Here is a 57671-nt window from a genome sequence, read left to right on the forward strand (position 1 = left end):
CCCGTCACGTGATTGGCGCAAAAAAAATAGCCTTTGGTCAGAATTAAAGCGCTTATCCGATAATATATTCATCAACAGACCGTTGACCAGAAATAAAAGGTTTTAACATTTCGACATAAACCAGTACAATTCCCTACCCTGTGTTAACCCTTTTTTAGGTTGATTGTGTCGTTAATTCAGCGCTCTGCATCGCGACATCGGGCCGCCGCCTGGTTAGGGATGTTTGCCATTCTGATGTTGTTCATTGCGCCGGTGGTCTCGCGATCCCTGGAGCATGTACGCGCCGGAAGTGCTGGAACGACCGTCATGGCGGATTGCGGCATGGAGATGCCGATGCATCACGGGATGCACTCGCCGCCGCCTGAGCCTGAAAAAACCGCGCAGCCGCTGATGCAGCACGGCGGCGGCCATCACAACATGGCGATGATGATGGACGACAGCGCCTGCGGCTACTGCGTGCTGTTGCTGCACGCACCGCTGCTGGACGTGAGCCACGCCCCGCTGTTCTGGTCCCAGTCGCTGGCTTCGCACCCGCCGCCGATTCACTATCTCGTTCCTCTCTTTGCCCACGTCGTTCACACCGAATTACAGCCGCGCGCGCCCCCCGTCTCTTTCCTCTGATTTAACAATAAGCCCATTGCCGTTCTCTGTATTGCCGTTGTTCGCTTCAACCCGGCGGAATTAATTCGCCCAACGGTTAATCATCGAGACGTCATTATTAATCCGGTTATTCCACGTTGAGGGAATTAACCACGTATTTTCCGATGGTGATTTTCGCCAGGCCGCCCCACGCCTGAATAATCCTTCGGTCAAGAACGGAAAAGAGTTAGCTTAAGGAAAGATGATGTTTAAACCGACTTATAAAAAGAACGCCGTTACCCGCGCCATCACCACCGCCATGCCGTTGTTCCTGCTGGCCGGCCACGCGGCGCAGGCGCATCAGCACCCTACCGACGCACAGGTTAATGATGGCGACGTGATCACCGTCACCGCGCCGCTCTACTCTCCGCTGACCATCGTCACCTCGCCGAAAACCCCGCGCCAGCCGGTACCGGCCAGCGACGGTTCGGACTACCTGAAAACCATCCCCGGCTTTTCGCAGATTCGCAACGGCGGTACCAACGGCGATCCAGTGTTCCGCGGCATGTTCGGTTCGCGGTTGAAGATCCTCACCGACGGTTCGGAAATGCTGGGCGCCTGCCCAGCGCGGATGGATGCGCCGACCTCTTACATCTCGCCGGAAAGCTTCGATCTGTTGACCATCACCAAGGGGCCGCAGACGGTACTGTGGGGGCCGGGATCGTCGGCGGGCACGGTGCGTTTCGAGCGAGAACGCCCGCGCTTCGACAAGCCGGGGATCAAGGGCAGCGCCAGCGTGCTGACCGGCTCCAATGGCCGCTGGGACGAGAATATCGACGCCAGCCTCGGCGCCGAACAAGGCTACCTGCGGGTGATGGCCAACAAATCCCGCTCCAACGACTATCAGGACGGAACGAATACGCGCGTGCCGTCACGCTGGGACAAGTGGAATGGCGACCTGGCGCTCGGCTGGACGCCGGACAACGACACGCTGCTGGAAGTGACCATGGGCCGCGGCAACGGCGAAGCGCGCTATGCCGGCCGCAGCATGGACGGTTCGCAGTTCAAGCGCGAAAGCCTGGGCATGCGGGTGGAAAAATCCAACATCGGCGAGGTGTTGGATAAGCTGGAAGCGCAGGTCTACTATAACTACGCCAACCACGTGATGGACAACGTCACCCTGCGCTCGCCGGGCAGCGGCGGCATGGGTGGCCACGGGGGCCATGGCGGTATGAGTATGGGCGGCCACGGCGGGCACATGATGTCCTCCGGCATGACGATGCAGCTCGATCGCCGCACCGTCGGTGGCCGCGTGATGGGCACCTGGCAGTGGCAGGACGTGAAGCTTGAAAGCGGCCTGGACACCCAAACCAACACCCACCGCAGCATGAGCCGCGGCAGCTGGGAAAAAGACGCCCAGTTCAACAGCTATGGCGCCTTCAGTGAACTGACCTGGTCCACCAGCGAACAGGATAAACTGATCGGCGGCGCGCGTCTTGACCGAACCCTGGTGGAGAATTTCCGCAGCGGCAGCGACGGGGAGCGTTCGGACACCCTGCCGAGCGGTTTTATGCGTCTTGAGCATACGTTGGCCGACCTGCCGCTGATGCTGTATGCCGGCGTCGGTTATACCGAGCGCTTCCCGGATTATTGGGAACTGTTCTCGCCGAAGCTCGGCCCGAACGGCAGCAAGGATCCGTTCTCCAGCGTCAAGAGCGAGAAAACCACGCAGCTCGACATCGGCGCGCAGTACAACGGCAAGCGCTTCAACGGCTGGGTCTCCGCTTACGTGGGCCGCGTCGATGATTTCATCCTGTTCAAATACGATCCGCACAACGCGCGTCTCAGCCAGGCCGATAACGTCAACGCCAACATCATGGGCGGCGAAATGGGCATGGGTTACCAGCTGAGCGAGCACTGGAAAACCGACGCCAGCCTGGCCTACTCCTGGGGCAAAAACACCCGCGACGGCCGGCCGCTGCCGCAGATCCCGCCGCTGGAGGCGCGTCTGGGGCTCACCTATGAGTACGGCGACTGGAGCGGCACCGGCCTGTGGCGTTTGGTCAGCAGCCAACACCGCGTGGCGATCAACGAAGGCAACGTGGTAGGCAAAGACTTTGCCGAAAGCGCCGGCTTCGGCGTGCTTTCCGCCAACGCCGCCTACAAGGTGAATAAAAACGTCAAGCTGAGCGCCGGTCTGGATAACATCCTGAACAAGACCTACAGCGAACACCTCAACCTGGCGGGCAACAGCGCCTTCGGGTATTCGGCCAACAGCGCGGTGAATGAACCGGGTCGCACCCTGTGGGCCAAGGTTAACGTCACCTTCTAAACCGTTCACCGGGCGATGGGCAACCGTCGCCCGGTCAGGTGATATGCGATCCGGTTCTTAGGATATGAGTTTTAAGTTTTTCCCATTCGGTTGAGCGGCGATTACTATCATTCTCAACGTAATCACCGATCCGGAGGGAATATGCAAAAGCTCACTCGTTTTCTGGCCCTGCTCGGCGAGCTGATGATTGAAAAAGCCGAAGACGCCGCGCCGCAGGCTGCCCAGCCTGACGATCGCGACGACGCGTTGCCACCGCGCCTTGAGCGTGGCGTTCCGCTGGCCGACCGCTTCCTGTTCATGTAATTCCCTTCACGGTTTTTTGTCCGGCACGTTCCGGTATTTCATTATCGGACGCCTGCGTCTATCTTCTTTCGATGGTTCCAGCCGATTCATCATAGGAGAGAGCAACGCAATGAAGATCAGAACGGTAACCCCGCAAGACGCTGAAGCCCTGACGCAGTTATTGAATGACGTGATCGACGCCGGCGGCACGACGGCGATAGAAATGCCCCTCACCCCCGCTGAATTCAGCGAATGGTTCATCAGCGGCAGCAATGCGCTGAGCTGCCAGGTCGCGGAGGTGGACGGGCTGTTAGTGGGCTTCCAGTCGCTGAGCGCTGATGATGCCCTGCCGCCCGATACCGCAGATATTGCCACCTTCTCCCGCCTGTCGCCGAAGGTGCCTGGCGTCGGCAGTGCGCTGTTCCCTGCCACATTAGCGGCGGCGAAGTCGCACGGTTTCAAGCACATCAACGCCACCATTCGGGCGGATAACGTCGGTGGCCTCGCCTACTATCACAAAATGGGCTTTCGCGATTACGATCGTTTGCCGCAGGTGCCGCTCAGCGATGGCACGCCGGTCGACAGAATCAAAAAACGCTTCTCCCTTTAACCCGCCAACCCGCTCACACTGAACGCACGATATGTTCGCGCAGCCACCGGTGAGCGGGATCCCGGTGCGATCGTTCGTGCCAGAGCATGGTCATTTCAAAGCCCGGCACCGCCAGCGGCGGCTCAAGCTGTTGCAATAAAGGCTGGTTGCGCACCAGCCGTTCCGGCAGCATCGCCACCAAATCGGACTGCGTCAGCACCGAGATAACGAACAGAAAATGCGGCACGGAAAGCACTACGCGCCGCGTCAGCCCCACGTCCGCCAACGCCCTGTCGGTCATGCCATAGAACCCGCCGCCGTCCGGCGAGACCATGACCTGCTCCAATTGGCAAAATTGTGCCGGCGTCAGCCTGGCATGCAGTTTGGGGTGGCCGATTCTGCCCACCAGCACATAGCGTTCGCTAAACAGCGTGCGCTGCCGCAGGCCGGATGGCGCCCCTTCGCGGGTATGAAACGCCAGGTCGATCTCTCCTTGCTCCGCCCGTTTGGCGAGGCGCGCCGGTGCGATCTCCAGCACCGCCAGCCGGGTGCCGGGCGCCGCCGTGCGCAACCCGTTCAGCGCCGGCAGCACGATGGTGGATTCGCCGTAGTCGAAGGCGGCTACGCGCCAGGTATCACTCGCCACGGCGGGATCGAACGGCGTCGCCGGCGTCACCGCCAACTCGAGCGCCGCCAATGCCTGGCGCAAAGGCTCCCGCAGCTGTTCCGCTCTGGCGGTCGGGCGCATGCCGCGCGGGCCGGGCAACAGCAGCGGATCGTCAAAGATCGCCCGCAGTTTGGCAAGATGCACGCTGACCGCCGGCTGGGAGAAATTGAGCCGCTGCGCCGCGCGCGTGACGTTATGCTCCGCCAGCAGCGCGTCGAGCGTCACCAGCAGGTTGAGATCCAGCCGCCTTAAATTATTCATAGTTATACCTGGGATAACGGTAATTCATTTCTAATATACCGACTAACGCCCTACTCTGCAGCTCTCACACCAAGGAGAGCTGTTATGAATGTGCTGATTGTTTACGCCCACCCGGAGCCGCTGTCGCTGACCGGCTCACTGAAAAATTTCGCCGTTGAACGCCTGATGCAGGCCGGCCATCAGGTACAGGTGTCAGACCTGTACGCCATGAAGTGGAAAGCGGTGCTCGATGCCAGCGACAGCCTGGAAGACCCGGCAACGGCTCGTTTCGATCCTTCGCTGGATTCGAAGCGTGCGTTCGCCAACGGCATGCAGAGCGCCGATATCGAACGGGAGCAGCAAAAATTGCGCTGGGCGGATGCGGTGCTGCTGCAGTTTCCGCTGTGGTGGTTCTCGATGCCGGCGATCCTCAAAGGCTGGGTGGAGCGTGTGTATGCCTATGGTTTTGCCTACGGCGTGGGTGAGCATTCCGACACCCATTGGGGCGACCGTTACGGCGAGGGGACGCTGGCGGGCAAACGGGCGATGCTGATCGTCACCGCCGGCGGCTGGGAGTCCCATTACGCCCCGCGTGGCATCAACGGGCCGATCGACGATATCCTGTTCCCGATCCAGCACGGCATGCTGCACTACCCGGGCTTCGAGGTGCTGCCGCCGTTCGTCACCTACCGCGCCGGCAAAACCGATGAGGCACGCTTTGCCGCCCTGCGCGAGCAGCTCGGGCAGCGGCTGGATAATCTGTGGAACGCCGAGCCAATCCGCTTCAGGCGGCAAAACGCCGGTGACTATCTGATCCCGCAGCTGACGCTGAAAGCGCATCTCGCGCCGGGGCAAAACGGTTTCGGCGTTCATATCGAGTAGCCGGACGCGCACGCCCTGGCGCATCCGGGGCGTGCCGTTAATTCAGGGCGGCGAGAAATGCCTGGTAGCCTTGCGCGCTGCTATCCAATTCGTGGGATTGCAGCGGCTCCACCGTCCCGTCCGAAGCGGCCTCCTTGCCGTAAAAGGCGAAGAACGAGGCATAGTCGGCCCGCACGTAGCCGGCGGTGACTTCAAACGGCCGGAAGATTTCCTCCAGCGAGTAACGATAGCGCCCGTCGCGCGCATAATCCTCTGCACGCACCCCCGCCGTGACCGCCAGCGCCAGCTTCTTGTTTTGCATCTTGTAGCCGCTGCGGGAACCGTAGGCCCAGCCGTAGGTGAGCACGTCGTCCAGCCATTTTTTCAGCAGCGGCGGGCTGCTGAACCAGAAAATCGGGAACTGCAGCACGATGTTGTCATGGGCTTCAATCAGCCGCTGCTCTTGAGCGACGTCGATCTGCCAATCCGGATAGGCCTGATGCAGTTCGTGCACGGTATACCGCTCCGGATAGCGCCGCAGCTCCTCCAGCCAGCGTTTGTTGACCACCGAGTTCGCCATATCGGGATGGGTCACCACCACCAAGGTTTTCATATCGATTTCTCCAGTCAGGTGTCTACCGGCGCATCATAGGTTATGCTGGAACAATGTAAAATACGCACACTCGCGACACATACTTACCCTGGAGAAAGTACCCGATGACCGCCGAATCCCACTGCAGCCCAACAGGCATCAGCCTCGAAGACACCGGCTATGGCTATACGCTGTCGGTGATCAACGGCAAATATAAAATGATTATTCTCTACTGGCTGGCGTTGTATAAGCCGGTATTGCGGTTCAACGAGCTGCAGCGCTGCATCGGCACCATTTCGTACAAAACGCTGAGTTCGACGCTCAAAGAGCTGGAAAAAGATCGCCTGGTGGTGAGAAAGGAGTATCCGCAGATCCCGCCCAAGGTGGAGTACAGCCTGTCCGAGCGCGGGCGTTCGCTGATCCCGGTGATCGACATGATGTGCGACTGGGGGGAACAGCACCGGCCGGAACAGCCGGTGCCATGAGGGGTTAGTTGTCCGCCGCCGCTGAGGTTGCCGGCGCGGGCTCATCGTGCTCGACCAGCGCGTCCGCCGGCCGGCACTGGCGCAGCGTACGCACGCTGAAGGCCACCAGCACGCCGAGCGCGGCGGCGAATGCGCCAAACGACAGCACGCTCATCAATGGAGTAAACACCCTGCCCAGTACGCCGAGCCCCAGCGCGCCGATCGAATCACCGGTTACGTCCTGCGCGGTGCCGAGGCTGTTCACCCGCCCCAGCAGATGATCCGGCGTGTTGCTCTGGATCAGCATGAACTGCAGGAGCGAAGCGATGGCATTGGCGTAGCCGTAGCAGACCAGCGCCAGCAGCGCCGGCGCCAGGTGGCTGAACAGCCCCAGCGAAGCGATAGCGGTAAACGCGACGATGGCGGCGACCAGGATCAGCACGCCGGGACGAGCGTATCGCCCCACCCAGCCGCTGGTCAGCGCGCCCAGCATCGCGCCGAGCGGCACCGCAGAATACATCAGGCCGATAGAGGACGCGCCGACGTGGTAAGCGTCCTGCGCCAGCGCCGGGAACAGCACCCTGACGGCGCCGACGATGCTCATCAGCATCCCCAGCAACACCACCGACCCCACCACCTTATTGCGCCAGACAAACTGGAAGCCGCTGGCGAGCGCGCGCAGCGGGTGTTCCGGCTCCTGCTGCTGCGGCAACAGCGTCGGCAGGCGCACCAGCGGGACCAGGGTGCCCAGCGTTCCGGCGGCGGCCACGGCGAACGCCAGCCCCACGCCGCCGAACACGATAATGATCCCGCCCAGCGCCGGCGCCAGGATCGCGCCGATGCGCACCGTCACCATGCTCAAGGCCCCCGCCGCCGCCAGGTTTTCACGCCCGACCAGCAGTGGGATCACCGCCATCAGCGCCGTCATGCCCAGCGCCCCGAAGAACCCGTCCCAGGCCGCCAGCAGGTAGAGCGCCCACAGCGACGGCGCCGGGGCGAAGGCGTTCAGACTCAGGGCGACAAAGCCCAGCCCGCAGGTGCCGCGCGCAAACAAGATCAGCTTACGGCGATCGTAGCGATCGGCGAGCACGCCGCCCAGCATCAGGCCGATAAACATGCCCACTCCGTCCAGTGCCACCGCCACGCCCACCTGCAACGTGGAGCCGGTCATCGCCTGGATCTGAATCGGCACCCCCACCGCCAACATGCCGAGGGAAAACACCGACAGCATGCGGGCGCAGAAAATCGCGCGGAAATGCGCATTGCTTCTCAGCAAACTGAAATCAAGAAAAAAAGAAGGTCTGGCCATAGTGTCCTGCATATCATGTTTTAGTAGGGGCCGGGACGCACGCCCCCCGGCCCGGTTGCGTTATACCAACCCGTATTGCCGCGTCAGCAGCTCGTGCAATAGCGGGCCAAGCGTCTCCAGCGAAGCCGGCGACAGAATGTCCGCGTGTTCGCAGCGCTGGTGATGGCAGATCAGCCCATCCAAATACGGTGCCCACACGGCGTCGATATCCATCTCCGGCGGCAGCGTCTGGTCGGCGACAAACAGCGTCGCCGTGCCGTGGAAACGCCGGCTGCGCGCCTGAGACAGAATGCGCACCGCGTCGCGGTAGTTGGCGACGATGCTGTCGAACATCGCCGCCTTCTCCGCCATCAACGCCGGATCGCCATGATCTTCCGCCATAAACTCGGCCTGCTCCTGCGCCACCTCTTTCTGCGCGTCCTCCTCGCTGGGGCCTGTCCAATCCTGGCCTTCCGGCGGATAGGTATCCAGCATGCCGAGGAACGCCACCTCTTCGCCCTGCTGCTGCAGGCGCGCGGCCATCGAGTGCGCCAGCGTGCCGCCGAGCGAATAGCCCAGCAGGTAGTAAGGCCCCTGTGGCTGCAGGCGGCGCAGATTAGCGAGATGCCGATCGACCATCTGCTCGATATCCTCGCAGGTGGCGATAGCGCCATCTGGTCTTGGCGACTGCAGGCCGATGATGGGGTAGCTCCCCGGCAGATAACGGCTCAGCCCCGAATACTGCCAGGCGAAACCGGAAGCCGGATGCAGGCAGAACAGCGCCGGGCCTTGGCCGGCCCGCAGTTGCAGGCACTCGCCGACGCCGCGGCTCTCGGCCGAATTGGCCGCCTGCGCGTCATCGAGCAGGTGCGCCATCTTCTCCAGGCTGCGGGCGAACATGATCTGCCCGACGCTCAATGGCCGAGGGACGCGCCGACGCAGCTCCGCCGCCAGACGCATCGCCAGCAGCGAATGGCCGCCCAGCGCGAAGAAGTCGTCGTCGGCATACACCGTCTCGCGCCCCAACAGTTCCCCAAACAGCGCCGCCAGCAGGCGCTCGCTGTCGCTCTCCGGCATGCGGCCGCTCTGATGGCTCAGCTGCGGCCGTGGCAACGCCTTGCGATCCAGCTTACCGCTGGCGCTGAGCGGGAAACGGTCGGTCATGACATAGCTGACCGGCATCATGTGCGCAGGCAAACGCTGCTCCAGCGCCTGATGCAGCACGCCGGTATCCAGCGTCACGCCCGGTTGGGCGATCAGCCAGGCAACCAGCTGGCGCATATCGGCGCCGTCAAGCCCCGTCGCGCCCTCGCCCAGTTCGATGGCGTGCACCGCCGCTTGCGCTACCCCCGGCTGCGCCAGCAGCGCCTGCTCGATTTCGCCCAGCTCGATGCGCTGGCCGCGGATCTTCAGCTGATCGTCGCTGCGCCCCAAATACTCGACGCTGCCGTCTTCCAGCCAGCGGGCGATATCGCCGGTGCGATACATGCGCGCGCCGTTGCCGGCGGGATCGGCGACAAACCGCTGCGCCGTCAGCCCCGGCCGATGCATATAGCCATCGGCCAGCTGAATGCCGCGCAGGTAGAGATCGCCGGCGCAGCCGACGGGCACCGGCCGCAGCATGGCGTCGAGAATGCTCAGTTGGGTGTTCCAGACCGGTTTGCCGATCGGCACGCCGGCGCCGTTCACCGCCGCCAACGCCGCGCCGGACGCCGGTTGGTAGGTGACATCGACCGCCGCCTCCGTTGGGCCATACAGGTTGTGCAGCGGCGCGGTAACCAACGCCTGATAGCGGGAAGCCAGTTCACACGACAGCGCTTCGCCGCTGCAGAACACGCGTTTCAGGCTGGCGGCGGCGCGCTGTGGCGCCCGTTCGTTCAAGGCCTCTACCCAGATAGCCAACATGGACGGAACGAAATGCAGCGTGGTCACGCCATAGTCGTCGATCAACGTCGTCAGCGCCTGCGGATCGCGGTGTGCCTCCGGCGGCGCCATCACCAGGCGCGCACCAACCATCAGCGGCCAGAAGAATTCCCAGACGGAAACGTCGAAGCTGCACGGCGTTTTCTGCAATACCACGTCCTGCGCATCGAGCGCATACTCGTGCTGCATCCAGAACAGGCGGTTGACGATTGCCCGGTGGTTCACCACCACGCCTTTCGGCCGCCCGGTAGAGCCGGAGGTATACAGCACGTAGGCGGGATAATCGCCGTTCCCCGCCGGTTGGCGCGCTGCCGGTTCGCGCCCGCTCTCGTCCAGCGCATCGAACAGCAGCGTCGGCGCCAGCGCGGCGAAGCGGGCATCCAACGCGCTTTCGGTGATAATCAGCCGCGGCTTGGCGTCCTCCACCATGTAGGCCAGACGTTCGTCCGGGTAGCCGGTGTCCAGCGGCAACCAGGCGGCGCCGGTCTGCACAATCGCCGTCAACGCCAGGCTGAGGCGCACGGAACGCGGCAACGCGACCGCGACGATGTCCCCCGGCTGAATGCCGGCCACCGTCAGCCGCTCGGCCAGCAGCGCGGCCTGGCGCTGCATGTCACGGTAGCTGAGGCTGTGCCCGGCATCCTGTAGCGCGATGCGTTCCGGTGTGCGCCGCGCTTGATCGGCGATCGCCTGATGCAAGGTGGTGTCCGCCACCGCCTGCCCGGTGCGGTTGACCGCCGCGATCAGCGCCTGCTCCTGCGGGGTTTGCAACTGCCAGCGCGGCAGCGGCAGATCCGGCTGGGCGATCCACTGTTGCAGCAGCGCCATCAGCCGCGCGGCGAAGCGTTCAGGCTGCGGCACCGAGGCGCGGTACTCCATCAGCAGGCGCAGACGTTCGCCCGGCAGCACCAGCAGCGTCAGCGGATAGTGGGTATAGCCTTTGTTGCGGATGGCGTCGCAGCGCAGCGATCCTGCTCCGCCCAGCAGAGCGTCGTTGTCCGGGTAGTTCTCCACCACCAACAGCGTATCGAACAGCGTGCCCGCCCCGGCCAGGTGCTGAATTTCCCCCAACCCCAAATCGTCGTGCTCCAGCAGTGCAATCTGCCGGTGCTGCAGGTCGGTCAGCTGTTCCGTCAACGAACGGTCATGCTGCAGACGAACTCGTACCGGCAGCGTGTTGCTGAACAGGCCGACGTGTTCCTCGACCCCTTCTATCTGGCCAAAGCGGCCGGACACCGGCGAGCCGAACACCACGTCCTGCTGGCCGCAACAGCTGGCCAGCTGCAGCGCCCAAATGCCCTGCATCACGGTATTGAGCGTCAACCCGCGTTCGCGGCACAGGGTCAGCAAGCGCTTTTCCTCGGCCGGCGGCAGCGTCATTTCCAGCTCATGCACGCGATCGTCCTGCGCGTCACCGAACAGTAACGTCGGGCGCACATCCTGCAGCGTCTCACGCCACAGGCGGCGCGAGGCTTCGGCATCCCGCGCGGTCAGGCGACGCACGATATCGGCATAGTTCGAACGCAGCGGCGGCAACGCCTGTTCGCCTTCACGCAGGGCCAGCATCAGATCGTTGAGCACCACCGGCGTCGACCAACCATCGACGATCAGGTGGTGCGCGTTAAGGAACAGCGTGTAGCGTTCGCTATCGCCGTGTTTGACCCACAGCGCATGCAGCATCGCGCCCGGCTGGTTGAACAGATCGCGCTGCAGTTCCTGCTGCTCCAGCCGGTGCAGTGCCTGTGCCTCCTGTTCTTCGGCCAGCGGCGGCAGCCTGTGGCTGTCCAACGGCCATTGGCTTTCCTGCGGTATCAGCTGCAGCGGTTCGCCCTCGCGGTTGAATCGGGCGGCCAATTGCGGATGGCGGCGGATCACCGCATCCAGCGCCTGCTGAAGTTGAAGCACGTCCAGTTCGCCGCAGAGGCTCAGGCGCGTCAACGAGTTATAGCTGCCGCCCTGCTGCGCCGTCTGCGCATGGAACAGCAGGCCGTGTTGCAGCGGCAACAGCGGCAGCGCCGCGGCTAACGGCCCGCACTCCCGCTCCCAGGCGCGCACTGCCTCATCATCGACGCCCGGCTGGGCGATCTCGGCCGCCACCAACGTCGCCGCCGCGCGTTCGGGATGGCGTTCGGCAAATTCGCACAGTGAACGCACCGCTTGCTCAATGCCGCTGTGCAGCTGCGTTATGTCGCTCTCGCTGAAAATCGCCTCCAGCCAGCTCCAGTTAATCGCCAGGCAGGCGCCGTCGCGCCGTTCCTCGACAAAGATGTTCACTTCCAGCCCGTAAGACAGCGCCTGCTGCGCATCCTGCGCCACGGCGAAGGCGTCGCGGAAGCGGGTTTGGCTGCGCTGCGGCGCCCAGTGCCCTTCATCTTGGCTGAAGCGCCCGAGGTAGTTGAATAAAATCTCCGGGGCGTTGCGCTGCGCCAGCGCCGCCAGGTCGTCGCGCTGTGGATGCAGATAACGCAGCTGGCCGTAGCCGACGCCGCGATCGGCCACCGCTCGCGTCGCCCGTTTCACCGCGCGCACGGCCTCATTGTGCTCGGCGTCATGCAGTTCGATGCGCAGCGGGTACTCCGCCGTCAGCCAGCCGACGGTGCGGGCCAGATCGAGGCCGTCGTCCAGTTCGGCGCGGCCGTGCGACTCCAGAGAGAAACGCAGCGAAGCGGCCTGAAAACGGCGGCGGCAGGCCTGAGCCAGCGCGCACAGCATGATCTCCTCAACCTGGGCGCGATAGCCCTGCGGCAATGTGCCGAGCAGCGCGGCGGTCAACCGGCTGTCGAGCAGCGTGCGCCGTTCGTTCACCGAGGCGATGCGATCGGTCTGCGGTTCCAGCGCGCGCCGGCCCAAACGCGGCACGCCGTCCGCCAGCATTTGCCGCCAGAACGGCAGCTCGGCTTCCCGGCGCTCCACGTCTGCGCGTAAACGCGCGGACCACTCATAGAGCGAGGTTTCTTCCGGCGGCAGCGTGATCGGCTGCCCCTGCATGGCGCTGTCGGCCACTTGCCGCAGCTCCTCGAGCAGGATGCGCCAGGAAACGCCGTCGACCACCAGGTGGTGGATCGCCAGCACCAGCCCCAGGCTCTGCCCGTCACGCTGCAACAAGATCGCCTGCATCATGGCGCCGGCCGCCGGATCGAGATGCTCGAGTGCGGCATCGAAAGCCTGTTCCGCCGCCGGCTCCAGTTCGCTGGATACGGTCTGAACCTGCATGAACTCAGCGCTAGCGGCTTCTTCAACCACCAACTGGCCATCGCGGATCCGGGCGCCCAGCGCCGGGTGGGCCGTGCGCAGCTGTTCCAACGCATCACGCAGCTGTTCCGGTTGCAGCTCGGCAGGCACGCGCAGGAAAACGCCGTGCGCGAAGCGGCGATGCATATCGCCCGTCTCGGCAAACCAGTGCAGGATCGGCAGCCCGTCGATCGGGCCTTGCCGCACGCTGCGTGGGGTCTGAGAGTCTACGACCAGCGGCTGCATCGCCTGCGCCATGCGCGCGGGGGTGTGCAGCGCGAAGATCTCGCGCGGCCGCAGCAGATAACCGTTGCGCCGCAGGGCGGTGCCCAACCCCATCGCCGAGATGCTGTCGCCGCCGAGCGCAAAGAAATCGTCGTCGGCGCCGATGCGCTCCATCCCCAACAGGTGGGCCATCGCGTGGCAAATCAGCCTTTCCTGCTCGGTGGCCGGTTCGCGAATGCTTTGCGCCAGCGTCTCCTGCGGTTTGGGCAGCGCCTGGCGGTCAATCTTGCCGTTGACGTTGAGCGGCAGCTCCGGCATCACCACCAGGATCGCCGGCACCATATAATCCGGCAGACGCTGCGCCAGCTGCCCCAGCAGCTCGTTTTGCAGCGCCGGCGAGGCGCGGCGCGCGTCATCCTGCACCGAGCAGTAGCCGATCAGGCGATAGGTGGCGCCGATCGGCTCGGCGATCACCACCGCTCGCCCTACGTCCGGCAAGGCGGCCAAGGCGCTTTCCACCTCACCCAGCTCGACGCGGAAGCCGCGCACCTTGATTTGATGATCGGTTCGGCCAATGAACACCAGCTGGCCCTCCGCGCTCCAGCGCATCAGATCGCCGCTGCGGTACATCACCTCGCCTTCGGCGAACGGGTTGGCGACAAAGCGCGCCGCCGTCAGATCCGGGCGCCGCAGGTAACCGCGCGCGATGCCTTTGCCGGAAATGTACAGTTCGCCCGCCGCGCCGATCGGCACCGGCTGCAGGCGGCTGTCGAGCAGCCAAACTGAGGTATTGGCGAGGGGACGGCCGATCACCGGCTGGTCTGCGGCCGTCACCGGCGCGCCGAGGGTATCGACGGTGTATTCGGACGGGCCGTAATAGTTGTGGATCTCCACTTCCGGATGCTGCTGCATCAGGTTCCACAGCGTCGGCGTCGCCGCCTCGCCGCCGATCATCACGAACGACGGCAGCGGGAACTGCCCTTTCAGCAGGCCGCAGTCCACCAGTTGCGAGAAGAACGACGGCGTGATGTCCAGCAGATCGATCGGCGTCTGTTGGGTTTGTTCCAGCAGCGCCCAGGGGTCGCGGCGCAGCTCCTCATCGAAGATAACCAGTTCGCTGCCCATCATCATGCAGAACAGCGGTTCCCAAGAGGAGTCGAAAGAAAACGAGGCGGTATGGCCGGCGCGCAAGCGGCGCGCGTGGCGAGCCTGGAATTTTTCGATCGCCGGGCCAAACAGAGAAGCCTGGTGCGACAGGAACAGGTTCAGCAGCCCGCGGTGTGTGGACATGACCCCCTTGGGTTTGCCGGTCGAGCCGGAGGTGTAAATCATGTAGGCGAGATGCGCCTCGCTCAGCGGCACACGCCGTTCGGCATCCGTTATCGGCGTGGCCTCGGCGGCCGCGCAGCGCGCCAGGCACGGGGCGTCGTCCAGGCACAATATCTGCGGCAGATCCGGCATGTTGGCCCGCGTGGCGCGGTGGGTCAGCAACATTACCGGCCGCGCGTCGTCGCACATCAGCGCCAAACGTTCACGCGGATAGTCCAGATCGAGCGGCATATAGGCCGCGCCACTGGCCAGCACGCCGAGCAGCGCGACCAGCGTGTCCACCGAGCGTGGAATGCCGATGGCGACAACGTCTTCGGCGCCGATGCCGTTTTCGATCAGCACTCGCCCCAGTTGCATCACCCGTTCGGAGAGCTGCCGGTAGCTGAGGCGCACGTCGCCGCAGGCCACCGCCAACGCCTCGGGCTGGCGCTCGACCTGGCACTGGAACGCATCCATAATCGAGACCATGCCCGCCGGCGGCGTCAGCTCGGCGCCGCGCCCCCAGGCCGCGAGTTGTCTGAGTTCCCCATCGCTGATTAGCGCCAGTTGGCCGTTCGGCTGGCGCGGCTGCCGCGCCAGCTGCTGCAGCCAATGGCCGATGCGCTCCGCGTGATGATGCAAGGTGCGCGGCGAGTATTTGGCCGGGTTGGCGACCAAAGACAGCGTCAGCACGCCGCTTCGAAAACCGATCTCAAACTCCAGATCGTCGACCGGCCCCATCGCCAGCGTATGGGTGGTGGCCGCCTGACCGTCGAACGACAAGGCGCTGTGGTAGACCTTGACGTTGACCACCGGGCCATACAGTTCCTGATGGCCGCCGACCAGGCCGAGATCGCGTTTGATCTGCTCCGCCTCATAGCGTTGATGGCGGCGCGCCTGCTTGATCTCCGCCACGGTGGCCTGGCAGACGTCCGCCAGCGACATCGCCGGCGTCACGTTCAGCAGCAGCGGCAGCACGTTGACCACCGGGCCGACCGCCGCCAGCGCCTGCGACCCCATCCGGCGCATGAAAGGAAAGCCGACTGAGAAGCGGGTTTCACCGCTCATGCGCGCCAGATACATCGCCAGCGCCGCCGTGACGATATCGGCCGGTTGCAGCGACTGCAGCGCATCATCGCGCAGCGCTTCGTCAAACAGCGATTCAGGCAGCACCAGCGCCTGTTTGAGCGGCCGGGCACCCGGTTCAACCTCCCGACTCTCCGTCGATAATGACAGCGGCGACGGCAAATCGCGCAGATGCTGGCGCCAGAATTCGGCCGCCCGCTCACGTGCGGTCGACGTTTGCCATTGCTGAAACTCTTCCACCACCTTGCCGAACGGGGTAAACGGCGAGGCCGCCGGCGACAGCCCGTGGCGCAGCGCGCGATAGATATCGGCGATCCGGCGGGTGATGGCTTCGAAACTGAAGCCGTCCAGGGTCAGATGATGAAAGCGCTGGTACCAGAACCAGCGCTCGGCGCTGACGCGGATCACCGCATGGCGATAAAGCGGCCGTTCGCCGTCCGCCGGCAAATCCTGCGCCAGATCGTCGTTCATCAGCGCCAGCGCCGCCTGTTCGGCGTCCGGCTGCGTGCTGAAATCGAACCACTCCGGCGCCTGCACGCGTGCAGGGTCGGCTATCAACGGTAAACGCTGCACCGGCTGGCCGTCCTGCGCCTCAAAGAACCGCGCCTGAACCGTATCCGCTTCGGCCAGCCCCTGACGGATGGCACGCTCCAGCGCCGAGCGGTCGATAGCGCCGTGCAGTTCGGTGTAGTGCGCCACGGCGAAGCCGTTGCGGCGTAGCGCGATTTGGTCGGCGATCCAGATCCCCGGTTGTGCTGCAACCAGCGGATAATCCCGATACTCGACCTGAGTATCCGGCAAAGAAAGCGTTTCTGACATGGTGTCTGTCCTTTTCCTCAAACGGAATGTATCGATGTGGCTGCCTGGCGCTTAACGCGCCGCATCCGCCGCTTTCAGCGCCGCCGGCCGCATGTCCTGCCAGTGCGTTTCGATGTAGTCGATGCATTCGCCGCGCGACGCCGGCCCCATCAGCACGCGCCACCCCTGCGGCGTGTCGGCAAACTGCGGCCACAGCGAATACTGCTGCTGCGCGTTGACCAAAACGGTGAAACGGAGGCTTTCGTCATCGAACGGGTTTTGTTGTTCCTGAGTCATTTTCATTACCTGTCTGTCAAAATGTGTGGGTTATTTCATCGCGGAAAGCAGCTGGCGCACGCCGTCCACCAGGCCGCCGCGCCAGCAGAGCGCATCGTGCCCGCCGGAAAACACGCGGTATTCGGCGCGGTGCCCCGCCGCCGTCAGCGCCTGATGCATCTGGCGATTGACGAATTCGATGTCCGCCTCCCGATCGCCGGCTTGCTGAATCACGGTGAGCGTGGGCGCCGCCGCGTCGCGTTGCCGAACCTGGCGTATCAGCCAGCCTTCCTCCAGTTCGTGGCGTTTTTCGAACTGGGTAACGAATTGCACCGTGGGCCACCAGAAGGAACCGGACTGGCTCAGCACGTGGCCGAAACGTTCCGGCCAGTGCACACCGGCATATAACGCTGCCAGCCCGCCGTAGCTTTGGCCGGCGACGACGGTGCGCGCCCCTTCCTCGCTGAACGCTTCGCGCTTCTGCGCCTGCGGCAGCAGCTCTTCGATGATTGCCTGCCAGAAGGCGGCGTTGCAGGGCAGCTCGTTTTCCCGGTGTTCACCGTCGATCGCATCGATCAGCAGCCAGCACGCGGGCGGCAGGTGCCCTCTTGCCGTTTCGTGCTCGATCACCGGCAACAGCGCGTGCCTTTCGATCCAGTTTTGGCCATCGAGCAGTAGCACCAGCGGGCGATTCGCTTCCACCGCCGCGTCGCCGCTGGCATACAGCCAAACGCGCCGCTGGTTATCCAGACGTTCGCTGCGCCACTGAAAAAGCTGTAGCCGCGCCTCGTCCCATGGCCGATCGGCGGCCTGCCAGGCGCTTTGATCGTCGGCATCCGGCCCTTGCGCCAGGGAAACCGGCCGCGGGCGATGAGACGGCCCCAGCGAGAGGCGATTCAGCGGATCGGCGATCGCCAACGGGAACAGCGATACCCACCAGGCGCGCTGCTGGCGGTCGCGCAACGTTTCGTCGTCGCTGAATACGGGGGGAAGATCCCGATCGGTAATAGGGATCAGGCTATAGCTGCCGCGCCAACGGCGATCGATAACGGCGGCGCCGTACCAAACGTCGGTGCCGGGGAGCCTGGTCAGGCTGCTGGGGGACGTGCTGTGGTGATCGGTAATGCCGTTGATATCGGCGTAAACGCGGCGTATTGGCGAGTGCCGTTCATCGCCGGCGGGATCGCGCCACAGCCAGGTCATTTTGACGTGGCGGTCATCGTGCGGCTCGACGATGGGCGTGCCGTGTGAGGCCACCTTCTGCCACCACGCAGGCTGTCCTGCCGCCTCTTCACGCAGCCATTGCGCCGCCAATCCCTCATGACCGCTTTCTGGCCTCTTTTCCGGCAAAAACTCCATAGCGCCCCTTACATAACACGAGTGATTTTTACAAAACCTGACAATCGTATTGATACTCATTATCATTTTCAATACTATTTGTCGGATTTTTACCGTCGTGCACACACGGCGTTTCCGCGTCGACGGGAGAAGACCGCTTGTCGGCATTTCGGGGTTTATCAGGGTGGCATGACACACAACGCAGGTATGCAGGAGAGATAATGAAGATTAAAAACAAAGGGATAGCAAACGGAAATGCGGAGGCGACGGCCGCCAAGCGTCTGTTGCTGGGATCGGCGCTGGCCTTACTGCCCTTGGCGCAACACGCGTCCGCCGCGGCGGACGAGACGATTTTGGTGACCGCCGACGCGCAAAACAGCGTGACCGCGCCGGTCAAAGGGATCGTCGCCAAAGAAAGCGCCGCCGGCACCAAGACCGCCGCCCCTCTGCGCAAAACGCCGCAGTCCATCTCGGTGGTCACGCGCGAGCAGATGAACGATCAGGAGCCGGCGTCGGTCGCCGACGCGCTGAACTACACCAGTGGGGTGATCACCACCTACCGTGGCAACTCCAACCGCAATGACGAAGTGATCAGCCGCGGCTTCCGCTATGCGCCCAAGCTGCTCGACGGCCTGCACTTTGGCCTCTCGAGCCAAAACGGCGGCGCCGGGCAGATCGATCCCTGGCTGCTGGAGCGCGTGGAGATGGTGCATGGCCCGGCCGGCGTGCTGTACGGCCAGGTCAGCCCCGGCGGCGTGGTGGTGATGACCAGTAAACGCCCTACCGCCCAGAGCATTCACGAAGTCAAATTCAGCACCGGCAACCGCCATCTGGCGGAAACGGCGTTCGATTTCGGCGGCAAACTCAACGACGACAACACCCTGTTCTATCGCCTGAACGGTATCGCCAGAACCGAGCATGAGTTTGTCAAAGACAGCAAGCAGCAACGGGTGGCCATCGCGCCGGCCTTCACCTGGCTGCCGAATGAAGACACCAGCTTTACGCTGCTGACCAGTTACCAGAACGATCCGAAAGCCGGATCGCGCAACTTCCTGCCGCGTGCCGGCACGCTGTTCCCGACCAGCGCGGGCTATGTGCCCTATGACTTCAACGTCAGCGAACCCAGCTTCAACAAGTCGCGGCGCGAGCAGGCGTCGATCGGCTACAGCCTCGAGCATAACTTCAGCGATGCGCTGTCGTTTACCCAGAACCTGCGCTTCACCCACCGTGATGAAGACTATAAATATCTGGTTTATAACGTAAACTCGAAGGTTAACGACCACACCGTCACCCGCATGGCGCAGCATGAAACGCAGATGACCAACGAGTTTGGCGTGGATAACCAGCTGAAGGGCCTGTTCGACACCGGCGAGGTGAAGCACACGGTGCTGGGCGGGCTGGATTACCGCTACAGCCATATCGATTCGAAGATGTATCGCGATCGCGGCAACGATTACCCGATCGACTGGGCCAACCCGGTTCGCCCCAGCATCGATGGCAGCACGCTGGCGCTGGCTTCCAGCGATTTGAAGACGCTGAATCAGATCGGGGTGTATCTGCAGGACCAGTTGGAGTGGAATAACTGGAACCTGCTGCTGTCCGGTCGTCAGGACTGGTCGCAGGTCAACACCCGCGATCGCACCAGCGGCGGTAAAGAGCAGACCTACAACGATGCCCAGTTCACCGGCCGCGCGGGCCTGCTTTACGCCTTCGACAACGGCATTTCACCGTACGTCAGCTACAGCACCTCGTTCGATCCTAACCTGTACCCAAGCGCGCCGGGCGCCGATCCGCTCAAGCCGACCACCGGCAAACAAACCGAGGTGGGCGTGAAATACCAGATCCCGGGCGGCAACACCCTGCTGACCCTCTCCTGGTTCGACATTACCCAGCGCAATGTGGCGTCTTACAACCGTCTCACCTCCGCCTACGAGCAGATCGGTGAGGTGAAATCCAAAGGGATTGAGGCGGAAGTGCACGCCCAACCAACGCCGGAAATCAAGCTGACCGCCGCCTATACCTACACCGACGTAGTGACCAAAGACTCAAACTCGGCGGACGAAATTGGCCACAGCCCGGCGGGCATCCCGCGCCACGCGGCATCCGCCTGGGGCAGCTACAGCTTCCTGAGCGGCGCGCTGAACGGCCTGACCGTCGGCAGCGGCGTGCGTTACATCGGCGATGCGCCGGCCGACGCCACCGGCCAGTACGACGTACCGCACTACACGCTGTACGACGCCATGGTGAAATATGACCTCGGTCAGGCCTCGTCAGCGCTGCGCGGTGCGGCGCTTCAGCTCAACGTGCAGAACCTGACGGACAAGAAATACGTTTCATCCTGCAGCGGCGAGTACGCCTGCTTCTACGGCAGCGGCCGCAGCATCATCGCTTCGGTCAACTACCGCTGGTAACAAAAATGGGCGGCCAGCGCCGCCCATTTCTTCCGCCTTTCCCGCCGCCTTTACTCCTGCTTCAATTCCCGCAAATGCTTGTACACCGTGGCGCGCCCCATCGACAGCACGTTGGCGATGTAGTCCGCGGCGCTTTTGGCCTTGAACGCCCCCTGATGATAGAGATCGCTGACCAGCCGCCGTTTCTGTTCGCGGCTCAGCGCGCCGAGCGCGGCGTTTTCGCGCCGCAGCCAATCGTGCAGGAAGGTATTGATCTTCTCCTGCCAGTCATCTTTGAACAGCTCTTGCGGCTGTGGCTGCAGCCGCGTGACCGACAGGAACATGTCCAGCGCGTTGCGGGCGTCCTCGAACATCGCGGTGCTCAGGTTGATGCACAGCAGATAGCTGGGCTTGCCCTGCTCGTCGCGCGCGGCGATGCTCACCGAGCGCATCTTTTTGCCGTCCCAGTTCAGCTTCTCATAGGGGCCGGTCACGCCGGCGCCGCCGGCGAGCTCGAAGTCTTCCAGCCCGGCGTCGTCACCCGGTTTGCGCTTCGACAGGTTGTTCGCCAGATAGGCAATCTTGTTGGTGGCCAGATCGTGGATCACCACTTCTGCATTCGGGAAAAACAGCGCGGAAATGCCGTCGGCGACCGATCGCAAAAGTTCGAGTTGAGAAGAAGAGTTCGGCACGCTGGGGTGTCTCCGTATGGCCCGGTTTGGTTTGCGGTTCAGCCGCTTAGCATACCGCAGTTGCCGCCGCTTGCCGAGTCGAGCGGCGGCAACTGCGCATCCTTCGCCGGTTATTCCGCCTCGGCGCCACGCCGATAAAACACGTAGCTCTCGCGCGCCACGCTGTCACGGACCCGATAGCGCCAGATCAGGCCGAGCGTGGTAAACCACAGCGGCATGCTGCATAGCGCGATCAGCATATCGCGATCGAACACCATCAGCACTAGCGTAAAGGCGAAAAATGCCAGCGTCAGCCAGGCCATTGCGACCCCGCCCGGCATTTTGAAGTGGGAACCGGCGTGCAGATCCGGCCGCTTCTGGCGATATACCAGGTAGGCGACCAATATCATGCCCCAGCTGTAAACCACCAGGATCGCCGCCACGGTAGAGACGAGGGTGAACAGCGTCATGACGTTCGGCACCAGCACCAGCAGCAAGGTGCCGGACACCATGCAGAAGCAGGAAAACAGCAGGCTGCGGATCGGAATGGCCGTGGTGCGGGACAGAATGCGGAACTGGCCGTGGGCGTGCTTTTCCATCGACAGGCTGTACAGCATGCGGGTGCTGGAATACACCCCGCTGTTGGCCGAGGACATCGCCGAAGTCAGCACCACAAAGTTGATCACCGCCGCGGCGGCCGGCAGCCCCGCCCGATCGAACAGCATCACGAACGGACTGCTGTCCGGTGAAATGTGGCTCCACGAGGTGACGACGATAATGGTCAGCATCGAGCACACGTAGAAGACGATGATGCGCGCCGGGATCGCGTTGATCGCCTTTGGCAGCACCTTCTCCGGGTTTTTGGTCTCCGCCGACATCGTGCCCAGCAGCTCGATGCCGGTACAGGAGAAAATGGCGATCTGGAAACCGGCGAAGAAGCCGAAGATGCCGTGTGGCATGAAAATGGCGGGATCGGTGACGTTATGCAGCGAAGCGGTCACGCCGTCCGGCGAGGTCCAGCCGCTGAACACCATCCAGACGCCGGTGGCAATCAGCGCGACGATCGCCACCACCTTAATCATCGCGAACCAGAATTCGGCTTCGCCGAACATCTTGACCGATAGCATGTTGAACAGACACAAGAACCCCAGCGTCAGCAGCGCCGGCAGCCAGGGCGAGACGTTAGGCAGCCAATACTGCACGTAGCCGCCGCACACCACCACGTCGGCAATGCAGGTCACGACCCAGCTCAGCCAGTAGGACCAGCCGAGAAAAAAGCTGGCGCGCGGCCCCAGGTATTCGGAGACGAAATCGGCGAACGAACGATAATCGAGCCGCGTGAGCAGCAGCTCCCCCATCGCCCTCATGACCATGAACATGAAAAAGCCGACGATGGCGTAAGTCAGTACGATGGAGGTGCCCGACAGCGCGAGGGTTTTCCCGGCGCCCATAAACAGCCCGGTGCCGATGGCGCCGCCGATCGAAATCAGTTGAATATGGCGCGCGCTCAGCCCGCGCTGCAGGGTTTGGGCACAGTTTGGCCCTTCGGCTGAACCTGGGTTCAGCCGATCGCAGTGATTTTTTTTCATGGTATTACCTGTCCGTCATTAAGGCGATTAAGCAACCGATGTGCGGCTGCAGCAGGAGTGAAACGCCCGTGGGCGCTCTAACCGGCAATAAAATTGAGACCGAACGCTGCCCGCCCCGTTGTAACAGGGAGGTAATAATAATGGGTGCCGAGAAAATGCTCTCGTGAGCCGCGTAGCGCCCACGTTTGGCGTACAAAGCCTGAGCGTGGTGGGTAAACACTACAATATCAAATGGTTATACTTTCCCTTGTGCAACAAAAAAACGACGCCGGAGCCGTTTTAACATTAATTTAACTCTGGCGAGGGGAAATGCCATTGTCAACATGGCAGTTAAATAAAATGAAACTTTTTGATCACATTCAAGCTTCTGAAAAATAGATAAAAAGGGTTTTTATGCGCTTTATATGCATAAATTATGCATGTGCTCGCTCACCACCGACAAAAAGTAATTAACTATTCATTTATCGCCCTGCAGGCGGCGAAAAACCGCCCGCTGGCCCGATGAGAGGGGGGCTAACAACCGGCATAATTAGTGGTAAATTTAGCGTCGCAAAGTGTTATGCGCTTGCTAATCCACGGTTAAACGAAATAAATACCTCTAATATATAAAGGTTGGTTATGGAAAAGCTATCCTACGCTTCAGACAGCAGCACCACCGCTTGGGCTACATATCTGCAACAAATCGATCGCGTCGCCCCTTACCTCGGCGAGCTGTCACGCTGGGTTGATACGCTGCGTCACCCTAAGCGCGCTTTGATTGTTGATATCCCGCTGCAGATGGACGATGGCACCATCCGCCACTTCGAAGGTTTCCGCGTACAGCACAACCTGTCGCGTGGGCCGGGTAAAGGCGGCATCCGCTTCCACCCTGACGTCGATCTGAACGAAGTGATGGCCCTGTCCGCCTGGATGACCATCAAGTGTGCCGCGGTCAACCTGCCGTACGGCGGCGCCAAGGGCGGCATCCGCGTCGACCCGTTCAAACTGTCTGAAGGTGAACTGGAGCGACTGACCCGCCGCTACACCAGCGAAATCGGCTTCATCATCGGGCCACAGAAAGACATTCCTGCGCCGGACGTCGGCACCAACGCCAAAGTGATGGCCTGGATGATGGACACCTACTCCATGAACCACGGCACCACCATCACCGGCGTGGTCACCGGCAAGCCAATCCACCTCGGCGGCTCCCTGGGCCGTGAGAAAGCGACCGGCCGCGGCGTGTTCGTCACCGGCAGCGAAGTGGCCAAACGTCTGGGCGTGCAAATCGAAGGCGCCAAAGTGGCGGTACAAGGCTTCGGTAACGTGGGCAGCGAAGCGGCTCGCCTGTTCGTTGGCGTCGGCGCACGCGTCGTCACCATCCAGGACCACTCCGCCACCCTGTTCAACGCCGATGGCATCGATCTGGCCGCGCTGACCGAATACCAGGTCAAGCACAAGCAGATCGCCGGCTTCCCGGGCGCCAGCGAGATCGAAAGCGAAGCGTTCTGGTCAGTCGACATGGACATCCTGATCCCGGCTGCGCTGGAAGGCCAGATCACCCGCCAGCGCGCTGAAATCCTCAGCGCCAAGCTGGTGCTGGAAGGCGCCAACGGCCCAACCTTCCCAGAGGCAGACGACATTCTGCGTTCCCGTAACATCACCGTGGTCCCGGACGTTATCTGTAACGCCGGCGGCGTAACGGTCAGTTACTTCGAGTGGGTGCAGGACATGGCGAGCTACTTCTGGAGCGAGTCCGAGATCAATGAGCGTATGGACAAAATCATGACCGACGCCATGGTCCACGTCTGGAACAAGGCGGCCGAGAAAGAGTGCAGCCTGCGCACCGCCGCTTACATCGTGGCCTGTGAACGCATCCTGACCGCACGTAAAGAGCGCGGCATCTACCCAGGTTGATGCCCGTATCCCGGCCTGCCCCGGCAGGCCGGATTTTCCTCAGCGCAAACAGCGCTTCAACACCTTACCGGTGCTGGTCATCGGCAAACGCTCGACGAACTCGACGATGCGCGGATACTTGTACGCCGCCAGCCGCTCCCGGCTCCAGGCAATAAGCGTTTCCTCCTCGATGGGCTCTTCCGTCTCTTTCAACACCACTACCGCTTTGATCTCTTCGCCCAGCGACGGGTGTTCAACGCCGATCACCGCCACCAACGACACCGCCGGATGGCGAATCAGCGCCTCTTCAATCTCGCGCGGATAGACGTTGAACCCGCCGCGAATGATCATGTCCTTGGCCCGATCGACGATGAAATAGAAGCCGTCGGCGTCGCGGCGCGCCAGGTCACCGGTGAGGAACCAACCGTTTTCCAGCACCTCCGCCGTCGCTTCGGGGCGATTCAGGTAACCTTTCATGATGTTGTAACCGCGCACCGCGATCTCCCCGACCTGATCGATGCCGTCGACCGGCTGCCCAGTGGCGTCTAGCAGGCGCACCTCCACGCCCCAGATCGGTTGACCGATGGAGCCGGGTTTGGTCACGCGGTGGGGATGGTTAAAGGTGGCGACCGGGCTGGTCTCCGACAGCCCATATCCTTCGAGAATGTTGACGCCGAAGCGGCGCGAAAAATCCTCCAGGATCTGCAGCGGCAGGCTGGCGCCGCCAGACACCGCTATACGCAGCGTGCTGCGCAAGCGTTCGATATCCGTGTGTTCATCCAGCGCATTCAACAGCGCCCAATACATGGTCGGCACTCCGGCGAAAAAGGTGATGCCGTGCCGTTGCATCAGCGCGATGGCCTGCGCGGCGTCGAAGCGCTCGACCAGCACCAGAGTGGCGGCGGCGGCAAACCCGGCGTTCATCTGCACAGTCGAACCAAAAGTGTGGAACAGCGGCAGCGTGACCAGGTGACGATCGGGGGCCGTCTCCGAACCGTCGAACAGCCGCACCGATCCCAAGGCGTTGAGCACCAGATTGGCGTGGGTCAACTCCGCCCCTTTGGCGCGGCCGGTGGTGCCGCTGGTATACAGCACCACCGCGGTGTCGCTTTCGAGCGTCGTCGCCGAAGCGAATTCGGTAGCCTGCTCGGCTATCGCCGCGCTGAAACGCTCTCCCTCGAGCGGCAACCGATCGCCGATGATAAACACCTCGCGGCACTGCTCCGCCTTCGCCGCCGCCCGCAGCGCTTCCTCCCCCAGCGGCAGGCCGCTGCTGCCCTCAAAACAAAACAGCGCCACCGCCGCCGAATCCGCCAGGTAATAGTCGAACTCTGCGCTTTTCAGCAGAATATTCAGCGGCACCACCACCGCGCCGCTTTTGAGAATGCCGTAATAGATAGCCGGAAACTCCGGCCGGTTCGGGCAGGCCAGCGCCACCCGTTCACCGGGCCGCACGCCGCGCGCAGCCAACAAATTCGCCACCCGATTGGCCATGTCGTTAAGCGCCCGATAGCTGAGCGGGTTGTCGTCCTGTATCACCGCCGGCCGCTCCGGCCAGGTGCGCGCACTCTCTTCAAGCAAGGTAGCCAGATTCAGCATCGGGGATCCTCCCTGGGGTTGAGCGGCGAGAAAAGCGCCGCAGTATCACGAGTATAGATAGGCGCTTTGTGGTTCGCATTCCCAGGGGCACTGGGCTATACCTTAGGCAATCCCTATCCCGCAGGAGTTGTGATCATGAGCAAGAAAAAGATCCTGATGCTGGTCGGCGACTACGCCGAAGATTACGAAACCATGGTGCCGTTTCAGGCATTGCAGATGATCGGTCATTGGGTGGACGCCGTGTGCACCGGCAAAGACGTCGGCGATTACATCCAGACCGCAATCCACGATTTTGACGGGGCGCAGACCTACAGCGAGAAACCCGGCCACCGCTTCACCCTGAACGCCGACTTCGCCGCCGCCAAAGAAGAGCACTACGATGCGCTCTTGATCCCCGGCGGCCGGGCGCCGGAATACCTGCGCCTGAACCCCGACGTGATCGCGCTGGTGCAGGCGTTTGACGCCGCGAAAAAACCGATCGCCGCCGTTTGCCACGGCCCGCAGCTGCTGGCGGCGGCCGGGGTGTTGAAAGGCCGCACCTGCAGCGCCTACCCGGCCTGCGCGCCGGAAGTGCGGCTGGGCGGCGGTCATTATGCGGAGATCGGCATCGATCAGGCGCACGTCGACGGCAATCTGGTCACCGCCCCGGCCTGGCCGGCGCATCCGCAGTGGCTGGCGAAGTTCGCCGAGGTGTTGGAACAGTAACGCGGCGCTAGCGGAGCTGCTCGATCAGGAAGTGGATGTCGTACAGCCAGCGTTTGGCGCGCGCGGAACGCACCAGCATCGACACGCACAGCGGCCGGGGGTGTTCTTTGCAGGCTGAGGGGGAAAACCAGCGCCCGGTGTTGGTCGGGGGCTGGAAATACAGTTCGTGATTATAGTTGCCGCTGTCGACGCCGAAGGTATCGAAGTAGCGGCGCATCAGCGTATTGGAATCGCTGAACGACAGGTTGAGCGCGGTGTTAATCTCGGTTTCCGGGGTGATGGCTACGCCCTTCTTCAGCCGCCCTGATGCGTTGAAGGCGGCGATAAGCGCGATGACCTGTTGCTGAATGTCTTCTGCCATGACGACCTCGAGCCGGTATGTATAAAAGATGAATGCGGTTCTCTGTCTGACTCTGCTCACCGCGGCGAGTTCTGACCGCCGGCCGGGTTTTCTGTTTCTTTACACTTTCCATAAAAAAACCGCGCGCAGCCAAATGCCTGGCGCGCGCGGTCGACGGTTAGCGGCTGAGCGTCGTCTGGTCGGCGAGGACGCCATCCCCCTGCCGCTCGGCGGTAACGCCGCCGCCCAACACTTTATACAGGGTGGCCTGATTGTCGTACGCGGTCTGCTGCGCGGCGATCAGCGCCTGTTGCGCCGTGTACAGCGTGCGCTGCGCGTCCAGCAGCGTCAGGTAGCTGTCCACGCCCTGGCGGTAACGCAGCTCGGCCAGGCGATAATATTGTTGCGCCGCCCCCACATAGCCGGTTTGCGCCGCCAGCTGTTCCTGCAGCGTGGCTTTGCGCGCCAGCGCGTCGGCGGTTTCCTGAAATGCCGTCTGCACCGCTTTCTCATAGGTGGCGACATACAGGTCTTTCTGCGCCTGGGTGTAGTTGAGCTGAGCCGTGTTATAGCCGCCGCTGAAGATCGGCAGGCTGATGCTCGGTGCGAACGACCAGACGCCGGCGCCGTGGCTGAACAACGAGGAGAGTTCACCGCTGCCCACGCCGCCGCTGGCGGTCAGGCTGATCGACGGGAAGAACGCCGCCCGCGCCGAGCCGATATTGGCGTTGGCGGATTTCAGGTTATGCTCGGCCTGCAGCACGTCCGGCCGCTTCAGCAACACTTGCGAAGAGACGCCGGTCGGCAGATCGCGCATGATCCCGCCCAGCGCCTCGATGCCACTCGGCAGCAGGTTTTCCGGCACGCTTTGCCCTACCGCCAAATCCAGCGCGTTTTTCGCCTGTGCAGCGCTGGTGGCGTAGCTGGCGGCGTCCGATCGCGCCTGCTGATAGACGGTTTCCGCCGACGCCACGTCAACCAGCGACGCAATCCCGTGCTGCTGATTGTTACGCGTGACGTCCAGCGATCGTTTGGCGCTCGCCATCGTTTGCTGCGCCACCGCCAGATTGCTGCGCTCGGCCGCCACCGCCACCCAGTCGGTGACGATATCGGCGATCAGCGTCAGACGGGTGCTTTTCGCCGCCTCCGAGTTCGCCAAATAGGTTTCGAACGCAGCGCGCGACAGGCTGGCGTTTTTGCCGAACAGATCCCACTCGAATGCGCTGACGCCGGCCGCGGCTTCGTAGCTTTGGCTCAGCGCGGTGGCGTTGCCGTTACCGGTCAGCGCCCGCCCGCGGCTGCCGTCGGCGGTGGCATTGATTGTCGGGAACAGCGCCGAGCGCTGCTCACCATACAGGGCGCGCGCCGACGCGATATTGGCGATCGCCTCGCGCAGATCGCGGCTGCTGTTCAGCCCCAGCGCCACCACCTGGCGCAGCCGGGCATCCTGGACATAGTCGCGCCAGGCGACGTCCGGGTAGCTCAGCGCCTGGTTGCCGCCGGCCTCGCCCTGCGGCAGGTTGGCGGGCACCGGCGACGCCGGGCGCTGGTAGTGCGGATCCAGCGACAGACAGCCGGTCAGCAGCAGCGGTAAAGTTAACATCATGACTCGTTGCAACACGTTATTCTCCTGCCTGTGACGGCGGGTTGGCGGGCCGACGGGTAAACATGCGGCGCACCAACACATAAAACAGCGGGACGAAAAAGATGGCCAATACGGTGGCGGTGATGGTGCCGCCGATGATGCCGGTGCCGATGGCGATGCGGCTGTTGGCGCCGGCGCCGCTGGATACCGCCAGCGGCAGCACCCCGGCGGTGAACGCCAGCGAGGTCATCAGGATCGGCCGCAGGCGCATGCGGGCCGCGTGGACCGCCGCGCCAATCAGCGTTTCGCCCCGCTGGTGCATCTCCTCGGCGAACTCGACGATCAGAATGGCGTTCTTCGCCGACAGGCCGATGATGGTGAGCAGCGCCACCTGGAAGTAGATGTCGTTTTCCAGCCCGCGCAGGGTGATCGCCAGCAGCGAACCCACCACGCCCATCGGCACCACCAACATGACCGCAAACGGAATCGACCAACTCTCATACAGTGCCGCCAGGCACAGGAACACCACGATCAGCGAAATGGCGTACAGCGACGACGCCTGGCCGCTGGTCAGCCGCTCCTGATAGGACAGCCCGCTCCAGGAATAGCTGCTGCCGGCGGAGAATGTTGCCGCCAGCTTCTCCATCTCGCTCATCGCCGTACCGGAGCTGACGCCAGCGGCGCCCTGCCCGGTGATCTCGAACGATGACAGCCCGTTATAGCGCGACAGATTTTCCGGCCCGTAGATCCAATGCGAAGACGCAAAGGCGGAGAACGGCGTCATGCTGCTGGCGCCCGACGCATTGGTGCCGCGAACAAACCAGCGGTCGAGATCTTCCGGCTTGGCGCGGTACTGCACATCGCCCTGCATATAGACTTTTTTCACCCGGTTGCGGTCGATAAAGTCGTTGATGTAGGTGCTGCCGAACGCGCTGCTGAGGGTGCTGTTGACGTCGGCGGCGCTCAGGCCGAGTGCCTGCAGCTTGCCGTTGTCGATCTCCACCTGCAGCTGCGGGGTATCCGGCAAGGTGTTGGCGCGCACCGCCAGCAGCGCCGGGTTGTTGCCGGCGGCGGCAACGATCTGGTCGCGCATCGCCTGCAGCTCGGCGCGGGTGGTCGCTCCTTTGGCCTGCAGCTCGAAGGTGAAGCCGTCGGACTGGCCGAAACCGTCGATCGCCGGTGGGCTCATGGAGAAGACCTGGGCGTCGCGCAGCGAGGCGAAGTGCGCCATGGCGCGTTTGGCGATGGCGTCGGCGGTGTTCGCGCTGCCGCTGCGCTGGCTCCAGTCTTTGAGGCTGACGAACGCCATGCCGGCGTTTTGCCCGCTGCCGCTGAAGCCGAAACCGTTGATGGTGAAAATGGTGCTGACGTTGGCCTTTTCCTGGTCGAGGAAATAGGCGGTCACCGCTTCGCTCACCGCCGAGGTGCGCGCGTTGGTGGCGCCGGCCGGCAAGGTGTACTGCACCATCACCGTGCCCTGATCCTCGTTGGGCAGAAAGCCGGTCGGCAAACGCAGGTACATCACGGCGGCGGCGATCAACAGCAGGCCGTACAGCAGCAGATAGCGCGTCGGCCGGTGGATCACCCCGCCGACTTTGTCGGCGTACTTCTCCTGCAGCCGGTCATAGCCGCGGTTGAATTTGCCCAGCAAGCCCTTGTCGGTCTGCGCGTCGTGCGCCGGTTTTAGCAGCGTGGCGCACAATGCCGGCGCCAGCGTCAACGCCAGCACCACCGATAGCACCATCGAGGAGACGACGGTGATCGAAAACTGGCGATAGATCACCCCGGTGGAGCCGCCGAAGAACGCCATTGGCAGAAACACCGCCGACAGCACCAGCGCGATGCCGACCAGCGCGCCGGTGATTTCGCGCATCGATTTTTCCGTCGCCTCGCGCGGCGGCAGCTTATCCTCACGCATCACGCGTTCGACGTTTTCCACCACCACGATGGCGTCGTCCACCAACAGCCCGATCGCCAACACCATGCCGAACAGCGTCAGGGTATTGATTGAATAGCCGAACGCCGCCAGCACGCCGAAGGTGCCCAGCAACACCACCGGCACGGTGATGGTCGGGATCAGCGTGGTGCGCAGGTTTTGCAGAAACACGAACATCACCACCACCACTAACGCCACCGCTTCGAACAACGTTTTCACCACCTCCTCGATCGAAATGTTGATAAAGTCGGTGCTGTCTTTCGGGTAGGCCACCTTGTAGCCCTGTGGCATCGCGCTTTGGTATTCCGCCACCTTGGCCTTCACCAGCTTGGCGGTGTTGAGCGCGTTGGCGCCCGCCGCCAGCTTGACCGCGATCCCCGCCGCCGGGTGGCCGTTGAGGTGCGCGCTGGCGGAGTAGTCCTCGTTGCCCAGCTCAATTCGCGCCACGTCGCCCAGCCGCACCAGCGCGCCGCTGCTGTCGCTTTTCAGGATGATATTGCGAAACTGTTCCGGTGTTTGCAGCCGCGACTGCGCCTTTACCGTGGCGGTCAGCTGCTGATCGGCGGCGGCCGGCAGATCGCCGATCTTGCCGGCGGACACCTGGGTGTTTTGCGCTTCGATCGCTGTCTGCACGTCGGAAGGCATCAGCGCATAGCTTGCCAGCTTGGTCGGATCCAGCCAGATACGCATCGCGTATTCCGAGCCGAACACCTGCACGTCCCCCACGCCCTCGATGCGCGACAGCGGATCCTGCAGGTTACTGACCAGATAGTCGGAAATATCGGCCATCGTCGCCTTGTCGCTTTCGTCATACAGCCCGACGATCAGCAGGAAGCTGCTCTGGGATTTCTTGACCGTCACGCCCTGCGCGGTAACCGCGCTCGGCAAACGGCTTTCCGCCTGCTGCACCTTGTTTTGCACCTGCACCTGAGCGATATCCGGATCGGTGCCCTGATCAAAGGTGACGTTGATGCTGACCGAGCCGCTGGAGCTGCTGGTCGAAGAAAAATACAGCAGGCCGTCCAGGCCGGTGAGCTGTTGCTCAATCACCTGTGTGACGCTGTTTTCCAGCGTTTCCGCGTCTGCGCCCGGGTAGGTGGCGGAGATGGAAATCTGCGGCGGTGAGACGTCCGGGTACTGCGAAACGGGCAACGAATTGATCGACATCAGGCCGCACAGCATGATGATGATGGCGATCACCCAGGCGAATACCGGCCGCCGGATAAAGAACTGCGCCATATCACTGCTCCTCGCGTTGGGTTTTGTCGACCGAGACTTCAACCGGCTTCACCGCGGCGCCGATCGCGACCTTGCTGGTGCCCTCGACGATCAGGCGATCGCCTTCGTTCAGCCCGCTGCCGATCAGCCAATTACTGCCCACCACCCGTTCGGCGCTGACGGTGCGCTGCGCCACTTTGTTCTGTTCGTCCACCACCAACGCGGTGGCTTCCCCTTTGGCGTTGCGGGTTATGCCCTGCTGCGGCGCCAGAATCGCTTTGGGATCGACGCCGTTATCCACCGTGGCGTGGACATACATGCCGGGCAGCAGCTCATGTTCGGGGTTGGGGAACACCGCGCGCAGCGTGACCGAACCGGTGGCTTCGTCCACCGCCACCTCGGTCAGCTCGAGCTTGCCGGCGTGGGCATAAGGCGAACCGTCCTCCAGTTTGATGGCGACTGGCGTGACCGCGCCGCGCTGTAACGCCGCCTGCTGGCGCCGCAGTTTAAGCAGCTGCGCGCTGGACTGGGTCAGATCGACATAGATCGGATCGAGCGCGCGGATGGTGGCCAGCGCATCGGTTTGACTGGCGGTAACCAGCGCGCCCGGCGTCACCGACGAGATGCCGATACGCCCGGCGATCGGCGCCCGCACCTGGGTATAGGCGAGGTTGATGCGCGCCGTCTCCAGCGCCGCCTGATACTGGGCCACCGACGCCACGGCCGCCAGATAGGCCGCTTTGGCATCGTCCGCATCCTGTTGTGAAACGCCGTTCTCTTTCACCAGCGCCGCATAGCGCTGCGACTTGAGCCGGGTGGATTGCACCGTGGCCTGGGCGTTTTTCAGCTGGGCGGCGGCCTGATCGTAGCTGGCCTGATAGCTGGATGGGTCGATTTGATACAATACCTGCCCGGCCTTGACCTCGGCCCCTTCGGTAAACAGCCGCTGCTTGATAATCCCGTCGACCTGCGGCCGCACGTCGGAAGTCATGGTGGCGTTGACCCGGCCGGTCAACTCGCTGCTCAGGGTCACTGACTGGCCGCGCAGCGTGACCACGCCGACCTCCTGCTCACCGCCCGCGCCGGCTGGCGCACCGGCGTTTTGCCCATCGCAGGCGGCCAGCAACAGCGACAGCCCCAGCACCAAAAGCGTTTTCCTCTGCATTGCAATACGATCCTGTTGAGAATGACTATTCTCAATATATCGAATGCCGGAATGCGCTTCTGAAAGGGTTGCGTAAGGATTGAGTAAAATCTTGTCGAAGCGGGAAACGGAGGAGCAATATCGTTCAGCGTGGTTTCAGCACATTGCCGCAGCGATTTTTAGCCAATGCAATAAAGCGTTCCACTTCAGCCGGCGGCTGCGTCGTTTCAGTCGTAGTAGGCTCTTGCTCCCGATGAGCATCGCTCGCCGGCTGCTTGCAACGATAAACCAGGCCATACAGGGGATGACGTCCGTCTTCGGTCTGATAATAGTGGGCCACGCGGGCAAACGAATAGTAATAATAAGACGTTGAATGTTCTTCGCCGCGATAAACGTTTTGCGTGCCACCGTAGTCGAATGCCAAGTTGGCGGTCTTTTCCATCAACCGATCCAGGTCGTCGATCACCTGTTCGGTACAACGGTTTAATTGTCGCCGCGCTTGTTCATTCAATTTATCGGCATCGTCGTCGGCGCATCGGGTGATATAACCTTCATACTGGAGATTGTCGGCAAGCTGAAGCACAAAATAACGGTATGACTGCCCGGCGATTTTCACCCCCTCACGTTCTTGAATCAGCTTCGCGTCCTGAATGAGATACACCGCCGCCGGATCCTGATTATCGAGCGTAAGCGTAGCGGCACTAGCCCCAATAGCGGGCGCCAAGAGCGAGCCCATAAGCAGGGATAACCGGGTGTTCAAACGAAAGTCCATTGTTTGCGTATCCTAATCCATCATAAATTTCGCCATCTTATCTCGTCAGCGGCGGCGTACCGAGCGCCGCGTAGGATTTTATGGTTTGACCAACCTGAACACCGTTTTGGTGCGCCAATAGTAATCGATCGCCGCCGCGATATCCGGCATCCAGCCGTCCGGCTCATAGGGCACGAAGCCGGAAAAGCCCAACCGGCGGGCAGAGACCTGGAACCCCTCGGCGGAGAAAATGCGCGCATAGTCGGCCAGCGAGCGATCCTGCACCACGGTATGCGTCTGCTCAGCTACCCTTTCGCGCCACTGCGGCCACAGCGGGTTGCCGGTGTGGCAACCGGTCACCGCATAGTAAACGCCGCCCGGCTTCAGCGCCCGCAGCATATCGGCGGCATGTTGCGCAATGTCTTCGATCAGGTAGATGACTTCATGGCTGAAGGCGATATCAAAGTGGCTATCCCACCCGTGCAGCCGCGTGTCGGTTTGATAAACCACCGGCAGGTTCCCTTTTAGCCGGTTGGCTTCATCGACGGATTGGCGCGCGATATCGACGCCAACCGCCTGCTGGAATGGGCGAATTTGGTGCAGTAAACGCAAAAAGCCGCCCTGATTACAGCCAAAGTCCAGCACGCTGACACCGGAGAGTTCATTTTCCGGCACCAAACCGATCAGATGGCGCCAAATAGGCGCATGGCCATAGGCCATGGCCTGTTCTGCGTGCGGATCGCGATACCAGGTGGGAATGCTCAAGGGTGAGTCGTTCATTATTGCCTCCTTATGTTTCCACTCAGCCAACCACACCCTATGGCGACAAACAACCGCGTGCGCATTTTTTGAACATTCACCGTTCCGGCTTGCCATGCACCGGCAGTTGGTTGGTTGCGCAGTGAATGCCGCCGCCGCCGGCCGCGATGGCATCGATCTCCAGCTGCACCACCTTGCGCTGCGGATAGAGCGCCGTCAGCAGCTCAAGCGCCGCCCGGTCCGCCTGCGGATCGCCAAACTCCGGGGCGATCACCGCGCCGTTGATGACGAAATAGTTGATGTAGCCCGCCGCAAAATCCGGGTTGTTGCGGCTGAATCGGCTGTCGCGCGGCGCCAGCGGCGGCGAAAGCGTATGCACCTGCAGCCGGCGGCCGTCGGCGTCGGTCGCCGCCTTGAGGAGCGCCAGATGTTGCTGGGTAACCGCATGGTCATAAGAGGCCGGATCGGTGTCCAGGTTGGCCACCACTACGCCCGGCCGCACGAAGCGGGCGTAAAAATCGACGTGGGCGTCGGTGATGTCTCGGCCTTTAATGCCCGGCAGCCAGATAATTTTGCGCAAGCCGAGCATCGCTTTCAGCTCCTGCTCTACCCGGTCCCGGCTCCAGCCCGGATTACGGTTCGCATTCACCCAGCTGCTTTCGGTCATGATGCCGGTGCCGTGCCCATCCACTTCGATACCGCCGCCTTCGCCTGTCAGTGCGCTGCGGCGCAGTTGAGCGGCACCGTAACGATTGGCGGCAAACGCCGCCAGGCGCGCATCCTTGGCATGCCGCTGTTTATTGCCCCAGCCGTTGAAGTTGAAATCCACCGCCCCGAGTTCGCCGGCGCCGTTGACCACGAAATTGGCGCCGAAGTCGCGCACCCAGATGTCATCCAGCTCGGTGACGACATAGCTGACGTTGTGGCTGCCGCAAGTGGCCTCGGCCAATTGTCGTTCGCGCTCGCGGCAAAATACCGTCACCGGCTGAAACTCGGCGATAGCGCGGGCGATACGCCCCTGCGCCGCCTGCACATCCGCCGTGAATTCGCCCCAGATGGCCCGCTGCGCGCCAAAGGCGAGAAACGCCCGTTGTTGCGGTTCCCCTTCGTCGGGCATCCGCCAGGCCGGATTAAGCGCAGCTTCTGCGTGACCGCGTAACGAAATGCCCAACGAAGCCGTCAGACCGACTCCGGCGACGGCGGAAAGCTGTTTAATAAACACGCGGCGAGTTGACATTAAAGACCTCTTTTAATCATTTATAATTCAAAAAGTTAACCGAATAATTCACGTTTATGCGGTTGAATCTTACGCTAGTCTTCCCCTGCCACCGCGACAAACGATATATTTAGTGGATATCTGATTAGACAGGCTTATCGATAATGTTAAAACACTGGCCCCCCTTGAGCGCGCTGCGCGGTTTCGAAGCCGCGGCGCGCCTGGGCAGTTTTCATCAGGCTGCCGAAGAACTGCACCTTACCCAGTCGGCCATCAGCCAGCAGATCCGCAGCCTCGAAGCATTTCTGGAGCAGCCGTTGTTCTTCCGCACCGGCCGCAGCGTGGTGCTGACCGACGCCGGCCACGATCTGTTCAGCACCGCGCAGGTGATGCTGCAACAGCTGGCCGTTGGCATTCGCCGTTTGGATCAGTACCGCAAACCCAATCAGCTGATCGTCAACACCACCCCGGCTTTCGCCCGCCACTGGCTAATGCCGCGGCTGGGCGACTTCAATCGGCAGCATCCGCAAGTCGACCTGTGGCTGTTCACCAGCTTTGAACCGCCGAATATGGCGACGGACAGTATCGATCTGGCGATCCGCGACGATCTCAGCGCGCAGGCGGACTGCACCTTTAACGTGCTCTGCACCGACCGGCTCTATCCCGCCTGCCACCCCAGCCTGCTGGCGTTGGCGGCAGAGCAGCGCGTAACCCTGCATGGCGAACGGGAGATGGACTGGAGCCACTGGACGGTGGCGGGCGGCGCGCACGTCGGCCAGCGCGACAGCGGGCTGAACTTCTCCGATCCCGGTCTGCTGCTGGACGCCGCCTGCAATGGCCTCGGCATCGCGTTGGTCAGCCAACTGCTGGCGCAGCACGCGCGCGACGCTGGGCTGCTGCAACCGTTAACCGAGCAACGCGTGCGCGGCGCCCACTGGGCGTGGCTGCTGCACCGCGACAGCGAACACAACCCGCTCGCCCGGCACTTCTGCCAATGGCTGCAGTCGGCGTTGCCCGCCGGCGCATAACGCGCCACGTCACGCTTCGCTACTCTGGTCAGGCGGCCCCGCCTGACCGCTGCTACCTTCAATAAAGCGCCGCAACAGCCCGAAGAAAACGCGCTAACCTGCTGTTTCAAAATAATTAGTTGAATTCACCTGATAACTGAAAATCGCTAAAAGGATCGTCTATGTCTGCCGGTTTATTGAAAACGATAGCTCTGAGCGTGGCCCTGGCCTGCACCGTTCCCGCCGCCTTTGCCGCCGACCTGACCGCCGGCGCGGTCGCCGCTCCGGATCAGTATGGCGCCAAAGTCGCCGCGCACATTCTGCAGGCCGGCGGTAACGCGGTCGATGCGGCGGTCGCCACCGCCTTCACCCTGGCGGTCACCTACCCTGAAGCCGGCAATATCGGCGGCGGCGGCTTTATGACGCTGTACGTCGACGGCAAACCCTATTTCCTCGACTACCGCGAAGTGGCACCCAAGGCTGCCAGCAAAACCCTATACCTGAACGAGAAAGGCGAAGTGATCGAAAATCTCAGTCTGGTGGGCAGTCGCGCCGCCGGCGTGCCGGGCACCGTGCTGGGGCTGTGGGAAGCCCACAAGCGCTTCGGCAAGCTGCCGTGGGCCGAACTGCTGACGCCGGCGATCGGCTACGCCCGGCAAGGTTTCACCGTGGCGGATCAGCAGTATCAGTACCGTGAAGACGCCAACAAGCTGTTCGCCGGTAAAACCAACTTTGGCGACTATTTCGGCACCATGAAGCCCGGTACGGTGTTCAAACAGCCGGAGCTGGCCGCCACCCTCGAGCGCATCGCCAAATCGGGCGCCGACGATTTTTATCACGGCGAAACCGCGCGCCTGCTGGTGGCGCAAATGCAGCGCGATAACGGGCTGATTGGCGCGGCGGATTTGGCCGACTATCGGGTGAAATGGCGTGAGCCGATGCGCATCAGCTGGCGCGGCAACACCGTATATACCGCCCCGCTGCCCAGCTCCGGTGGCATTGCGCTGGCGCAGCTGCTGGGGATAAAAGAAGATCGCGCCGCCGATTTCAAGGGCGTGCCGCTGAACTCGGCGCGCTATATCCACCTGCTGGCGGAAATCGAAAAACGCGTGTTCGCCGATCGCGCCGACTACCTCGGCGACCCGGATTTCACTCACGTGCCGGAAGCGCAGCTGATCGCTCCCGATTACCTGAAAAAACGCGCCGCCGAAATCAACCCGACGGCGATCTCACCGACCGAACAGGTGCGGCCGGGGCTGGAAACCCACCAAACCACCCATTTCTCGATCGTCGATGCCGCCGGCAACGCGGTCAGCAACACCTATACGCTCAACTGGGACTTCGGCAGCGGCGTGGTGGTCAAAGGCGCCGGCTTCCTGCTTAACGACGAGATGGACGACTTCAGCGCCAAACCCGGCGTCGCCAATGCCTTCGGCGTGGTGGGCAGCGACGCCAACGCCATCGAGCCGGGCAAACGCATGCTCTCCTCGATGAGCCCGACCATCATCACTCGCGACGGCGAGGTCAGCCTGGTGATCGGCACGCCGGGCGGCTCGCGCATCTTCACGTCGATCTTCCAGGTGATCAACAACCTCTACGATTACCATCTGCCGCTGGCGCAGGCGGTGGCCGCCCAGCGCGTGCACCATCAGCTGTTGCCGAAGGACACCCTCTACTATGACAGCTTTGCGCCGCTGACCGGCAAACCGGCGGACGAGCTGAAGGCCATGGGCTACACCCTCGAAGATCAGGGTTGGAACATGGGGGATATTCAGGCCATCCGCATCGATGGCCGCACGCCGGAAACCGCGTCCGATCCGCGCGGCCGCGGCGTGGGCCTGGTGGTGAAAAAGTAACGCCCCGGCGGCCCGTCTCCGGTTAAACGGGCCGCCGCTCTCTCCGCACTGACTGCCGCGGCCCCCTTTTTCACTCATCTATACTGAATCGACAGGCCCGCGTTTAACGGCGACGGTGTCTGCGTTCCGTCTTGGACGATAAAAATAATATTCACAGTAAACCAATCACCTGCAGTTATCGTAAGCGGTGTCGGAGGCAATCAACAATGGCGAAAAGACGAGCAGTACCCGGGGTTCATCCCTACGATGGGCCCGCCGGCGGTTGGGGCGCGCTGAAAGCGACGGCCATCGCCGTGCGCACGCAAATGGACACCTTAGAAGCACCGGTGACGCTGATGCGCACCAATCAACCCGACGGTTTTGATTGCCCGGGATGCGCATGGCCGGATAAAGAACATCGCTCCACCTTCCAGTTCTGCGAAAACGGCGCCAAAGCCGTGACCTGGGAAGCAACCAGCAAGCGCGTGACGCCCGAATTCCTGGCGCAAAACACCGTGACGTCGCTGCTACAGAAGACCGATTATGAGCTGGAGGATTATGGCCGCCTGACCACGCCCCTGTTCTATGACGCCGGGACGGACACCCTGCGCCCGCTGGCCTGGGACGAGGCGTTTCAACGCATCGCCGCCGTCTTGCAGACGCTGCCGCCGGAGCAGGTGGAGTTTTATACCTCCGGCCGGGCGTCTAATGAGGCGGCCTATCTGTTCCAGCTGTTTGCGCGGGAGTTCGGCAGCAATAACTTCCCCGACTGTTCCAATATGTGCCATGAGCCGACCAGCGTAGGCCTGCCGCAGTCGATCGGCATCGGCAAAGGCACCGTGTCGCTGGATGACTTTGACAGCGCGGAGCTGGTTATCTCCATCGGGCACAATCCGGGCACCAATCATCCGCGCATGATGGGCACGCTGCATGAGCTGGCGCGCAAAAAGGTGCCGATCATCGTGTTCAACCCGCTGCGCGAGCGGGCGCTTGAACGTTTCACCGATCCGCAAAACGTCATCGAAATGGCGACCTACAGTTCGACCCCCATCGCTTCAACCTACTATCAGGTCAAAGCCGGCGGCGACGCTGCGGCGCTGAAAGGCATCGCCAAGGCGTTGCTGCAGCTGGATGAAACACAAGGCAATGCCGTGGATCACGCTTTCATTACCGAGCACACGGAAGGATTTGCGGCTTTCGCCGCCGATCTGGCGGCCACCCATTGGGAGGCTATCGAAGCGGAGAGCGGCCTGGCGCGCCGGGATCTGGAACAGGTTGCCGCCGCCTACGCAAAATCCAACGCCACCATCGTGACCTACGGCATGGGCATTACGCAGCACAATAAAGGCACCGCCAACGTGCGCCTGATTGCCGATCTGCTGCTGTTGCGCGGCAACATAGGCAAACCGGGCGCCGGCATCTGCCCGCTGCGCGGTCACTCCAACGTGCAGGGCAACCGCACCGTCGGCATCACTGAAAAACCGTCGGCCGATTTTTTGGCGAAACTGGAAACGGTGTTTGGCTTCACGCCGCCCAAAGCCCACGGGCATGATGCCGTGAAATGCATGCAGGCGATGATCGACGGCGCCTCGAAGGCGTTGATCTGCCTGGGCGGCAACTTCGCCGTGGCACTGCCGGACCCCGAGCAAAGTTTCCCGGCGATGAAAGCGTTGGAATTAAGCGTGCATATCGGCACCAAACTCAACCGCAGCCATCTGTTGGTAGCAAAAGAAACCCTCATTCTGCCCTGCCTGGGCCGTACCGAACTGGACAGGCAGGCCGGCGGGCGGCAATCGGTGACGGTGGAGGATTCGATGTCGATGGTGCATGCCTCGTCCGGCAAACTCAAACCGGCGTCGGAACTGCTGCGTTCGGAACCCGCCATCGTGGCCGGCATAGCCAAAGCGGTGATGCCCGCCAGTAAGGTGCCCTGGGATGAGCTGATCGAAGATTACGATGTGATCCGCGATCTGATCGAAAAAACCATTCCGGGCTTCGACGATTACAATGCGCGCATCCGCCAGCCGGGCGGTTTCCGCATGCCGTTGCCGCCGACCGAGCGCCGGTGGCCGACGCCGACGGGCAAAGCGATGTTTTCCGTGTTCAGCGGGCTGCATGAAGATGAGACTATCGCAGACCAAGACACGCTGCGGCTGATTACGCTGCGCAGCCACGATCAGTACAACACCACCATCTATGCCCTGGACGATCGCTACCGCGGGGTTTTCGGCCGGCGCGACGTTTTGTTCATGAATGACAGCGATCTGCAACGTTTGGGGCTGGAGCATGGCGACGTGGTGGACCTGGAAACGGCGCTGCCGGGCTGCACTCAGCGCCTGGAGGGCATCACGGTGATCGCCTATAACATTTCAGCCGGTTCGGTCGGCGCCTACTATCCGGAGGCCAACGTGCTGGTGCCGTTGCATTACATCGATGAGGAAAGCGGCACGCCTTCGTACAAATCGGTGCCGATCCGCGTGACGCTGAGATCCAAAGAGGTGCGCGCGGTCAATATCGCCTAGAGGGAACGCTACGGGCCCCCAAACTCTTATCTGTTTGGGGGCCATTTTTTTTATCCAGCTACGGGCAGCGGCTTACTTGCCGGTGGCCAATTCGCCGTACACCACCTGGCCGCGGAAACCGCGCCGCACCTGCTGGAACAGCTCGCGGAACGCCGGGTAATCCTGCGCCTGGCACAGCGCTTCCTTGCCGCGAATGGCGTTCACCTGCAGGCGATGATTGACGATCACCTGCTGCCCGTCGCGCCGCCACGCCACGCGATAGTCGCCCGCCGCATTGCGGAACTGCTTGTCTTGCGGAATGGCGATGATCGGCACGTTGGCCGGCAGCTGCAGACGGTAGGTTTCGTCGTAGCGCTGCGCGCTGCAGTAGAACGGCGTTTCGTTGTCCGGCGCCGGCGTGGTGGTATACAGCGTGCGGAACGATTTGCCGCCGGGCGGATTCGGCAGCGTCATGCCGCCCACCACGCCGAAATCGACGTAGTCATCCGCCTTGAAGCGAAAGCGGTAACCGAACTGTTTTTTGAGATCCAGCGGATCGCTGTTCATCGCCACCTCGCCGCTGCCGTCGATGCCGGAGGCGGACATGATCGACGCTTCCGCCTGCGTCCGGTTCTGCCGGTTGATCTGCGAGAAGTAGCCCCGCAGGTCAATCTCTTCCACTTCGCTCAGCCGACGCTCGGTTTGCCCGTGCAGATTGCCCGCTTTGTCGAACACGAAATCGACGCTCAGCGCGCTCTTGACCGGCTGCTCGTCGCTGCCCGGCGTGCGCGCCAGCTTGGCGTCGCGCGTCAGCAGCACCGGTGCCCCCAGGTCGCCTTCCGGCAGCTGCCCGAACCGCGCCCACGGATTGGTGGAGTCCAGGTACAGTTTGAATTCAGGCACGTAGGTGATGGCGTGGTTAAAGCGGCTGAGCAGCGGCACCTTAGGCAGTATCGGGCCTTCGTCCATGCCGATCAGCACCGGCGAGCTTGCAATGCCTTTGGCGGCGAGCAACGCCTCCAGGATCACCACGTGGTCCTTACAGTCGCCGTAGTGGTTGTCGAGAATGCTCTGCGCCGAATTCGGCTCCAGCCCACCGTTGCCCAGGTACACCGCCACGTAGCGAATGTTTTGCGCCACCCAGCGATAGAGGGCCTCCGCCTGCTCGCGCCGATCGCTGATGCCGGCGGTGATGTTGTCCGCCAGCGCCTGAATGCCCGGCGTCACCTGCGCCGCCGCACCGGCCTTCAGCTGGTAGGCCTTGGCCAACTGCGGCCACTCGCGGTAGGTGCTGGCCATGATGGTCGGGCTGAAGGTCCAGCTGTCCGCCGCCCAGTTTTGTGATTTCATCGGCGCGCTGCGCGAATAATGCCAGCGCCAGTGCGCCTGACCGTCGCGGATCTGCGGCTGGTCCCCGCCTTCCACGCCGCGCGTGAAAATATGCATCGGCAGCTTGGCCGGCGCCTGTAGCGTCACTTCGGCGTCGTCGAACTGATCGAAAACGCTGAACGTCTCCCACAGGCCGAAATAGTCGGGGAAATACGGGGTGTTTTGCGTGCGGCGCAGCTCATACACCACGCGCGATCCCGGCGCCAGGTTGGAGAACACGATGACGCGCACTTTGCGGTCGGCATACAGCGGCGCCGTGGCGCTGGAGTAGCTTTCCTGGGTATAGATGCGATCGGGCGCCACGTCGTGGCGCTGGCCGTCGGCGGTCAGCGTGTAGGCGGCGACCACCTCCAGCGTTTCCATTTTTTCGCTGTAGCTCAGGCGGATCTGGCTGAATTTCTCGACCGCCGCCTTGGTCTTCAGCAGCACTTCGTAGCTTTCCGTCTTCACGTTGGTGGCGTTGGCGTTAACGCGGTAATCCGCGCGATAGCGTACGAAGCTGAAATCGTTGTTGGCCGTGTCGTTCTGGCCCTGATCCGCCGCGGCGGGCGGTGCAACGGCCAACACGGTGGCCGGGTGCGTTGCCGTCAAACCGGCGAGTAACAGCAGGGAAGGAATAGCGATTTTCATCTTCGGTCCTTGAAGGGCAATAAACGGCGACGCCGGGCTACGCGCCCGTCCCGGCGTCAAAACAGGCGGGCACACTAATATAATTGAGAATCATTTTCAATAAACGGACCTTCAACGCCCTGCTAACCCTGTTCTATCAGCATCACGGCGGTGGTCTCCGGCTCCAGCGCCTCGAAAACGTGCTCGCGATCGGCGGAGTAGCTGATGTAATCGCCGGCGCTCAGCTCCAGCGGCTGGTCCGCCGGCCCGAGGCGCGCCCGCCCGCTGCTGATAATCACATGCTCGACGGTGCCGGGGGGATGCGGCCGAGAAAGTTTGGCTTTGCCGGGCTGCACCCGCAGCCGGTAAATATCGCGCTGTGCCCCCGGCGGGCAGGTGGCCAGCAGCGTGGCGGCGTAGTTGCCCTGCTCCGACAGCGCCGGCGTGCCTTCATGGGCGCGGATCACTTGCACCTGCCTGCTCGGCTGTGAAATCAGCCGGCTGACCGGCACGTCCAGCGCCATCGCCAGCGCCCACAGCGTTTCCAGGCTGGGATTGCCGCTGCCGGCTTCCAGCTGCGACAGCGTGGATTTGGCGATGCCCGCGCGCTTCGCCAGCTCGGTCACCGACAGGTTCAACCGCTCCCGTTCGCGGCGGATCGCCGCCGACAGCAGGCCGATGGGCGTGATGTTCTGCATCCGATTGTCACTCATGTTCGTTATGTCATCCATTTGTTCGACTTGACGAACACTCGTATCCATGTTCATCATAATGTTCGATTGTTCATTTTAATGATTAAACCGCTTCGCCACAAGTCCGGTCAGGCAACGAGGGATACGACATGAAAACGAAAACGCGCGGCGCAATGCAAATGATCCTCGCCATGACCATCTCCGGCACCGTGGGGTGGCCGGTGCTCATTTTGGGGCAGCCGCCCGCGACGGTGGTGTTTTGGCGCTGCGCGTTCGGCGCGCTGGCCATACTGGCGACCTGCGCCGCACTCGGTCAGTTAAAGCAAGGCGCGATCAACCGGCGCCAGCTGGCTTTCGCCATCCTCGGGGGGATCGCCCTGGTGCTCAACTGGACGCTGCTGTTTGCCGCCTACAAGCATGCTTCGATCGCGGTCGCCACCGTCACCTACCACGTTCAGCCGTTCATGTTGGTGGCGCTGGGGGCGCTGCTGTTTGGCGAAAAACTGACGGCTAACCGGCTGGGCTGGCTTCTGCTGGCGTTCACGGGGATGGTGTTGATCGTCACCAGCCGGCAAAACGGCGGCGGCGATGACTACCTGCTCGGCGTGGCGCTGGCGCTCGGCGCGGCCCTGATGTACGCCATTGCGGCGGCGATCGTCAAACAGCTGGCCGCGCTGCCGCCGCAGCTGATCGTGTTGATTCAGCTGACCGTCGGCACGCTGGCGCTGGCGCCGTTCGCCGGCCTGGCCACGCCGCCTGCGGCCCCCCTCGACTGGCTGCTGCTGGCGACCCTCGGCCTGCTGCATACCGGCTTGATGTCTACGCTGCTGTATGGCGCCATTCAGAAGATCCCCACCGCCCTGGTCGGCGCCCTGTCGTTCATCTACCCGGCGGTGGCGATCGTGGTGGACTGGGCGGTGTTCGGCCACCGCCTCAGTCTGCTGCAGCTGCTGGGCACGCTGGCAATCCTGGGCGCCGCAGCGGGCATGAACTTCGGCTGGCGGCTCTCGCCGATCATCCGGCGGGTTGATAAAACCGGTTAATCCCGTCCGGCGGGCAAGCTATGCACAATAAGGCATTCGTCTTGCGCCCGGCGTGGTGCTATTTATTTAAACCGTGTAGGGTAGAAGGAGTGTTCTATGTGGCATCACCGCCTGCAACGGCGCATCCGTTTCAGCTACTGGAACGAACTGTGCGTCGCAAAAAAATAAGGGAAGGCGCAAGCCTTCCCTTTTGTCATTCACCGCCCGGATCAGAAACGGTCGGTTTTCACCACCTCGTCGAACGGCAGTTTGCCGATGCGCGGATAAGGTTGCCCCGCCGCCTTGCCGATGGCGACCATCAGTGCGATCTGATAGTGCGCCGGTTTGTTGATGATCTCGCCCACGGCGTCGAAATCAAACCCGTCCATCGGACAAGAGTCGTAGCCCTGCGCCTTGGCCGCCAGCATCAGCGTCTGGGCAAAGATGCCGCTGCTGCGCATCACTTCGTCGCGCTGCACCTGTGGCTTACCGCGATAATACTGATCGACGGCCGGGATCATGAACTGCTGAACCGGCTCCGCCGCCTCGGCCCAAACGTTTTTTACCTGTGACTCCCAGCTCGACAGATCGCCGCACAGCACGACCAGCATCGATGCGTCGGTCACCTGTGCCTGCCCCCACGCCGCCTCGCGAATTTTCTCACGCTGGGCGCGATCTTCGATCAGCAACGGGCGCCAGTGCTGCAGGTTAAAAGCGCTGGGCGCGCCCTGCAGCGCGATAGTCAGCAACGCTTTTTTCTCTTCGAGCGTCATCACGTGCTGCGTATCGAACTGCTTGGTGGCGCGGCGCTGGCGGATTGCGTCTAACGTATTCATTTTACTGCCTCTGTCCATGTGAAAGGCCCTATTGTCGCCAACGCGGCGCGCCTGTCCAGCCCCGGCGGCTATTTCTGCGCGGTTTCGGCGCGCAGGCGGCCGACCTGAGCCACCAGATCGGGCCACGGCGCCTGACCGGCATAGTGCTGCCGCAGGTCGTTGAGCAGGATGGCGATCTGCGCGTCATCCAGGTTATGGCGGAAGCCCGGCATATAGCCCAGCTCGGCGTTCGCTGGCCGCTGTATGCCATCCAGCACCACGCGAATGGCGTTGTCCGGCACCTCGGCAAACAGGTTGGTGTTCAGCGCCAGAGAAGGCCGCACTCCCGCCATCTGCGCGCCTTTTTCCTGCGCATGGCAAGCCATGCAGGCGCCGGAAAACAGCCGCGCGCCTTGCGAGTTCAGGGGCTCCACCTGGCGTTCCGCCTGAGCGTTCAACGTGGCCGCCGTCGCGCCCGCCGCCGTTTCAGGATGATAGCTGCGCAGATAGACGGCGATCGCCTGCAGATCGGCCGGCGGCAAGCGGGACAACCCTTCTTCGACCACCGGCGCCATCGGGCCGGCGGCCACACCGTGGTTGGCCGAGTAGCCGGTACGCATAAAATCGACCAGATCCTGCTGCGTCCAATCGAGCGGCGCAGGCGAGCGGCCGGTCAACGCCGGCGCCGTCCAGCCTTCCGCCACGCCGCCGGCCAGGTGGTCGCCACCGGTTTTCTCGCCGAACAGCACGTTGCGCGGCGAGTGGCAGGCGCTGCAGTGCCCCAGCCCTTCGGCCAGATAAGCGCCGCGGTTCCAGGCGGCGCTTTTAGCCGGGTTTTCCTGCATCGCGCCCGGCGTCAGGAACAGCAGGTTCCAGGCGAAGATGCCCTGGCGGATATTGAACGGAAAATGCAGATCGGTGGCCGGCGGCCGGTAATTGATCGGCGGCTGCGACATCAGGTAGGCGTACAGCGCCTGCAGATCGTCGTCACTCGTGCGGGTAAAGGCGGTATAAGGAAACGCCGGATAAAGGTAGCGCCCCTGCCGATCGACGCCGTGTCGCATGGCGCGTTCAAACGCCGCGTAGCTCCAACTGCCGATGCCGGTTTCCACGTCCGGCGTGATGTTGGTGGTGTAAATGGTGCCGAAGGGGATCTCCATCGCCAAACCGCCGGCGTTGCGCTCGCCGCCCGAACGGGTGTGGCACACCGCGCAGTCGCCGAGATCGGCCAGCGTTTTGCCGCGCGCGATCTGCGTCTCGCTGAAACGGTGCGTCGCATCGGCGGGGAGCGGTGTGATTTCCGGTTGCCAGCTGGCGACAACGCCGGCCACCACCACGGCGATCGCCGTGAAGCCACCCCACCCGACGATTTTTTTCATCTTACTCATTTTTGCTGTCCTTGTTCGTGACGGGAGTTAATGGCCGGCCTGAGCGCGCAGTGCGGCAAGCACCCGCGCCGGCGTAAACGGCACCTCGCGCAGCCGCACGCCGAGCGCGTCAAACAGCGCGTTGCCGATCGCCGCCGCACTCGGCACCGAGGCGGATTCTCCGGCGCCCATCGGCGCTTCCTCCGGGCGATCGATCAGCTGGATATCGATCTGCGGCAGCTCGTCGAAACGCAGGATCGGATAGCCGCCCCAGTCCAAAGACGTCACTCCCGTCTCGTTGAAGGTTACAAACTCTTTCAGCACCCGGCTGGCGGACTGGATGACGTTGCCGTGCACCTGATGGCGTACCCCGGCCGGGTTGATCATGCGGCCGCAGTCATGCGCCACGAAGATTTTATCGAGCGTGATCTGCCCGGAGCGGCGATTGACGCTGAGATCGCACACCCAGGCCGCCCAGGCGGCGCCGAAGCCGGGGAACTTGCTGTGGAAATAGCGCGCATAGGCGAAGCCGCGGCCGCTCACCACTTCGGCGCCGGCGGCGCGCGCCCGGTGCGCCGGGCCGTCTAGCCAGTTTGCCTGCCGCTTCAGGGCTTCAATCAAGGCCACCGCTCGCGGATCGTTCAGATAGCGCAAACGAAACGCGATCGGGTCCTCACCGGCGCGCCAGGCCAGCTCGTCGATCCAGGACTCATGGGCGAACACGTTGGGCAGCGCCGAAACGCCGCGCATCCACGAAGCCCGCACGATCGGCGCGGCGTCCTGGCAGATCACTCGCATGTGCGGATATTCGTATTGCGGAATGGCGGTGCGATCGCCCATCTGCTGCACGTCGGCCCGGTTGGCTACCTTACCGGTCAACACCAGCGGCAAGGTCACGGCATTGTTGGAGGGATAGCTGGTTTTCAACTCGTAGGCCGCCACCCGGTTTTGCGCGTCGAGGCCGCCGCGCACCCGAATCAGCTGGCCGGTACCCTTCGGCTCCCAACCGGATTCCTGTTCGCGCATCAGTTGCACGCGCACCGGTCGGCCGGTGGCCCGCGCCAGCAGCGCCGCGTCCGCCGAGACGTCGTCGGCGCAGTTGCGGCCATAGCAGCCGGAAGCCTCCATGCGGGTGATGTGCACCTGCCCAGGCGGCAATTCGAGCAGCCTGGCGATATCTTTGCGCAGATCGTGCGGGTTTTGCGTGCCGGACCACACCTGCGCCCGCCCGTCTTTGACCTCCGCCACCGCGCAGGAAGGGCCGATCGAGGCGTGCTGATGGTAAGGCCAGACATAGTCGGCCTGCACTTCGGTATGCAGCAATGCCAGCGCGGCGTCCGTTCCCGCGTCGTCGCGCAGCACGCGATCGGTTTTCGGATTGGCCTCCAGCGCGGCGGGCAGCGCTTCCGGCGACAGATCCGGCAACCCGGCCCAGGGCTCCCAGGTGGTTTTCAGCCGGCGCATGGCGGCGATCGCCTGCTCCTCGCGTTCGGCCACGATGCCGATGAAATCGTTGATCACCACCAGTTTCACGATGCCCGGCAGGTGCGCGATCGAGCTTTCATCCACCGACAGCAGGCCGCCGCCCAACGGCGCGCTGCTGTCGGCGCCTACGTATGGCGGGCGCACCACCCGGCCATGCAGCATGCCGGGCAAGCGCAGGTCGTGTACGTAGGTCAGCTCACCGCTCACTTTGGCCGGAATATCGACCCGGGGCACGGCGCGGCCGACATAGCGGTTCTGCCGTTCGCTGTTCAGCGGCACGTTTTTATCCAGCATCACGTGCAGATTTTGCCCACTCGCCAGCTGCGCATAGCTCAGCGATCGCCCTGGGTTCCTGGTCACAAATACCTGCCCCGCCGCCGCCGTCAGCTGTTCGGCCGGCAGTTCGAAGGCTTTGGCCGCCAGCGCCGTCAGCATGTTTCGCACCTGCGCCGCCGCCTGTCGCAGCGGCACCGACGTCACCTGAAGGGTGGCGCTGGCGATGGTCGGCCCCTGATCCGGCGTGCGTTGCGTATCGCCAAGGATCATCGTGACTTGCTCGAACGGCACGCAAATTTCATCGGCGACGATCTGCGCCAGCGCGGTGCGAATGCCGGTGCCCAGATCGACGTGGCCGTTGAACGCCGTCACCCGGCCGTCGGCGGTGAGGCTGATAAAGCTGTCCACACGATCCAGCGGCAGATCGGCAGGCGATGCAACCGACTCGGCGGCGAAGGCGTTAAACGGCGCAGGCAGCAGGCTGCTGACCATCACCACACCGCCGGCCTGCAACAGCTGCCGGCGGGTCAGTTCGAGGCGGCTCATGCTTGCCTCCGCGCGGCCAGCAGATCGCGGGCGCGCTCGGCGGCATGCAGGATCTCGATATGCGTGCCGCAGCGGCACAGGTTGTAGGCCAGCTCTTTCTTGATGGTTTGTTCGTCGGCCTCCGGCTCACGTTCGAACAGCGCGACCAGCGTCATGATCATGCCGTTGGTGCAGTAACCGCACTGCGCCGCCTGCTCATCAATAAACCCCTGCTGAACCGGATGCAGCGCCTCCGGTGTACCCAGGCCTTCCAGGGTGGTGACGGATTTTTTTCCTACGGCGGACAGCGGCATTGAGCAGGAGCGTGCGGCGACGCCGTCGATCAGCACCGTGCAGGCGCCGCACTCCCCCAGGCCGCAGCCGTATTTGGGGCCATTCAATTGCAGATCGTTGCGTAAAACGTACAGCAGCGGGGTCTCGGGCGAGATATCGCCGAGTGGAACCACCCGGCCGTTAACATTGATTTCCATGGTGAAACTATCCCTTAAGCAAACGGATTTAATCCGTAACATCACTGCGATGAATAATTGCGCAGCGTGCTAATAATTATCATCAAAAGACTTGATAATGTTAAGGGAATGTAGCCGCCATGGCTTTAACGAAAAGTGGGTATTTTCTATAAATTTCCTATAGATAAGCCCGGTTTTATGATTGCGCGCCGTGATTATTGGCGTTCGTCAACGCGGCCTCGGCACCGTCGACCAACAGCCGGAGGCCGGCTTCGAACAACGCGTCTGCCCCCTTCTCCTGCAGCTTTGCCCAGCCTCCACACAGCAGCGGGTAGCGCCGGCGATCGGCCTCGTTCAGCGCATCATCGGGCTGCATTTGCTGTTCTTCCAGCACCCAACCCACCACGAAACGCCCGACGGCGAACAGCAGATTAACGGCGTGTTCCGGCGTAAAGCCCGCCCGGCACAGCAGCGCCACCTTGGCCTCGATGATGGCGAATTGTGGTTCCTGCGGCCGGGTGCCGGCGTGCAGGCGCGCCCCGTCGCGGTAAGCCAGCAACGCGCGGCGGAAGTTGACTGCATTGGCGGTCACCCAGGCCTGCCAGGGGATGTCGACGGGCACCTCTTCGCGGTGATCCAACATGATGGTTTCCGCCATCGCCTTCAGCAGCTCGGCCTTGTTTTTGAAGTGCCAATAGAGCGTGGGGGATTGCACGCCCAGGTGTTGCGCCAGGCGGCGGGTGCTCAGGGCATCGATGCCGATGTCATCCAGTAACGCCAGCGCCCCGCGCAGGACGGTTTCACGCGTTAAACGCGCCGCAGTATTTTTTTCGCTCATCTCTCTATCACTGATAGGGTAACTGTGGAATACTCAATACTCTATCACTGTTAGAGTCACAATTTTGAAAAAACCTATGCTGGTTATTTTGTTGACGGTGTTGCTGGATGCGGTGGGCATCGGTCTGATCATGCCTATTCTGCCGGCGCTGTTGCGCTCGCTGGGTGGTCTCGATGCCGGCAGCGTGCATTACGGCGCCCTGCTGGCGGCCTACGCCTTGATGCAATTCCTGTTTTCACCGATCCTCGGCGCGCTGAGCGATCGTTTCGGGCGGCGGCCGGTGCTGTTGATTTCGCTCGCCGGCGCGGCGGCCGACTACCTGCTGATGGCGTTCGCGCCGACGCTGGCCTGGCTCTATCTGGGGCGATTGCTGGCGGGCATCACCGGCGCCAACATGGCGGTCGCCACCGCTTACGTTACCGATATTACCCCTGCCGGCCAGCGCGCGCGGCGTTTCGGCCTGGTGGGCGCGGTGTTCGGCATCGGTTTTATCGTCGGCCCGCTGCTCGGCGGTTCGCTGGGCGAATGGCATCTGCATGCGCCCTTCCTGGCGGCGGCGGTGATGAACGCCCTCAACCTGGTGATGGCGTTTTTCCTGCTGCCCGAATCGCGTAAATCCCGCCCCCGCGCCGCCGAGAAAATTCGCCTTAATCCCTTCTCGTCATTGCGCCGGCTACACGGCAAGCCTGGCCTGCTGCCGCTCGCCGGCATTTACCTGATCATGGCGCTGGTTTCACAGGCGCCGGCCACGCTGTGGATTTTATACGGCCAGGATCGTTTCGGCTGGAGCATGATGGTGGCGGGCCTGTCGCTGGCCGGCTACGGCGCCTGTCACGCGCTGTCGCAGGCCTTCGCCATCGGCCCGCTGGTCGCGCGGCTCGGCGAGCGCAAAGCGCTGCTGATCGGCCTGGCGGCCGACGCCGTGGGCCTGGCGCTGTTGTCTGTCGCCACGCGCGGCTGGGCGCCGTTCGCCCTGCTGCCATTCTTTGCCGCGGGCGGCATGGCGTTACCCGCGCTGCAGGCGCTGATGGCGCACAAAGTGGACGACGACCATCAGGGCGAGCTGCAAGGGACGCTCGCCAGCATGGGCAGCCTGATCGGCGTCGCGGGGCCGCTGGTGGCGACGGCGCTGTATGCCGCCACGCGCGATGTCTGGCCCGGCCTGGTGTGGGCGTTGGCCGCCGCCCTGTATCTACTGGTGCCGCCGCTGCTGGCGCGCTCACGCGCCAGGGATGCGGCGCCATAGCTTTGCCGTTCTTTAACTTTAGAAAGCAGAAACCGGCATTTTGCCGCCGGGATCCGCTGACCTATGCTAACCCGGTGTGATGAAACGCGTTTTCATGGCATGTCTTCCGGAACGTTTTGCTTTATTTGTTCGTCGTGAACCCTGGGCCGCGCCTGACTGGTGCGGCTTTTCTTTTTGCCTGGCAGTGCCAGCAGCGGTGAATTTTGCTATGTTAACCCGCAGATAAGCTTCCCGTTTTCAGCCGCCGGACCGACTCATGTTTACCCATAAAGCAATCGCTGAGCTCAACGCCCTGGAGCTGATGGTTTATACCTACGTCAGCAAACACAAGAATCAAGTGATGTACATGACCATCCGCGAACTGGCCGAGGCCGCCGGCGTGTCCACCACCACCGTGCTGCGGTTTTGCAAGAAAATGGGCTGTGATGGCTATTCGGAATTTCGCATCCGTTTCAAGCTGTACCTGGAACAAACCGACGCGCCGCCGGTCGATTCCGGCATCGGCGAAATCCTCAGCTTTTTTAAAAGCGTCAGCAACGAAGAGTTTAATCAGCTGATCGATCAGGCGGTGCACCATATCGCCGCCGCCGAGCGGATTATTTTCGTCGGTATCAGCACCTCAGGCGCATTGGGGAAATACGGCGCGCGTTTCTTTTCCAACGTCGGGAAATTCAGCACCCACATCGACGATCCTTATTATCCCGTCAACAGCGACATGTATAAAAACGCGGTGGCGATCATGCTGTCGGTCACCGGCGAAACCGAAGAGATCCTGCGGCTGGCCAGCCAGTTCAGCCTGCACCACTGCAAGATCATCAGCATCACCAACAACGAAACCTCTTCGCTGGCGCGGCTGGCGGACTTCAACCTCTCCTACCACGTTCCGCAGCATTTGATCGGCGGGCATCACAATATCACCACGCAGATCCCCGTACTTTACATTATTGAAACCATCGGTAAACGGCTCGGGCATATTAATTCGGCAAAATAAAACAGGCTGTTTTTTTATTGTGACAAATCACTTTCCACGGTGATTTGTTATATCGTGACATTTCTTTCGGTCTTGCTACTCTATTCTCAACGCAGCGTTATTACCCTTCATTAAATAAACCGATGAGACATTGACGATGAAACAGTTGCCGAAGGATTTTCTGTGGGGGGGCGCGGTCGCCGCGCACCAGGTTGAAGGCGGTTGGGATCGGGGCGGCAAAGGGCCCAGCATCGCCGACGTGCTGTCCGGCGGCTCGCACGGCGTGGATCGCGTGATGACCGACGGCGTGCTCGACGGCTACCGTTACCCCAACCACGAAGCGGTGGATTTCTACGGCCGCTATAAGCAGGACGTGGCGCTGTTCGCCGAGATGGGCTTCAAATGCTTCCGCACCTCAATCGCCTGGACGCGCATCTTCCCGAACGGCGACGAAGCGGCGCCGAACGAGGCCGGCCTGCAGTTTTACGACGATCTGTTCGACGAATTGCTGAAATACGGCATCCAGCCGGTGATCACCCTGTCCCACTTCGAAATGCCTTACCATTTGGTGAAAGCCTACGGCGGCTGGAAAAATCGCCGGGTGGTGGAGTTCTTCGTGCGCTTTAGCGAGGTGGTGATGGGCCGCTACCGCGAAAAAGTGAAGTACTGGATGACCTTCAACGAGATCAACAACCAGAGCAACTACCGTTATCCACTGTTCGGCTACTGCTGTTCCGGCGTGGATTACACCCAGGAAGACAACCCGGAACAGGCGCTGTACCAGGTGTTGCACCACCAGTTCGTCGCCAGCGCGCAGGTGGTCAAACTCGGTCATCAGATCAATCCGGAATTCAAGATCGGCTGCATGCTGGCCTGCGTGCCGTTCTACCCGTATTCCTGCAAGCCGGACGACGTGATGTACGCCGTCGAGGCGATGCACCAACGCTATCTCTACACCGACGTGCAGATGCGCGGCTACTACCCAAGCTACCTGCTGCGCGATTGGGAACGCAAAGGGCTGAAAATCGAGATGCAGCCGCAGGACGCGCAGATCCTGAGCGAAGGCTGCACCGACTACATCGGCTTCAGCTATTACATGAGCAACGCCCTGCAGGCTAACGCGGTGGACGGCAGCGACGGCATGTTCGGCTTCCCAGGCAACGTGCCGAACCCGCACGTCAAGGCCTCCGACTGGGGCTGGCAGATCGATCCGGTCGGGCTGCGCTATTCGCTGAACGTGCTGTATGAACGCTACCAGAAGCCGCTGTTTATCGTGGAGAACGGCTTCGGCGCCTTCGACAAGGTGGAAGCGGACGGCCGGATCAACGATGACTACCGCATCGACTATCTGCGCGCCCATATCGAAGAGATGAAAAAAGCGGTGATTGAAGACGGCGTAGACCTGATCGGCTATACGCCGTGGGGCTGCATCGACTGCGTGTCATTCACCACCGGCGAGTACAGCAAACGCTACGGCTTCATCTACGTCGACAAGCATGATGACGGCACCGGCACGCTCGAGCGTTCGCGCAAGAAGAGCTTCGACTGGTATCGCCGGGTGATCGCCAGCAACGGCGAACAGCTGTAACCGCACGACAGGCAATCAGGGGCGATTTTCGCCCCTTTTTACTGCGCCTTATTCCGCCGTCTGCCCGGCGGCGAGATACTTCGCCATTTCCGCCGGCGGCACCATGCCGCCACCGGTCGCCCACACCAGATGCGTCGCCTGCGCCAGACTCTCGGCGCTGATGCCTTGCTCGCTGAGCGCCTTCGCATGGGCTGCAACACGCCACGGCCCGGCCATACCAGCCAGCGCGGACGGCTCCAGTTGGAGATGCTCGTGCCTGTCCAACAACCCGAGCAGCGCAAACATTTCTTCGTCGCTCAGGGTATAGAACGCGCTTAGCAGGCGCTCCATCGCCCGGCCGACAAAGCCGGAGGCGCGCCCCACCGCCAGCCCATCCGCCGCGGTGCGGTTGTCGATGCCAAGATCCTGCACCGCAATGCCGTCATGCAGCCCGCTGTAAACCCCGAGCAGCATGCAGGGCGAATGGGTCGGCTCGGCGAAAATGCAGTGAACGTGATCGCCGAACGCCAGCTTGAGGCCAAACGCCACGCCGCCCGGCCCGCCGCCAACGCCGCACGGCAGATACACGAACAGCGGATGCTGCGCGTCCACCACGATGCCCTGTTCGGCGAACTGCCGCTTCAGGCGGCCGCCGGCCACCGCGTAGCCGAGGAACAGGGTTTGCGAGTTTTCATCGTCGATAAAGAAACAGCGCGGATCGTTCGCCGCCTGTTTGCGCCCCTGCTCGACCGCCACGCCGTAATCTTCGGCGTACTCCACCACCGTTACGCCGTTATCGCGCAGCTTTTGCTTTTTCCACGCCCGCGCATCCGCCGACATGTGCACGCTGACGTCAAACCCCAACCGCGCGCTGATGATGCCGATCGAGAGCCCCAGGTTGCCGGTCGAGCCGACGGCGATGCGGTACTGGCGGAAGAACTGACGAAACTCGTCGGAAAACAGCCGGGCGTAGTCGTCGCCGGTCTGCAGCAGCCCCGCCTCCAGCGCCAGCGTCTCCGCGTGCGTCAGCACCTCGTAGATGCCGCCGCGCGCCTTGATTGAGCCGGAGATCGGCAGATGGCTGTCCTTTTTCAATAGCAGGCGCCCGCCCAACGTCTGCCCATAGCGCCGATCCAACGCCTGCTGCATGGCGGGGATCGCCACCAGCTCCGATTCGATGATCCCCCCAGTGGGCTGGGTTTCGGGGAAGGCCGCGGCGAGATAAGGCGCGAAGCGCACCAGGCGCTGCTCCGCTTCGGCGACGTCGGCGGCGGTCAGGCCAACATGGGGCAAGCCTGCGGCCAGCGTTGTCGCACGCGGATTGAACCAGGTGATCGGCTCGAGGGCGACCATTCGTTGCAACAGCGGATGCTGCGCAATCCACGGTTGAATCTGTGATTTTTGCATAAGAGTCCCTGACTGATTTGGCGTTGCCGTCACCATGCCGTGAACGCCGGCGGCTGACAAATGATAAATACTGAGCTTGAGGTGCACCAGATTAATGCAAACGCGGCGCTACCCGGCCGCGACGCCAAACAGCATGCCGACGCCGGAGGAGACCGCCATCGCCAGGGCGCTCCAGATCAGGATACGCGCCACGCCCGGCAAGATCGGCGCACCGCCGGTTTTCGCGGCGATGCCGCCGAGAATGCCGAGGGACATCAGCGCCGATGCCACCAGCGCCGGCCGTGTCCAGGCAACCGGCACCCACAGCGCCACCAGCAGCGGCAACAGCGCGCCGAGAGAGAAACTGAGGGCCGATGCCAACGCGGCTTGCAGCGGCCGGGCGCGCGTGGCGGCGGAAATGCCCAGTTCGTCGCGCGCGTGGGCCTCCAGCGCATCATGCGCCATCAGCTTTTCCGCCACCTGCCGGGCCAGCACCGGGTCCAGCCCGCGATGCACGTAGATAGACGTCAGTTCGCGGAACTCCCCCGGATAGTCTTCGAGCAGCTCCGCCTGTTCCTCCGCCAGCGCGGCCTTTTCGGTGTCCGCCTGCGACGACACCGACACGTACTCGCCGGTGGCCATCGACATCGCGCCCGCCACCCACCCGGCGACGCCGGCGATCATCAGCGCGGAATGCGAGGCGCTGGCCGCCGCCACGCCAAGCAGCAGGCTGACCGTTGAGACGATGCCGTCATTGGCGCCGAGCACCGCCGCCCGCAGCCAGCCGATGCGTTCAATACTGTGCCGCTCTCGATGCATCCTTTCTCTTCCTCGTTCTCTTTCCGCTAGCCCCGCGCCGCCGCTTCCAGGCCGGCGATGTCGATTTTGCCCATCAGCAGCATCGCTTCCGTGACCCGCCGCACGCGGGCGGCGTCGGGATCGTTCATCAACTCGGTCAGGCGCCGCGGCACGATCTGCCAGCACAGCCCCCAACGATCGCGCAGCCAGCCGCACTGCTCCGCCTCACCGCCCTCGCTCAACGCGTCCCACAGCCGGTCGACCTCCGCCTGATCGTCGCATTCCACCATCACGGAGAAGCTGTGATTGAACGGATCCAACGGCCCGGCTTCGATCGCCGCATAGCGCTGGTCGCCCAGGGTGAAGGAAGCCAGCTTCACGCTGCCGGCCGGGCCGCTCGGCGTATCCGCCGGCAGATCGGAAAACCAGTTCACAGACGAACCGGGGATCAGCGCGACATAGCAATTCAGCGCCGCTTCCATGTCTTTTTCGAACCACAGATGTTGCGTAATTCTGGCCATCTGCGCCTCCTTTACGCATCGAGGATCGGCGCGAACCCGCCGAAGATCATGCGTTTGCCGTCAAACGGCATCTCGCCCAGCGCCTTCATGCGCGGATCGTTCATCATTTTCTCGTTGGCGGCGTCGCGCACCGCCTTGGAGGGATACTCTATCCAGCTGAACACCACCACTTCGCCCTCCTGCGCCTTCACCGCGCCGCGAAAGTCGGTAAGTTTGCCGTCGGGCACGTCATCGCCCCAACACTCTACGATGCGCGTGGCGCCAAACTCTTTGAACAGCGGCGCCGCTGCAGCCGCCAGCCGGTGATAAGCCTCCTTGTTGGCGGCCGGCACCGCCACCACAAACCCGTCTACGTATTTCATTCTGGTATCCTCTTGTCTGATTAAGGACAGTCGGTTCAGCGCGGGCAACGTTGCCCGCGCTCCCCTACCAGTTTAGACGGCAGGCGCGCGGCCCGGATCGGAAGTTCAGCGGTCAGGATCGTTCGGCAGGTAAGAT

44 protein-coding genes (1 of these 44 only partly in view) are annotated in these 57671 nt (G+C 62.6%); 16 read left to right on the forward strand and 28 right to left on the reverse strand.

Annotated elements, in window-relative coordinates; genetic code table 11:
• Nucleotides 1–234: 234 nt before the first annotated feature.
• The 4 genes from C9411_RS00555 to C9411_RS00565 all read left to right on the forward strand — a co-directional run bounded on the left by C9411_RS00555 (nucleotide 235) and on the right by C9411_RS00565 (nucleotide 3803).
• Nucleotides 235–621, forward strand: coding sequence for a DUF2946 domain-containing protein (locus C9411_RS00555; RefSeq protein WP_233221875.1), 387 nt, complete (start codon nucleotides 235–237; stop codon nucleotides 619–621).
• A gap of 223 nt (nucleotides 622–844) precedes the next feature.
• Entirely contained in the window at nucleotides 845–2911 is a 2067-nt protein-coding gene (locus C9411_RS00560; RefSeq protein ID WP_063989891.1) for a TonB-dependent copper receptor, read from the forward strand.
• A gap of 141 nt (nucleotides 2912–3052) precedes the next feature.
• Entirely contained in the window at nucleotides 3053–3214 is a 162-nt protein-coding gene (locus C9411_RS25770; RefSeq protein WP_162838235.1) for a hypothetical protein, read from the forward strand.
• A gap of 109 nt (nucleotides 3215–3323) precedes the next feature.
• Nucleotides 3324–3803 carry a GNAT family N-acetyltransferase gene (locus C9411_RS00565; RefSeq protein ID WP_107226211.1) on the forward strand — a complete coding sequence of 160 codons (480 nt, stop codon included), beginning with the start codon at nucleotides 3324–3326 and terminating at the stop codon, nucleotides 3801–3803.
• A 13-nt stretch (nucleotides 3804–3816) separates the two neighbouring features.
• Here C9411_RS00565 and C9411_RS00570 read toward each other — a convergent pair whose 3' ends face one another.
• Nucleotides 3817–4710 carry a LysR family transcriptional regulator gene (locus C9411_RS00570; RefSeq protein WP_107226212.1) on the reverse strand — a complete coding sequence of 298 codons (894 nt, stop codon included), beginning with the start codon at nucleotides 4708–4710 and terminating at the stop codon, nucleotides 3817–3819.
• 84 nt (nucleotides 4711–4794) lie between these two features.
• Between C9411_RS00570 and C9411_RS00575 the strand changes: the two genes are divergently transcribed.
• On the forward strand, nucleotides 4795–5571 hold the full coding sequence (locus C9411_RS00575; RefSeq protein WP_107226213.1) for an NAD(P)H-dependent oxidoreductase: 777 nt from the start codon (nucleotides 4795–4797) through the stop codon (nucleotides 5569–5571).
• A gap of 37 nt (nucleotides 5572–5608) precedes the next feature.
• Here the strand turns inward: C9411_RS00575 and C9411_RS00580 are convergent, their stop codons facing one another.
• Nucleotides 5609–6163, reverse strand: a complete 555-nt coding sequence (locus C9411_RS00580; protein WP_107226214.1) for an NAD(P)H-dependent oxidoreductase — start codon at nucleotides 6161–6163, stop codon at nucleotides 5609–5611.
• A 104-nt stretch (nucleotides 6164–6267) separates the two neighbouring features.
• Here C9411_RS00580 and C9411_RS00585 point away from each other — a divergent pair, with 104 nt between their 5' ends.
• On the forward strand, nucleotides 6268–6627 hold the full coding sequence (locus C9411_RS00585; protein ID WP_063989896.1) for a helix-turn-helix domain-containing protein: 360 nt from the start codon (nucleotides 6268–6270) through the stop codon (nucleotides 6625–6627).
• 4 nt (nucleotides 6628–6631) lie between these two features.
• On the opposite strand, the gene entS is transcribed toward C9411_RS00585, so the two are convergent.
• From entS to fes, 4 genes are read right to left on the reverse strand one after another with little or no spacing between them, the layout of a single operon-like run.
• Entirely contained in the window at nucleotides 6632–7915 is a 1284-nt protein-coding gene (entS, locus tag C9411_RS00590) for an enterobactin transporter EntS (protein WP_063989897.1), read from the reverse strand.
• 60 nt (nucleotides 7916–7975) lie between these two features.
• Nucleotides 7976–16486, reverse strand: a complete 8511-nt coding sequence (locus C9411_RS00595; protein ID WP_107226215.1) for a non-ribosomal peptide synthetase — start codon at nucleotides 16484–16486, stop codon at nucleotides 7976–7978.
• A gap of 51 nt (nucleotides 16487–16537) precedes the next feature.
• Nucleotides 16538–16762 carry an MbtH family protein gene (locus C9411_RS00600; RefSeq protein ID WP_049199691.1) on the reverse strand — a complete coding sequence of 75 codons (225 nt, stop codon included), beginning with the start codon at nucleotides 16760–16762 and terminating at the stop codon, nucleotides 16538–16540.
• 30 nt (nucleotides 16763–16792) lie between these two features.
• Nucleotides 16793–18100: an enterochelin esterase gene (gene fes, locus C9411_RS00605; protein WP_233221853.1), complete on the reverse strand. Its 1308-nt coding sequence runs from the start codon at nucleotides 18098–18100 to the stop codon at nucleotides 16793–16795.
• Between the two features lie 200 nt (nucleotides 18101–18300).
• Here fes and C9411_RS00610 point away from each other — a divergent pair, with 200 nt between their 5' ends.
• The gene (locus tag C9411_RS00610) at nucleotides 18301–20490 is read left to right on the forward strand and encodes a TonB-dependent siderophore receptor (protein WP_063989900.1); all 2190 of its coding nucleotides are present in this window, start codon (nucleotides 18301–18303) and stop codon (nucleotides 20488–20490) included.
• A gap of 50 nt (nucleotides 20491–20540) precedes the next feature.
• On the opposite strand, the gene C9411_RS00615 is transcribed toward C9411_RS00610, so the two are convergent.
• Together C9411_RS00615 and C9411_RS00620 are read right to left on the reverse strand one after the other, a co-directional pair.
• Entirely contained in the window at nucleotides 20541–21161 is a 621-nt protein-coding gene (locus tag C9411_RS00615) for a transcriptional regulator (RefSeq protein ID WP_107226217.1), read from the reverse strand.
• Between the two features lie 110 nt (nucleotides 21162–21271).
• Complete coding sequence (locus tag C9411_RS00620) at nucleotides 21272–22729, reverse strand: amino acid permease (RefSeq protein WP_107226218.1); 1458 nt, start codon at nucleotides 22727–22729, stop codon at nucleotides 21272–21274.
• 618 nt (nucleotides 22730–23347) lie between these two features.
• Between C9411_RS00620 and C9411_RS00625 the strand changes: the two genes are divergently transcribed.
• Nucleotides 23348–24622 carry a Glu/Leu/Phe/Val dehydrogenase gene (locus C9411_RS00625; protein ID WP_063989903.1) on the forward strand — a complete coding sequence of 425 codons (1275 nt, stop codon included), beginning with the start codon at nucleotides 23348–23350 and terminating at the stop codon, nucleotides 24620–24622.
• 39 nt (nucleotides 24623–24661) lie between these two features.
• Here C9411_RS00625 and C9411_RS00630 read toward each other — a convergent pair whose 3' ends face one another.
• Complete coding sequence (locus C9411_RS00630) at nucleotides 24662–26200, reverse strand: long-chain fatty acid--CoA ligase (protein ID WP_107226219.1); 1539 nt, start codon at nucleotides 26198–26200, stop codon at nucleotides 24662–24664.
• A gap of 135 nt (nucleotides 26201–26335) precedes the next feature.
• Here C9411_RS00630 and C9411_RS00635 point away from each other — a divergent pair, with 135 nt between their 5' ends.
• Nucleotides 26336–26905, forward strand: a complete 570-nt coding sequence (locus C9411_RS00635) for a DJ-1/PfpI family protein (protein WP_107226220.1) — start codon at nucleotides 26336–26338, stop codon at nucleotides 26903–26905.
• Between the two features lie 7 nt (nucleotides 26906–26912).
• Here the strand turns inward: C9411_RS00635 and C9411_RS00640 are convergent, their stop codons facing one another.
• The 7 genes from C9411_RS00640 to C9411_RS00670 form a co-directional block, all read right to left on the reverse strand.
• On the reverse strand, nucleotides 26913–27266 hold the full coding sequence (locus tag C9411_RS00640) for a DUF1493 family protein (RefSeq protein WP_049200624.1): 354 nt from the start codon (nucleotides 27264–27266) through the stop codon (nucleotides 26913–26915).
• Between the two features lie 157 nt (nucleotides 27267–27423).
• Nucleotides 27424–28866, reverse strand: coding sequence for an efflux transporter outer membrane subunit (locus tag C9411_RS00645; RefSeq protein ID WP_146158846.1), 1443 nt, complete (start codon nucleotides 28864–28866; stop codon nucleotides 27424–27426).
• Between the two features lies 1 nt (nucleotide 28867).
• On the reverse strand, nucleotides 28868–32005 hold the full coding sequence (locus C9411_RS00650) for an efflux RND transporter permease subunit (protein ID WP_107226222.1): 3138 nt from the start codon (nucleotides 32003–32005) through the stop codon (nucleotides 28868–28870).
• Nucleotide 32006: 1 nt separating this feature from the next.
• Nucleotides 32007–33149 (reverse strand): efflux RND transporter periplasmic adaptor subunit, encoded by a 1143-nt coding sequence (locus C9411_RS00655; RefSeq protein ID WP_107226223.1) that lies wholly within the window; start codon nucleotides 33147–33149, stop codon nucleotides 32007–32009.
• 124 nt (nucleotides 33150–33273) lie between these two features.
• Nucleotides 33274–33900, reverse strand: a complete 627-nt coding sequence (locus C9411_RS00660; protein WP_146158847.1) for a hypothetical protein — start codon at nucleotides 33898–33900, stop codon at nucleotides 33274–33276.
• 78 nt (nucleotides 33901–33978) lie between these two features.
• Entirely contained in the window at nucleotides 33979–34659 is a 681-nt protein-coding gene (locus C9411_RS00665) for a bifunctional 2-polyprenyl-6-hydroxyphenol methylase/3-demethylubiquinol 3-O-methyltransferase UbiG (RefSeq protein WP_107226225.1), read from the reverse strand.
• Between the two features lie 76 nt (nucleotides 34660–34735).
• Complete coding sequence (locus C9411_RS00670; RefSeq protein ID WP_107226226.1) at nucleotides 34736–35875, reverse strand: agmatine/peptidylarginine deiminase; 1140 nt, start codon at nucleotides 35873–35875, stop codon at nucleotides 34736–34738.
• A 143-nt stretch (nucleotides 35876–36018) separates the two neighbouring features.
• On the opposite strand from C9411_RS00670, the gene C9411_RS00675 reads away from it, so the two are divergent.
• From C9411_RS00675 to C9411_RS00685, 3 genes are all read left to right on the forward strand, one after another.
• Nucleotides 36019–36882, forward strand: coding sequence for a LysR substrate-binding domain-containing protein (locus C9411_RS00675; RefSeq protein WP_063989913.1), 864 nt, complete (start codon nucleotides 36019–36021; stop codon nucleotides 36880–36882).
• Nucleotides 36883–37043: 161 nt separating this feature from the next.
• On the forward strand, nucleotides 37044–38717 hold the full coding sequence (gene ggt / locus C9411_RS00680) for a gamma-glutamyltransferase (RefSeq protein WP_107226227.1): 1674 nt from the start codon (nucleotides 37044–37046) through the stop codon (nucleotides 38715–38717).
• A 206-nt stretch (nucleotides 38718–38923) separates the two neighbouring features.
• On the forward strand, nucleotides 38924–41218 hold the full coding sequence (locus C9411_RS00685) for an FdhF/YdeP family oxidoreductase (RefSeq protein WP_063989915.1): 2295 nt from the start codon (nucleotides 38924–38926) through the stop codon (nucleotides 41216–41218).
• Nucleotides 41219–41290: 72 nt separating this feature from the next.
• Here the strand turns inward: C9411_RS00685 and C9411_RS00690 are convergent, their stop codons facing one another.
• Nucleotides 41291–43216: a DUF3857 domain-containing protein gene (locus C9411_RS00690; RefSeq protein ID WP_107226228.1), complete on the reverse strand. Its 1926-nt coding sequence runs from the start codon at nucleotides 43214–43216 to the stop codon at nucleotides 41291–41293.
• A 122-nt stretch (nucleotides 43217–43338) separates the two neighbouring features.
• Nucleotides 43339–43908, reverse strand: a complete 570-nt coding sequence (locus C9411_RS00695; RefSeq protein ID WP_063990350.1) for a helix-turn-helix domain-containing protein — start codon at nucleotides 43906–43908, stop codon at nucleotides 43339–43341.
• A gap of 128 nt (nucleotides 43909–44036) precedes the next feature.
• On the opposite strand from C9411_RS00695, the gene C9411_RS00700 reads away from it, so the two are divergent.
• On the forward strand, nucleotides 44037–44930 hold the full coding sequence (locus tag C9411_RS00700; RefSeq protein ID WP_107226230.1) for a DMT family transporter: 894 nt from the start codon (nucleotides 44037–44039) through the stop codon (nucleotides 44928–44930).
• Nucleotides 44931–45139: 209 nt separating this feature from the next.
• Here C9411_RS00700 and C9411_RS00705 read toward each other — a convergent pair whose 3' ends face one another.
• The 5 genes from C9411_RS00705 to tetR all read right to left on the reverse strand — a co-directional run bounded on the left by C9411_RS00705 (nucleotide 45140) and on the right by tetR (nucleotide 50685).
• On the reverse strand, nucleotides 45140–45745 hold the full coding sequence (locus C9411_RS00705) for a nitroreductase family protein (RefSeq protein WP_049196903.1): 606 nt from the start codon (nucleotides 45743–45745) through the stop codon (nucleotides 45140–45142).
• Nucleotides 45746–45813: 68 nt separating this feature from the next.
• On the reverse strand, nucleotides 45814–47112 hold the full coding sequence (locus C9411_RS00710; protein ID WP_063989918.1) for a cytochrome c: 1299 nt from the start codon (nucleotides 47110–47112) through the stop codon (nucleotides 45814–45816).
• A 27-nt stretch (nucleotides 47113–47139) separates the two neighbouring features.
• On the reverse strand, nucleotides 47140–49398 hold the full coding sequence (locus C9411_RS00715; RefSeq protein WP_107226231.1) for a molybdopterin cofactor-binding domain-containing protein: 2259 nt from the start codon (nucleotides 49396–49398) through the stop codon (nucleotides 47140–47142).
• On the reverse strand, nucleotides 49395–49868 hold the full coding sequence (locus tag C9411_RS00720; RefSeq protein ID WP_063989920.1) for a (2Fe-2S)-binding protein: 474 nt from the start codon (nucleotides 49866–49868) through the stop codon (nucleotides 49395–49397). The genes C9411_RS00715 and C9411_RS00720 overlap by 4 nt, the downstream gene beginning before the upstream one ends.
• A 175-nt stretch (nucleotides 49869–50043) precedes the next feature.
• Nucleotides 50044–50685, reverse strand: a complete 642-nt coding sequence (gene tetR / locus C9411_RS00725; protein ID WP_063989921.1) for a tetracycline resistance transcriptional repressor TetR — start codon at nucleotides 50683–50685, stop codon at nucleotides 50044–50046.
• Between the two features lie 64 nt (nucleotides 50686–50749).
• On the opposite strand from tetR, the gene tet(41) reads away from it, so the two are divergent.
• From tet(41) to C9411_RS00740, 3 genes are all read left to right on the forward strand, one after another.
• Nucleotides 50750–51931, forward strand: a complete 1182-nt coding sequence (gene tet(41), locus C9411_RS00730; protein ID WP_063989922.1) for a tetracycline efflux MFS transporter Tet(41) — start codon at nucleotides 50750–50752, stop codon at nucleotides 51929–51931.
• A gap of 256 nt (nucleotides 51932–52187) precedes the next feature.
• Entirely contained in the window at nucleotides 52188–52922 is a 735-nt protein-coding gene (locus C9411_RS00735; RefSeq protein ID WP_063989923.1) for a MurR/RpiR family transcriptional regulator, read from the forward strand.
• A gap of 130 nt (nucleotides 52923–53052) precedes the next feature.
• Nucleotides 53053–54489 carry a 6-phospho-beta-glucosidase gene (locus C9411_RS00740; protein ID WP_107226232.1) on the forward strand — a complete coding sequence of 479 codons (1437 nt, stop codon included), beginning with the start codon at nucleotides 53053–53055 and terminating at the stop codon, nucleotides 54487–54489.
• Between the two features lie 48 nt (nucleotides 54490–54537).
• Here the strand turns inward: C9411_RS00740 and C9411_RS00745 are convergent, their stop codons facing one another.
• The 5 genes from C9411_RS00745 to C9411_RS00765 all read right to left on the reverse strand — a co-directional run.
• Nucleotides 54538–55875 carry a D-serine ammonia-lyase gene (locus C9411_RS00745; protein ID WP_107226233.1) on the reverse strand — a complete coding sequence of 446 codons (1338 nt, stop codon included), beginning with the start codon at nucleotides 55873–55875 and terminating at the stop codon, nucleotides 54538–54540.
• Between the two features lie 108 nt (nucleotides 55876–55983).
• Nucleotides 55984–56673, reverse strand: coding sequence for a VIT family protein (locus C9411_RS00750; RefSeq protein ID WP_107226234.1), 690 nt, complete (start codon nucleotides 56671–56673; stop codon nucleotides 55984–55986).
• Nucleotides 56674–56699: 26 nt separating this feature from the next.
• The gene (locus tag C9411_RS00755; RefSeq protein ID WP_015377932.1) at nucleotides 56700–57173 is read right to left on the reverse strand and encodes a VOC family protein; all 474 of its coding nucleotides are present in this window, start codon (nucleotides 57171–57173) and stop codon (nucleotides 56700–56702) included.
• An 11-nt stretch (nucleotides 57174–57184) separates the two neighbouring features.
• Nucleotides 57185–57535, reverse strand: coding sequence for a DUF1428 domain-containing protein (locus C9411_RS00760; RefSeq protein ID WP_004938082.1), 351 nt, complete (start codon nucleotides 57533–57535; stop codon nucleotides 57185–57187).
• A 105-nt stretch (nucleotides 57536–57640) separates the two neighbouring features.
• On the reverse strand, nucleotides 57641–57671 hold the end of the coding sequence (locus tag C9411_RS00765; protein WP_063989927.1) for a diguanylate cyclase. It continues 1412 nt past the right edge of the window; the window shows 31 of its 1443 coding nt (coding positions 1413–1443); its start codon lies beyond the right edge, outside the window; it ends in the stop codon at nucleotides 57641–57643.

Source organism: Serratia sp. Nf2, from assembly GCF_003028435.1.
Classification (GTDB): Bacteria; Pseudomonadota; Gammaproteobacteria; order Enterobacterales; family Enterobacteriaceae; genus Serratia; species Serratia marcescens_L.

Excerpts from the sequence above, each read along its gene's own strand:
- C9411_RS00555 (WP_233221875.1), top strand. The coding sequence starts at position 235 with ATGTTGTTCATTGCGCCGGTGGTCTCGCGATCCCTGGAGCATGTACGC.
- C9411_RS00560 (WP_063989891.1), top strand. The coding sequence starts at position 845 with ATGTTTAAACCGACTTATAAAAAGAACGCCGTTACCCGCGCCATCACC.
- C9411_RS25770 (WP_162838235.1), top strand. The coding sequence starts at position 3,053 with ATGCAAAAGCTCACTCGTTTTCTGGCCCTGCTCGGCGAGCTGATGATT.
- C9411_RS00565 (WP_107226211.1), top strand. The coding sequence starts at position 3,324 with ATGAAGATCAGAACGGTAACCCCGCAAGACGCTGAAGCCCTGACGCAG.
- C9411_RS00570 (WP_107226212.1), bottom strand. The coding sequence starts at position 4,710 with ATGAATAATTTAAGGCGGCTGGATCTCAACCTGCTGGTGACGCTCGAC.
- C9411_RS00575 (WP_107226213.1), top strand. The coding sequence starts at position 4,795 with ATGAATGTGCTGATTGTTTACGCCCACCCGGAGCCGCTGTCGCTGACC.
- C9411_RS00580 (WP_107226214.1), bottom strand. The coding sequence starts at position 6,163 with ATGAAAACCTTGGTGGTGGTGACCCATCCCGATATGGCGAACTCGGTG.
- C9411_RS00585 (WP_063989896.1), top strand. The coding sequence starts at position 6,268 with ATGACCGCCGAATCCCACTGCAGCCCAACAGGCATCAGCCTCGAAGAC.
- entS (WP_063989897.1), bottom strand. The coding sequence starts at position 7,915 with ATGGCCAGACCTTCTTTTTTTCTTGATTTCAGTTTGCTGAGAAGCAAT.
- C9411_RS00595 (WP_107226215.1), bottom strand. The coding sequence starts at position 16,486 with ATGTCAGAAACGCTTTCTTTGCCGGATACTCAGGTCGAGTATCGGGAT.
- C9411_RS00600 (WP_049199691.1), bottom strand. The coding sequence starts at position 16,762 with ATGACTCAGGAACAACAAAACCCGTTCGATGACGAAAGCCTCCGTTTC.
- fes (WP_233221853.1), bottom strand. The coding sequence starts at position 18,100 with ATGGAGTTTTTGCCGGAAAAGAGGCCAGAAAGCGGTCATGAGGGATTG.
- C9411_RS00610 (WP_063989900.1), top strand. The coding sequence starts at position 18,301 with ATGAAGATTAAAAACAAAGGGATAGCAAACGGAAATGCGGAGGCGACG.
- C9411_RS00620 (WP_107226218.1), bottom strand. The coding sequence starts at position 22,729 with ATGAAAAAAAATCACTGCGATCGGCTGAACCCAGGTTCAGCCGAAGGG.
- C9411_RS00625 (WP_063989903.1), top strand. The coding sequence starts at position 23,348 with ATGGAAAAGCTATCCTACGCTTCAGACAGCAGCACCACCGCTTGGGCT.
- C9411_RS00630 (WP_107226219.1), bottom strand. The coding sequence starts at position 26,200 with ATGCTGAATCTGGCTACCTTGCTTGAAGAGAGTGCGCGCACCTGGCCG.
- C9411_RS00635 (WP_107226220.1), top strand. The coding sequence starts at position 26,336 with ATGAGCAAGAAAAAGATCCTGATGCTGGTCGGCGACTACGCCGAAGAT.
- C9411_RS00640 (WP_049200624.1), bottom strand. The coding sequence starts at position 27,266 with ATGGCAGAAGACATTCAGCAACAGGTCATCGCGCTTATCGCCGCCTTC.
- C9411_RS00650 (WP_107226222.1), bottom strand. The coding sequence starts at position 32,005 with ATGGCGCAGTTCTTTATCCGGCGGCCGGTATTCGCCTGGGTGATCGCC.
- C9411_RS00655 (WP_107226223.1), bottom strand. The coding sequence starts at position 33,149 with ATGCAGAGGAAAACGCTTTTGGTGCTGGGGCTGTCGCTGTTGCTGGCC.
- C9411_RS00660 (WP_146158847.1), bottom strand. The coding sequence starts at position 33,900 with ATGGACTTTCGTTTGAACACCCGGTTATCCCTGCTTATGGGCTCGCTC.
- C9411_RS00665 (WP_107226225.1), bottom strand. The coding sequence starts at position 34,659 with ATGAACGACTCACCCTTGAGCATTCCCACCTGGTATCGCGATCCGCAC.
- C9411_RS00670 (WP_107226226.1), bottom strand. The coding sequence starts at position 35,875 with ATGTCAACTCGCCGCGTGTTTATTAAACAGCTTTCCGCCGTCGCCGGA.
- C9411_RS00675 (WP_063989913.1), top strand. The coding sequence starts at position 36,019 with ATGTTAAAACACTGGCCCCCCTTGAGCGCGCTGCGCGGTTTCGAAGCC.
- ggt (WP_107226227.1), top strand. The coding sequence starts at position 37,044 with ATGTCTGCCGGTTTATTGAAAACGATAGCTCTGAGCGTGGCCCTGGCC.
- C9411_RS00685 (WP_063989915.1), top strand. The coding sequence starts at position 38,924 with ATGGCGAAAAGACGAGCAGTACCCGGGGTTCATCCCTACGATGGGCCC.
- C9411_RS00690 (WP_107226228.1), bottom strand. The coding sequence starts at position 43,216 with ATGAAAATCGCTATTCCTTCCCTGCTGTTACTCGCCGGTTTGACGGCA.
- C9411_RS00695 (WP_063990350.1), bottom strand. The coding sequence starts at position 43,908 with ATGAGTGACAATCGGATGCAGAACATCACGCCCATCGGCCTGCTGTCG.
- C9411_RS00700 (WP_107226230.1), top strand. The coding sequence starts at position 44,037 with ATGAAAACGAAAACGCGCGGCGCAATGCAAATGATCCTCGCCATGACC.
- C9411_RS00705 (WP_049196903.1), bottom strand. The coding sequence starts at position 45,745 with ATGAATACGTTAGACGCAATCCGCCAGCGCCGCGCCACCAAGCAGTTC.
- C9411_RS00710 (WP_063989918.1), bottom strand. The coding sequence starts at position 47,112 with ATGAGTAAGATGAAAAAAATCGTCGGGTGGGGTGGCTTCACGGCGATC.
- C9411_RS00715 (WP_107226231.1), bottom strand. The coding sequence starts at position 49,398 with ATGAGCCGCCTCGAACTGACCCGCCGGCAGCTGTTGCAGGCCGGCGGT.
- C9411_RS00720 (WP_063989920.1), bottom strand. The coding sequence starts at position 49,868 with ATGGAAATCAATGTTAACGGCCGGGTGGTTCCACTCGGCGATATCTCG.
- tetR (WP_063989921.1), bottom strand. The coding sequence starts at position 50,685 with ATGAGCGAAAAAAATACTGCGGCGCGTTTAACGCGTGAAACCGTCCTG.
- C9411_RS00735 (WP_063989923.1), top strand. The coding sequence starts at position 52,188 with ATGTTTACCCATAAAGCAATCGCTGAGCTCAACGCCCTGGAGCTGATG.
- C9411_RS00745 (WP_107226233.1), bottom strand. The coding sequence starts at position 55,875 with ATGCAAAAATCACAGATTCAACCGTGGATTGCGCAGCATCCGCTGTTG.
- C9411_RS00750 (WP_107226234.1), bottom strand. The coding sequence starts at position 56,673 with ATGCATCGAGAGCGGCACAGTATTGAACGCATCGGCTGGCTGCGGGCG.
- C9411_RS00755 (WP_015377932.1), bottom strand. The coding sequence starts at position 57,173 with ATGGCCAGAATTACGCAACATCTGTGGTTCGAAAAAGACATGGAAGCG.
- C9411_RS00760 (WP_004938082.1), bottom strand. The coding sequence starts at position 57,535 with ATGAAATACGTAGACGGGTTTGTGGTGGCGGTGCCGGCCGCCAACAAG.